Annotated in this window: 33 protein-coding genes (2 of these 33 cut by a window edge); 10 read left to right on the forward strand and 23 right to left on the reverse strand. The window is 65.5% G+C overall.

Translation table 11 applies throughout. The annotated features are described in order from the left end of the window. The 3 genes from ABXH26_RS02290 to ABXH26_RS02300 form a co-directional block, all read left to right on the forward strand. On the forward strand, positions 1-4064 hold the 3' portion of the coding sequence (locus ABXH26_RS02290; RefSeq protein WP_353565413.1) for a lamin tail domain-containing protein. The gene continues 55 nt to the left of window position 1, outside the view; 4064 of the gene's 4119 nt are visible here — the last part of the coding sequence; its start codon lies beyond the left edge, outside the window; its stop codon occupies positions 4062-4064. A 116-nt stretch (positions 4065-4180) separates the two neighbouring features. Next, positions 4181-5938, forward strand: coding sequence for a chloride channel protein (locus ABXH26_RS02295; protein WP_353565414.1), 1758 nt, complete (start codon positions 4181-4183; stop codon positions 5936-5938). 103 nt (positions 5939-6041) lie between these two features. Continuing rightward, positions 6042-7832 carry an SLC13 family permease gene (locus ABXH26_RS02300; protein WP_353565415.1) on the forward strand — a complete coding sequence of 597 codons (1791 nt, stop codon included), beginning with the start codon at positions 6042-6044 and terminating at the stop codon, positions 7830-7832. A gap of 87 nt (positions 7833-7919) precedes the next feature. On the opposite strand, the gene ABXH26_RS02305 is transcribed toward ABXH26_RS02300, so the two are convergent. The 3 genes from ABXH26_RS02305 to ABXH26_RS02315 all read right to left on the reverse strand — a co-directional run bounded on the left by ABXH26_RS02305 (position 7920) and on the right by ABXH26_RS02315 (position 12949). Next, on the reverse strand, positions 7920-8114 hold the full coding sequence (locus ABXH26_RS02305) for a CsbD family protein (RefSeq protein WP_353565416.1): 195 nt from the start codon (positions 8112-8114) through the stop codon (positions 7920-7922). 314 nt (positions 8115-8428) lie between these two features. Then, on the reverse strand, positions 8429-9286 hold the full coding sequence (locus ABXH26_RS02310; protein ID WP_353565417.1) for a D-hexose-6-phosphate mutarotase: 858 nt from the start codon (positions 9284-9286) through the stop codon (positions 8429-8431). 540 nt (positions 9287-9826) lie between these two features. Beyond that, complete coding sequence (locus ABXH26_RS02315; RefSeq protein WP_353565418.1) at positions 9827-12949, reverse strand: CARDB domain-containing protein; 3123 nt, start codon at positions 12947-12949, stop codon at positions 9827-9829. A 106-nt stretch (positions 12950-13055) separates the two neighbouring features. Between ABXH26_RS02315 and glpK the strand changes: the two genes are divergently transcribed. Continuing rightward, positions 13056-14504, forward strand: coding sequence for a glycerol kinase GlpK (gene glpK, locus ABXH26_RS02320; protein WP_353565419.1), 1449 nt, complete (start codon positions 13056-13058; stop codon positions 14502-14504). Positions 14505-14621: 117 nt separating this feature from the next. On the opposite strand, the gene ABXH26_RS02325 is transcribed toward glpK, so the two are convergent. From ABXH26_RS02325 to ABXH26_RS02370, 10 genes are all read right to left on the reverse strand, one after another. Continuing rightward, positions 14622-15896: a DUF7309 domain-containing protein gene (locus ABXH26_RS02325; protein WP_353565420.1), complete on the reverse strand. Its 1275-nt coding sequence runs from the start codon at positions 15894-15896 to the stop codon at positions 14622-14624. Between the two features lie 133 nt (positions 15897-16029). Further along, complete coding sequence (locus tag ABXH26_RS02330; protein ID WP_353565421.1) at positions 16030-19365, reverse strand: DEAD/DEAH box helicase; 3336 nt, start codon at positions 19363-19365, stop codon at positions 16030-16032. Positions 19366-19528: 163 nt separating this feature from the next. Continuing rightward, positions 19529-22252, reverse strand: a complete 2724-nt coding sequence (locus ABXH26_RS02335; RefSeq protein ID WP_353565422.1) for a DEAD/DEAH box helicase — start codon at positions 22250-22252, stop codon at positions 19529-19531. A 54-nt stretch (positions 22253-22306) separates the two neighbouring features. Then, positions 22307-24586: a choice-of-anchor D domain-containing protein gene (locus ABXH26_RS02340; RefSeq protein WP_353565423.1), complete on the reverse strand. Its 2280-nt coding sequence runs from the start codon at positions 24584-24586 to the stop codon at positions 22307-22309. Positions 24587-24711: 125 nt separating this feature from the next. Then, entirely contained in the window at positions 24712-25824 is a 1113-nt protein-coding gene (locus ABXH26_RS02345) for an ABC transporter permease (RefSeq protein WP_353565424.1), read from the reverse strand. Position 25825: 1 nt separating this feature from the next. Beyond that, positions 25826-26944 carry an ABC transporter permease gene (locus ABXH26_RS02350; RefSeq protein WP_353565521.1) on the reverse strand — a complete coding sequence of 373 codons (1119 nt, stop codon included), beginning with the start codon at positions 26942-26944 and terminating at the stop codon, positions 25826-25828. Positions 26945-26949: 5 nt separating this feature from the next. Further along, complete coding sequence (locus ABXH26_RS02355; protein ID WP_353565425.1) at positions 26950-28671, reverse strand: ATP-binding cassette domain-containing protein; 1722 nt, start codon at positions 28669-28671, stop codon at positions 26950-26952. A gap of 9 nt (positions 28672-28680) precedes the next feature. Continuing rightward, entirely contained in the window at positions 28681-29670 is a 990-nt protein-coding gene (gene hlyD, locus ABXH26_RS02360) for a secretion protein HlyD (protein ID WP_353565426.1), read from the reverse strand. Beyond that, positions 29667-30353 (reverse strand): CerR family C-terminal domain-containing protein, encoded by a 687-nt coding sequence (locus tag ABXH26_RS02365; protein ID WP_353565427.1) that lies wholly within the window; start codon positions 30351-30353, stop codon positions 29667-29669. The genes hlyD and ABXH26_RS02365 overlap by 4 nt, the downstream gene beginning before the upstream one ends. A gap of 83 nt (positions 30354-30436) precedes the next feature. Further along, the gene (locus ABXH26_RS02370; RefSeq protein WP_353565428.1) at positions 30437-30691 is read right to left on the reverse strand and encodes a hypothetical protein; all 255 of its coding nucleotides are present in this window, start codon (positions 30689-30691) and stop codon (positions 30437-30439) included. 114 nt (positions 30692-30805) lie between these two features. Here ABXH26_RS02370 and ABXH26_RS02375 point away from each other — a divergent pair, with 114 nt between their 5' ends. Further along, positions 30806-35392 carry a glycoside hydrolase family 9 protein gene (locus ABXH26_RS02375; RefSeq protein ID WP_353565429.1) on the forward strand — a complete coding sequence of 1529 codons (4587 nt, stop codon included), beginning with the start codon at positions 30806-30808 and terminating at the stop codon, positions 35390-35392. Here ABXH26_RS02375 and ABXH26_RS02380 read toward each other — a convergent pair. After that, positions 35389-36279 carry a LysR family transcriptional regulator gene (locus tag ABXH26_RS02380; protein ID WP_353565430.1) on the reverse strand — a complete coding sequence of 297 codons (891 nt, stop codon included), beginning with the start codon at positions 36277-36279 and terminating at the stop codon, positions 35389-35391. The two genes, ABXH26_RS02375 and ABXH26_RS02380, sit on opposite strands and share 4 nt — an antisense overlap. A 165-nt stretch (positions 36280-36444) precedes the next feature. Here ABXH26_RS02380 and katG point away from each other — a divergent pair, with 165 nt between their 5' ends. Then, entirely contained in the window at positions 36445-38622 is a 2178-nt protein-coding gene (katG, locus tag ABXH26_RS02385; RefSeq protein WP_353565431.1) for a catalase/peroxidase HPI, read from the forward strand. 43 nt (positions 38623-38665) lie between these two features. On the opposite strand, the gene ABXH26_RS02390 is transcribed toward katG, so the two are convergent. Together ABXH26_RS02390 and ABXH26_RS02395 are read right to left on the reverse strand one after the other, a co-directional pair. After that, entirely contained in the window at positions 38666-39289 is a 624-nt protein-coding gene (locus ABXH26_RS02390; protein ID WP_353565432.1) for a response regulator, read from the reverse strand. Next, positions 39286-41640: a sensor histidine kinase gene (locus ABXH26_RS02395; protein ID WP_353565433.1), complete on the reverse strand. Its 2355-nt coding sequence runs from the start codon at positions 41638-41640 to the stop codon at positions 39286-39288. Before ABXH26_RS02395 ends, ABXH26_RS02390 begins: the two co-directional genes overlap by 4 nt. A 113-nt stretch (positions 41641-41753) precedes the next feature. Between ABXH26_RS02395 and ABXH26_RS02400 the strand changes: the two genes are divergently transcribed. The 4 genes from ABXH26_RS02400 (at position 41754) to ABXH26_RS02415 (ending at position 48713) form a co-directional block, all read left to right on the forward strand. Next, positions 41754-43985 (forward strand): hypothetical protein, encoded by a 2232-nt coding sequence (locus ABXH26_RS02400; RefSeq protein WP_353565434.1) that lies wholly within the window; start codon positions 41754-41756, stop codon positions 43983-43985. A 26-nt stretch (positions 43986-44011) separates the two neighbouring features. Further along, positions 44012-44602 (forward strand): diheme cytochrome c-553, encoded by a 591-nt coding sequence (locus ABXH26_RS02405; RefSeq protein ID WP_353565435.1) that lies wholly within the window; start codon positions 44012-44014, stop codon positions 44600-44602. Positions 44603-45207: 605 nt separating this feature from the next. Beyond that, positions 45208-46263: a LacI family DNA-binding transcriptional regulator gene (locus ABXH26_RS02410; RefSeq protein WP_353565436.1), complete on the forward strand. Its 1056-nt coding sequence runs from the start codon at positions 45208-45210 to the stop codon at positions 46261-46263. Between the two features lie 95 nt (positions 46264-46358). Continuing rightward, the gene (locus ABXH26_RS02415) at positions 46359-48713 is read left to right on the forward strand and encodes a M48 family metallopeptidase (RefSeq protein WP_353565437.1); all 2355 of its coding nucleotides are present in this window, start codon (positions 46359-46361) and stop codon (positions 48711-48713) included. A 7-nt stretch (positions 48714-48720) separates the two neighbouring features. On the opposite strand, the gene ABXH26_RS02420 is transcribed toward ABXH26_RS02415, so the two are convergent. From ABXH26_RS02420 to recQ, 7 genes are all read right to left on the reverse strand, one after another. After that, the gene (locus ABXH26_RS02420; protein ID WP_353565438.1) at positions 48721-50193 is read right to left on the reverse strand and encodes an NAD(P)H-hydrate dehydratase; all 1473 of its coding nucleotides are present in this window, start codon (positions 50191-50193) and stop codon (positions 48721-48723) included. Between the two features lie 74 nt (positions 50194-50267). Continuing rightward, a complete protein-coding gene (locus tag ABXH26_RS02425) occupies positions 50268-50870 on the reverse strand; it encodes an N-acetylmuramoyl-L-alanine amidase family protein (RefSeq protein WP_353565439.1) in 603 nt (200 codons plus the stop codon). 82 nt (positions 50871-50952) lie between these two features. Continuing rightward, the gene (locus tag ABXH26_RS02430) at positions 50953-51825 is read right to left on the reverse strand and encodes a CBM20 domain-containing protein (RefSeq protein WP_353565440.1); all 873 of its coding nucleotides are present in this window, start codon (positions 51823-51825) and stop codon (positions 50953-50955) included. Positions 51826-51907: 82 nt separating this feature from the next. Then, positions 51908-52375, reverse strand: coding sequence for a hypothetical protein (locus ABXH26_RS02435; protein WP_353565441.1), 468 nt, complete (start codon positions 52373-52375; stop codon positions 51908-51910). Further along, positions 52372-52839: a hypothetical protein gene (locus tag ABXH26_RS02440; protein WP_353565442.1), complete on the reverse strand. Its 468-nt coding sequence runs from the start codon at positions 52837-52839 to the stop codon at positions 52372-52374. The genes ABXH26_RS02435 and ABXH26_RS02440 overlap by 4 nt, the downstream gene beginning before the upstream one ends. A gap of 73 nt (positions 52840-52912) precedes the next feature. Further along, positions 52913-56221, reverse strand: coding sequence for a carbamoyl-phosphate synthase large subunit (gene carB / locus ABXH26_RS02445; protein ID WP_353565443.1), 3309 nt, complete (start codon positions 56219-56221; stop codon positions 52913-52915). A 263-nt stretch (positions 56222-56484) separates the two neighbouring features. Beyond that, positions 56485-57671 carry the 3' portion of a DNA helicase RecQ gene (gene recQ, locus ABXH26_RS02450; protein ID WP_353565444.1) on the reverse strand. The gene runs 1000 nt beyond the window's last position, so 1187 of the gene's 2187 nt are visible here — the last part of the coding sequence; the start codon falls outside the window, past its right edge; its stop codon occupies positions 56485-56487.

Consider the following 57671-nt stretch of genomic DNA (forward strand, 5'->3'; position numbering starts at 1 on the left):
CGGCGGGCGGCCAGGTGGTGATCAATGAAATCCACTACGATCCCGCCGATGAAACGAGCCGCGCGGAGTTCGTCGAGCTGCTGAACACGGGCGACGCGGCGGTCGATCTGTCGGGATGGCAGCTGGCGGACGCGGTGGATTTCACCTTCGCTGCCGGGACCTCGATTCCTGCGGGCAGCTTCCTGGTGGTGGCGGAGGATCCGGCCACGCTGCTCGCGGTCCATGGTGCCGCGGCCGTGGGTCCTTGGGAAAAGGGGCTCAGCAACGAGGGAGAAACCGTGACGCTGATGGACGGGGCCGGGACGGTGATCGATGAAGTCAGCTACCAGGCCGGCTTTCCGTGGCCGACCGGCGCCCGCGGTGGTGGCGGTTCGATGGAGCTGGTGAATCCGGCGCTCGACAACGACCTCGGCGGTTCCTGGCGGACCTCCGGCTCGCCGCCGGTGCCGCCGGAAAACGTGACCTACGTGCCCGCCGCCAGCACCGGCTGGCATTTCCGCAAGGGCTGGTCGGAAGCCTCCTCACCCGTCGATCAATGGCGCGGGACGACCTTCACGGAAGACGGGAGCTGGCTCCTCGGCCGGGCGTCGATCGGCTATGGCGATGGGGATGACAACACCGAGCTGTCCGACATGCGCTACGGTTATACCACGGTTTATCTGCGGCACACCTTCACGGTCGATCCCCAGAACATTCCGTCCTCGCTGACCTTGCGGATCTACGTGGACGACGGCGCGGTGGTATGGATCAACGGCACCGAAGTTGCGCGGGTGCATGCGCCGGCGGGTGAGCTCGCCCACGACGCGACCGGAGAGAACCATGAGGCGGGCTGGGAAGAAATCACCCTGCCGCAGACGAACCGGATCCTGTTCGGCGGGACCAACGTGTTGGCGGTTCATGCGTTGAACCAAGCGGCCGACAGCTCGGATTTCTCGATCGATGCCGAGCTGCGGACACCGGACGCCTTGGCCGCATCGGCAGAGCCCACGCCTGGCAGGGCGAACTCGTCGTTCTCCGCGGTCGTCCCGCCGCAGGTTCGGCAGGTGGAGCACTCACCTCAATCTCCGGCGCCGGGCGAGGCGGTGGTGGTCACCGCGAAAATCACCGACCCCGATGGCGTGGGAGCGGTCGCGCTGCGCTACCAGGTTGTCGAGCCGGGGCACTACATCCGGCGGACCGATCCCGCATACGAGACGGAATGGACCGAGCTGCCGATGACCGATGACGGCACCGGCGGCGACGCGGTGGCGGGGGACGACGTCTACACGGCGACGGTGCCGGGCACGGTCCAGGCGCATCGCCGCCTCGTGCGCTACCGGGTGATCTGCGAGGATGGCAACGGGACGCCGCTCACGGTGCCGTATCCGGATGACGAACAGCCGAATTTCGCCTGGTTCGTGTATGGCGCGTTTCCCGATTGGACGGGTTCGTTCAAGCCCGGTTCCGGCACCCGTCGGTTCGGCGCGGAGATGATGGATGATCTTCCGGTGTATCAACTCATCGCCGATGAAACGGATGTGACGAACTCCCAGTACAATGGTGGCTTCGATGGCGTCCACATGACCGGGACGCTGGTTTACGACGGGGTGGTCTATGATCACGTGGAGTTCGAGAACCGCGGCGAGGGCTCGACCTATGTCGCCGGGAAAAACAAGTGGCGCTTCCATTTCAACCGGGCGCGGAGATTGCAGGCGCGCGATGACCGGGGCCGCAAGTATGCGTCGAAATGGACCAAGCTGAACCTCAATGCCTGCGCCTCGCCGTGGGCCGCGGTGAACCGCGGCATGGCGGGGCTGGATGAAGCGGTTTCGTTCCGGCTCTACGGGCTGGCCGGCGTGCCGAGCCCGCGGACCCACTACCTTTCCTTCCGCGTGGTCGATGCCGAGGACGAGGTGAACCGCTTCGACCCGTATGACGGCGACCTGTGGGGACTCTATCTGGCGGTCGAACAACCGAACGGGTCCTATCTCGACGACCGCGGGCTGGCCGATGGCAATGTCTACAAGATCGAGGGCGACAACGGCGACAAGAAGGAGCAGGGAGACACGCAGACCACCGATTCATCGGATTGGACGTCCTTTCACAACGCCTCCAACTCGGCGCAAACCGAAGCGTGGTGGCGGACCCATATGGACATGCCGGATTACTACTCGATGCGGGCAATGAACCGCTACTCGGGCAATGTGGATATCCGCTTCGGCTACAATCATTACTTCTACCATGAGCCGACCACCGATCGTTGGGTGGTGATGCCGTGGGACCTGGACATGATGTTCATCGCGGAAACCCACCAGGCCGGGGTGATCCGGCAGCAGAACTCGATCCTCAACCACCCTCAGCTCGCGCTCGAGTTCCGCAACCGCTGCCGGGAAATCCTCGATCTGATGGCGACCGACGCCTCGCCCGTGGGCGGACAGATCGGGCAGCTGCTCGACGAATACGCACAGATCGTGAATCCGACCGGCCAGACCGACACCTGGGCCGACCTCGACGCCTTCCTTTGGAACTACAACCCTCGTACCAACGGCGACCCGGACAGCCACTTCGGGCAGACCAACCACAAGGGGAACTTCTTTTACTCGCCCTACACCGACTCACGTTTCGGTGGAAACTATGTGCGCACCCTGGTATCGCAGGATCACGAGGGATTCGTTCGGCATATCACCGACTACCTCACGGACACCTATCCCGGCGCGAACTGGTCCGCGGGAAACGGCGTGCCGGCGGGGTATGGATTTGAGTATCTCAAGGCGGAGGCGGCGGATCCCTCGATCCCCGCGACGCCGACGCTCGCCGACACGGGGGATCCGGAGCATCCGGTGGATGCGCTGAGTTTCCAGAGCGGCGCGTTTTCCGATCCGAACGGCAACGGAACCTTCGCCGGCATGCGTTGGCGGATCGCGGAAATCGCCGCGCCGGGAGTGGGGTATTTCGAGGTCGGCCAGCCGCGGCTTTATGAAATCCAGACGGTGCACGAGGATGCGTTCACCACCTTCGCCGCGGACTACACGCTGCCGGCCGGCATCGCGGTGCCCGGCCACACCTACCGGGTGCGGGTGCAGCACGTCGATACCAGCGGGCGGACGAGCCACTGGTCGGACCCGGTCGAGTTCACGGCCAGCGGGGCGGATGTCGACCTGCTGGCGGAGAACCTGGTGGTGTCCGAGATCATGTATCACCCCGCGGATCCGACGGGGGACGAGTTGCTGGTGGCGGACAACGATGGCGAGTTCGAGTTCCTCGAGCTGCTGAATGTTTCGGAAACGGAGACGCTCGATCTGTCGGCGCTGTCGTTCACGGATGGGATCGAGTTCGACTTTTCCGCAGCGGCGATCACCACGCTGGCGCCCGGCGGACGGCTGGTGATCGTGAGCAACCTCGCCGCCTTCGAGGCGCGCTATGGCAGCGGCCTGCCGGTCGCGGGTGAGTATGGCGGAGCCCTCAGCAACAGCGGCGAGGCGCTCGAGGTCTCCTATGCGCTGACCACGCCGGTGATCGGGTTTTCCTATGATGATGGCGATCCGTGGCCGACCGAACCGGACGGCGGAGGCGTGTCGCTGGTGCTGGTGGATCCCACCTCGCATCCGGATCCCGCGCTGCCGGAGAGCTGGCAGGCGGGCGCGATGGTCCATGGCACGCCGGGCGCGGGCGAGGCCCTGACCTTCGCCGCATGGAGTGCCGGCCAGTTCAGTGCGGCGGAGCTGGCCGATCCGGCGATTTCGGGGCCGGAGGCCGACCCGGATCATGACGGACTGGCGAACCTGCTCGAGTTCGCGCTTGGGACCACGGCCACCGTTTCCGACGCCTCCGGTACGGTGGTGGGCAGCGTGGTGAGCGATGGCGGCGAGGACTACCTGGCGCTGGGTTTCCGCCAGCGGAATGGCTCGGAGAACCTCGCCTACTCGGTCGAGCGCTCGGAGGATCTCGGCAGCTGGGCGCCCGCGGGCGGGATTGAGATTTCCCGATCCGATCTGGGCGATGGCTTCGACGCGGTGGTGGTGCGGTCCGGTGTCGCGCTCGCGGGCGGGCCCGAGTTCCTCCGGCTGAAGGTCGTGGAACCCTGATTTGTAGCGGGTTTCCGGGAAAATCAGATCACCACTGGCCAAGCGCGGCCGGGCGTGTTACGGGCTCGGACCTGCCCATGAGTGACGAAAAGACGCGCGCCAGCTTGCCCGACTGGATGAGAAGCAAGCTGAGCGACGAGCAGCGTTTCCTCGTCTTGTGCGTGGTGGGCGGCCTGCTGTGCGGGCTGGCGGCGGTGGCCTTCCACCTGACCATCCACCACATGTTCGACTGGCTGTGGGAAACGGCGCACTCGCAGCCGAAGCCGGGCTTCATCGCCATGATGCTCGGCGCGCCCACCCTGGCGGGCCTCGCGGTCGGCGTGGGGGTCCGGTTTTTCGCGCCCAATGCGGCGGGCAGCGGCATCCCGCAGACCAAGGCCGCCTACTACAACAAGGGCGGTAAAATCTCCAGCCGCACCGGCGTGTGGCGGTTCTTTCTCGGTGCGCTTTACGTCGGCCTCGGCAACGCGCTCGGTCGCGAGGGCCCGACCGTCCACATCAGCACCGCCATCACTTCGCGCATCGGCCGCTGGGCTTTCCGCGATCCCACCCGCGTGCAGTCGATGGCACCCGTCGGCATGGCTGCGGGCATCGCCGCCGCCTTCAATGCGCCGCTATCCGCGCTGACCTTCGTGTTCGAGGAGCTGCTCGATAACTTCTCGATGAAGGCCCTCGGCGGCATGGTGGTCGCGGTGGTGCTGGCGGCCGCCGTTTCCCGCACCCTGCTGGGCGAGGACCCGGTGCTCACGGGCAAGATCGGCGATTTCGAAACCTCGTGGTGGATGCTTGTCGCCCTGCCGGTCGGTCTGGCCTCGGGCCTGATCGGGCACGCCTTCGTCTGGGGCACGCTCACCCTGCGGGAGTTCTTCAACGAGCGCCGCTTCCTGCCCTCGTGGATGCGGCCGGCCATCGGCGGGCTCGCCTGCGGCATCCTCGGCCTGACGGCATATTTCATCACCCAGCACATGGGCGATGCCAACCACTCGGTGTTCAGCATCGGCTACGACGGCCTGGTCGCCGCGTTCGAGGACCGCCTTACCGTCGGCATCCTCGCCACGCTGCTGGTGATGAAGTTTCTCACCGTCATCCTCAACTACGCCAGCGGCGGCTCCGGCGGATTGTTTTCACCCACCCTCTACTTCGGCGGCATGCTCGGCGGCCTGATTGGCGCGGGCCTGGCCGACCTCCAGCACCTCGGCGACTGGATCCCGATGTTCCCCACCGACGACAAGGTCATCGGCGGCTGCGTGCTGCTCGGCATGGGTGCCATGTTCGCGGCCGTCGTGCGCTGTCCTTTCACCTCGCTGATCATTATTTTTGAAATGACCGGCAACTACTCGCTGATCCTGCCCCTCATGGCGGGCAACATGCTCGCCTGGCAGATCGCCAAAAAGCTGCAACCGGTCAGCATCTACAACGCGCTGCTGCTGCAGGACGGCGTGACGCTGCGCCGCATGCCCGCCTACCGCGGCGCGCAGGATTACCGCAAGCTGCCGGTCAAGGTGATCATGAGCCACGAACCCTTTGTCATCCAGGCCGGCGAATCCACCGCCTCCGCCGTCAAGCGGATCACCAAGGAATCCAAGCGCTTCCACGCCTATCCGGTGGCGGGACCGGAGGGTGAACTGCGCGGCGTGATCACCCTCCACGAGCTGGAGGAAAATCCCGACACCGCCGCCGTGTCGGAGCTGATGGAAGGCCAGCGCCTGACCAGCGTGACCATCGAAACCTCCATCCGCGATGCCGCCAACCGCATGATCGCCCGCGACATCCAGCAAGTCCCCGTGGTCAGCGCCGCGGATCCCAGAAAGCTCCTCGGCTGGCTCACGCTCAACGACATCGCCCGCCAGCAGAATGCCGCGGAGGAGGTCTAGGGAGGGCCGGCAAGCCGCCCGCCCGAGCGACCGCCTGCACGGCAAGGCCCGCTGTGCTTCCTCTTGATTCCCTCCCCACCTCGCCGATTGGGTGAGGCACCGCATGGATGCCTCCCATTTCCAACTCTGGCTCACCTTCGGCGTCCTCGCCGCGGTCTTCGTCTGCTTCATCCGCGAATGGCTGCCCACCGAGCTGGCCGCGCTGGCCGGCATGGCGGTCCTCATCGCTGCCGGGATCCTCGGGGAAAAGGAAATCTCCGGCGTGTTCTCGAACTCCGCCCCGCTGACCATCGGCGCCATGTTCGTGCTCGCCGGCGCGCTGACCCGCACCGGCGCGATCGACTGGATTGCCGACCGCTTCATCCGCTGGGCCGGCACCTCGATCACCCGCGTGCTGCTGGTGCTGGCCCTGATCGTGGTCCCGCTCTCCGGCTTTCTCAACAACACCCCGGTGGTCGTCGTTTTCCTGCCCGTCATCATGGCCTTCTGCCGCCGCTCCGGCATGCGCGCCAGCAAGCTGCTCATCCCGCTGTCCTTCCTCAGCATCCTCGGCGGCACCACCACCCTCATCGGCACCTCCACCAATCTGCTGGTCGCCGGCGTCGCCAAGGCCTACGACCAGCCGCCCTTCGGCATCTTCGAAATCACCGGCCTCGGCGCCATCTATGCCGTCATCGGTTTCCTCTATCTCTACTTCGTCGGCCGTCACCTGTTGCCGGACCGCGACACCGTCAGCAGCCTGCTCGATGCGGAGGATACCCGACAGTTCTGCAGCGCGGTGGAAATCACCGAGGGCTCCCCGCTGGCCGGCGAGCGCCTGATCGAGTCGCCGCTCTTTTCCGAGAAACATCGCACGATCGTCTATGAGGTCGCCCGCCACGGCCGACGGGTCGAGGACATCCCGCTCGACGCCCTCGTCCTTCAGGAGCGCGACATCCTGTGGTTCCGTGCCACTCCCAAGATGCTCGCCCAGATCCGCGAAACGAAGGGCGTGCAGATGGTCCATGAAATGGTGGGCGACCCGGATGCGGAAGAAGAGGAAGTCAAGACCGTCGAGGCCATCATCGGCCCGCGCAGCTCGCTGATCGGGCGCTCGATCCGCGAGTCCGGCGTGCGGCGGAAGTTCGGCGTGGTCGTCGCCGCCGTCCATCGCCGGGGCATGAACCTTTCGCAAACCTACCAGGACATCCGCCTGGCCTTCGGCGACACCCTGCTGCTCGAAGGTCCCGTCCACAACCTGCTCCGGCTCCAGCGCGAGGACGATTTCCTCAGCCTCAACGAGACCTCGGTCGCCGCCGTGCGGAAATCCCGCGTGCTGCTCGCCACCGGCATTCTGCTCGCGGTCGTGCTCGCCGCCGCCACCGGGCTGGTCTCCATCACCGCCGCGGTCCTGGTCGGGGCCGTGGCTGCGATCCTCACCCGCTGCATCGACCTGAGTGAGGCCTACGACAGCATCGAGTGGAACATCCTTTTCCTCATCTACGGCATGCTCGGGATCGGTCGTGCCATGAAGGTCACCGGCGGAGCCGAAATGCTGGCCGGCCTCACCGTGGCGGCCATGGAGCCCTACGGCCCGCTTGCCATTCTGGCGGCGATATATCTGCTATCCTCACTGCTCACCGAGGTTGTTACCAACAACGCCGTCGCCATCCTGCTCACCCCGGTGGTGATCTCGATCGCCGGTGCGCTCGATGTCGATGCGCGGCCCTTCATCGTCGCGATCATGTTCGGAGCCAGCGCCAGCTTCCTTACCCCGATCGGCTACCAGACGAACACTTATGTCTATGGCGCGGGAGGATATCGATTCCAGGACTTCGTCAAAATCGGCCTGCCCCTCAATCTGCTGATGTGGATCATCGCCGTTTTGTTGATCCCGAGGTTCTGGCCGTTTTGAGATGAGGGCGGGCCGGCTGAAGCCGGCGCTCCGAAACGCAAACACCCGGGCGGTTGCCCGGGTGTCTTGGGAAAGCCGTCTGTCGACTTAGTCGCGGCTGGCGTCGTCGATCGCCCGCTCGACGGCTTCGCGGGATTCGCCGGTGCGCTTCTGAATGCGTCCGACCAGTTCTTCTTCGGCGCCCTCGGCATAATCGAGGTCGTCATCGGTAAGCTGGCCCCACTTCTGTTTGAGGCGGCCCTTGGCGACGTTCCAGTTTCCTTTAACTTGGAGCTTGTTCATGGTTTTGCGTGGTTTGAGTTGAGGTGGTTCTTCGAAAGTCGAAGAACCCACCGATGGTTTCCATTTCGCAAAACGGATGCCGAAAGCGCCGAGGAGGCGGTTTTCCCGTGGTTGTTGAGCTTGTGGGCTTTTTGATAAGTCAGGATTTCCCCCAAATGGGGCGAATCGCACGGTTGGGCAGGCATTTTCAGCATCGATGCGGCAGGGCGGTCGATTCCTCGTGACGCCCGTGTCAGGCTTTCAGCCTTCGAGCTCCCGGCTGCCTCCGCGTCCTCCCGAGGATTCGTGGCCATTCGCGTCATCTCGCGGTTTCCTCAGTGGTCCTCAACCCGGATGGTGGTGGTGAGCGTGTGGCTGCCGCCGGGGGCGAGGATGATGGCACGGTCGTTGGCGATAGCGGCCTCGATGCAGACGAAGTCGCGCCAGCCGTCGTCGGGCAGGTCGCCGAGTGCCCGGGCTTTGTCGATCCACGGGTTCCAGATCACCGTCGAGGGGCTGCCCTCCTTTTCGACCACCACGACCCGTTCGAGGTCGGCATCGACGAGGAGGGCGCTACTGTCGTTCTCGTAGATCCGATCGACCTCGCGGTCGAAGAACACCAGGCCCTCCTGGATGCGCTCGGTGCGGGGCCCGACGGTGTCGAGATACAGGTCGCCGTCGAGGCCGTCGATTTGCACCTTTTCCGCCGCGGCCACCGCGAGGTAGGTGTGGAGCGCGCCGGAGAGGGGCACCGGATGGTTTCCGTGATTGGTCGTGTGGAGGGAGACGGCGAGCGTTTCCCCGAGCAGGATGTCGACGAAGGCGGTGAGGTCGCCATGCTGGAAGCTGAGGCAGAGATGGACGCCGAGAGGGTCCGCATCGGCCGCATCGAGCTCCCAGAAGTGGGTGCGGGCGTGGCCGTGGGAGGGCTGGGAGGGATCGCTCGGGTGGGCATTGAACCACGGCCAGCAGATCGGGATGCCGCCGCGGATGGCTTTTCCCTCTTGATAGATGGCATCCGGGCTGAGGTAGAGCACCGGGAAATCCGCAGAAACCGGCTGCCACTCCATCACGTGGGCGCCGTGGAGGGCGACCCGCGCGGTGCAGCGGGGGTGGCGGACCTCCAGCACCGGATAGCCGGGCGCGATCTCGGTCAGCCGGACGGATTGGGGAAGCTCGGGGAAAGGCTCCATTGAGGCGGGATACTGGCTGCGCTTCCGGAAGGGCACAAATCGGCAGCGTGTGATTCTCTGTCAGCATCGGGGCGGCGGCATCGACCGCCGGGCAGGTGGGTGAGGCGCGCCTCACGGGATCGGCAGCGCGGAGTTCCCCGCAGCGCTGGATTCGGTGAGCAGGGGAGCTGCAGCGAGCGGCCGAGCTGCGGGGCGGCGGGCATCGACCGCCGGGCAGGGTGGGCAGGCGCGCCTGATGGGGATCGGCAGCGCGGAGTCCCCCGCAGCGCTGGGCTCGGTGAGCAGGCGAGCTGCAGCGAGCGGCCGAGCTGCGGGGGCGGCGGGCATCGACCGCCGGGCAGGGTGGGTGAGCGCGCCTCATGGGGATCGGCAGCGCGGAGTCCCCCGCAGCGCTGGGCTCGGTGAGCAGGGGAGCTGCAGCGAGCAGCCGAGCTGCGGGGGACTCGAAGCAGCCCGCCGACGAGCCAAAGCTGCAAGGACCCTGCCCGGCGGTCGATGCCCGCCGCCCCGATGCCGCCGCCGCCTCGATGCGCGGTTTTCCTACTCCTCCACAACACGGAAGAACCAGCGCTCGCCGGACTGGCTGAGGCTGCGGCTCATCGAGGGATATTCGCCGGGAATGGCGATGCCGTAGTTCGTCCAGCCGCCGGCGAGCGACTGGCTGCGCTGGAGGATGTAGCTGCGGTCGGGCCGCGCATTCCAGCGGAGATGAAAGATCGAGCCGGAGATCTTCCGGGCATCAATGACGCGGAACTGCGCGGGGTCGATGACGTAAAAGCTGCCGGCGACGATCAGGTTGTCGGTCTCGTCCGACTCATCAACCTGGTGGCCGGCATCGAGCTGGTAGCCGAGGAAATACGGCGTGGTGCGCGGGGCGAGACCGATCGGCATCGGCACGTCGAGGGCGAGGAGCTGGTCGCTGTTGAGCGGGCGCCCCGAGGCGCGCTCGATCTGGAGGACCTCGATGACGTTGCTGGAAAACGCGGCATCGTCGGCGATCAGGACGCGGTCGAAGTGAGAGCCGGCCGCGATGCCTTCGTTGGCGATGCTGCCGAGGATGCGCATGGTTCCGCCGGGCTCCGCCACCCAGGGATCGTCGGGCAGATGGGGGATGCTGGAGCCGGCCTGGAGGTTCCCGGTTTCTCCGACGAAAACGGTGGAGCCGGTGAGGAAGACGGTGTTGTTCGACTCGCTGGCCTCGGTGATGTCGCCATCGGCGTCGAGGATCCAGCCGAGATGGTACTCGCCGGTGGGGGTGTCGGACGGCGCCTCGATCTCGATTTCGAGGTTCACGTGACCGTTCGCCGCGAGGGTGGGGATGAGGCCGGAGCCGACCGCGATGTCGGTGGCGGGATTGAGGTTGGCGTCGGCGGAGAGGTAGACGCGGACGACCGAGGTTTGAGGCACGGCGGTGCCGGTGTTGGTCACGCGGAAGCCGAGCAGGGGACCGCTCGGCCCGGCGGCCCAGAAGGGGATGGTATCGGGCACGTCGTGGAAGCCGCTGCCGCCGTCGGTGAGGTCGGACGTGGCCTCGGTGCCGAGGAAATAGTCGCCCGCCACGGTGCGTCGGTCATCCCAGAGGGCCTCGCCGCCGTCCGCGAGGCGCACGGAGAGATCATACAGCCCCGGGGTGAAGGAGGAGGGGATCGTTTCCGTGAGGGTCACGGGAAAAATCTCGCTCGTCTCGCCGCTCGGCATGGCGGGCACGGGCACCGCGGTGCCGTAGGGGGCGTCATTGATGTAGAGCCGCAGCGAGGTGGCCGGACTCCGCCCGCCGCTCGGATCGTAGCGGAAGGCGTAGACGTCGGCATCGACCGAGACGGTGACGGAGCCGTTGGGGTTGCGGGTGACGTTGCTGACGAAGGCGGTGTTGTTCGACTGCGTCATCCCGAGGTTGTAGTCGATGAACTTGTTGAGGCCGGCGAAGAGCTGGGTGCTGTTGTTCGCAGGTACGATGTCGGTGCCGGAAACGACGGTCGCCTTGACCGTGACGTTGTAGTTTTCGTTCGCCGTCGCCCAGCCGAAGACGGCGCCGAAGGGGTCGATCCGGCCGCCGGGGAAGCGGTAGTAGTCGTTCGAAAGACCGCCGCTGTGTTCGCCGAGCGGGATGCCGACATCGACGAACTTCGTTTCGCCCGGCGGGATGAGGATCTGGCTGCTCCCGATGCCGTTCCACGGCGGCACCGGATCGGTGGCGGAGAAGGCCGTCTCATAGAGGCGGACGTCGGTCGAAGGGCCCATGGAAACGACGTAGCTGCGGGACGAGTGGGTGTGATCCCAGGTGGCGGAGAGGGTCACCCGGGCGGTGGAGGCGGAGTTGTTACGCAGCGAGCCACGATAGCGCACCACTTCGTCCGGGTAGCAGTGGAAATACCCGCTCGACGAGGTGGCGTTCTCTTCCAGCAACTCCCAGTTCCCTAGTAGTTCGACATCCTGCCCTGCCACGGGCGTGACCTCGCCGACCCGCCAGATGTTGTTGGTGGGGAAGTCGTCGTTTCCATCCGTGATGCGGATGAAGATCTGATAGGTGGTGCCGGGAGTGAGGGGTGAAGCGTTGACCGTCCGGCGAAGATCGTCCATTTCCCCCGGGGCGAGGGACGGCTGGGCGTAGGTCATGAGCAGCGTGTCCTTGTCGGTGTCCAGCGTGTTGTCCGCCGAGGCGTAGTAGCGGATCGTGTAGCTGCCGGAGGCGGTGTCGCCGGTGTTGGTGGCGAAGGCGAAGATCTCGAAGGGGTCGGCGTTGGTGGGAGCCTCGTTGGAAACGCCGGAGAACGGGAGCAGCGCGGGGCCGAGGTCGACGAGGCCGGGCGTCGAGTTGTAGAGCGTGATCGTCCCGGGCAGCAGCATCGAGTTGTTGCTCTGCAGGTAGTCGCCGGGTGCCAGAATCTGGTAGCCGACCCGGTAGCTGCCCGGTGCGGTGTTGGAAGGGATGGTGAGGTGGCGGTTGATGACGCGCGGCTGGTTGAAGCCGGCGATCGGCGGCGAGAGCGGCGATTGCGAGATCGTCGCCAGGAGGATGTCGTCGGCATCGCCGATGATGGTGTCGTCGCTGAGCACCCAGTTCACCGAGAACGACGACGAGATCTGCGGGCCGAGGTTGGTGACGGTCGAGCGGGCGTAGAAAGTGCTGCCGGCGCTCAGCGTGGTGGCATCGTGGCCGGGATCGGGCGAGTCGTCGGCGAGGTTGAACAGCGTCGGCGCGATGATCTCGATGTCGTGCTGATAGATACCCCAGTTGTTCGAGACGTTGGACTCCTTGGCATCCTCGCCGGCATCGATTTTCCACACCAGACGGTAAATTCCGCCGGGGATATCGTTCGGCACCTCGAGGTCGACGATGACTTCCATACCGTCCGGCTCTTCGGTGGCGAGCGGGATTTTTTCCAGCTCCACACCACCGAGAAAGTAATCCCCGGCATCGACCACGGTGTTGAGGGAGAGATAGTATTCCACGATGGCGGGCGGAGCTTCCTCATCTCCCACATTCTTGACATGGTGGAGGAAGTCGAAACCCGACCCCCGGCCGTAGGTCAGGCCGCCGATGTCGTGAAAAGTCGAACCGCCTTCAGCGAGGTCGAACTCGGCCAGGCCGGGGGACGCCAGGCAGAAGGCGGCCAGGGCGGCGATCGCCGGCAGTCCGTGAGGGGCGGAGGACGTGATCATGACTCCATCACAGGACAAGAATCGAAGGGACAGCAAGGCAATTCGAGTCCCGTGACAACGAGCGGAAGGTTGCCTGAGGGCTCCGGCTCGCCGAGGATGACGGACGATGAAGGATGTGATTCTTGCCCTCGATCAAGGCACCACCAGCTCGCGGGCGATCGCGGTGAACGCCGACGGAAAGGTCGTCGCCTCCGCCCAGCGCGAGTTTCCGCAGCACTACCCGAAGCCGGGCTGGGTCGAGCACGACCCGCGCGAGATCCTCGACTCGCAGCTCGCGGTGATGGACGAGGTGCTCGAAAAAACCGGCGGCGCGCGGGCGATCGGCATCACCAACCAGCGCGAGACGACCGTGCTGTGGGACCGCGAAACCGGCGAGGCGGTCCATCCGGCGATCGTCTGGCAGGACCGAAGGACGGCGGACATGTGCCGCGGTCTCGCCGACTACGCCGGGCTTTTCGCCAGCCGCACCGGACTACGGCTGGACCCGTACTTCGCCGGCACCAAGCTGCGCTGGCTGCTCGAGAACCTGCCGAACGTCCGGCAACGCGCCGAGGCCGGCGAGCTGGCCTTTGGCACCGTCGACTCCTGGCTCGTCTGGCACCTCACCGGCGGCAAGCACCACCTCACGGATGCCACCAACGCCTCGCGCACGCTACTCTTCGACATCCATCGGCAATGCTGGGACGACGAACTCCTGCGGATCCTCGACATTCCGAAAACCGTGCTGCCGGAGGTCGTCGATTCGTCCGGCCTGATTGCCGAAACGACGGACGGCCTCCCGATCGCGGGCATCGCCGGCGACCAGCATGCGGCGCTTTTCGGACAGGGCTGCTACGAGCCGGGCATGGCGAAGAACACCTACGGCACCGGTTGTTTCCTGCTGATGCACACGGGCGCGAAGCCGGTCATGTCCGCCAACCGCCTGCTCACCACCATGGCCTGGCGGATCGACGGCAAGCCGGAGTACGCGCTGGAGGGTTCGGTCTTCATCGCCGGCGCGCTGGTGCAGTGGCTGCGCGACGAGATGGGCCTCATTTCCACCTCCGAGGAGGTCGGCGAGCTGGCCGCGACGGTCGCGGACAGCCACGGCCTCGTCATCGTGCCCGCCTTCGCCGGCCTCGGCGCGCCACATTGGGATCCGCAGGCGCGGGGCCTGGCGATCGGCCTGACGCGCGGCGTGAACAAAGCGCACTGGTGCCGCGCGGCGCTGGAGAGCATCGCTTTCCAGAGCGGCGAGCTGGTGCGCTGCATGGAAAGGGACGCCGGCCATCGGATGGCGGAGTTGAAGGTCGATGGCGGCGCAACGATGAACGACTTGCTGATGCAGATCCAGGCCGACCTGTGCAGTGCACCGGTGGTGCGGCCAAAAAACATCGAGACCACGGCGATGGGTGCTGCGTTTCTCGCCGGGCTGGGCGTCGGGATGTGGAAAGATCGCCGCGAGATTTTGGCGATGCTGGAAGAGGAACGTCGCTTCGAGCCTCGGGAAATCGACGCCGCGGCGAAGTGGCGCGACTGGGATCGGGCGGTGGAGCGGGCGAAGGCCTGGGAATAGGAATCAGGGGAAGGGGTTGAGAACTCCTTCTCCTCGTTTCCCCCTAATAACTCGAACGCCTGTGCGCCACAAGCGGGACGGGAGGCACCCGCGAGGCGTGGGACGATTAGAAAGAGTTCATCGTTGCCGACCATCCCCGAACAAGGAGTGCAGGAAATCCGCACCGCCTTCGATTCTTGAGATCCGCGCGACCAGATCCTGCATCTCGCTCGGGGTGATCTCGCTGAGGTGAGGAGCGCTGCCCATGATAGCTTGAATCTGCTCGATCGCTTCGAGCGAAAGCCCGTCGAAGGGGTTCTCGCCACCGAGTCCATCATGAGTCGAAATGAAATGTCCGAGCATCTCTTCGAGCAGCGGCAGCTGGTCTTCCATCACCACGCTGATCTCTGGGATCTCGGCGAAGACGCGATGGGCCAGCGGTGAAGCGACTTTCAGGGTTTTCGGTAGGTAGCCGGCTTCTTCGACAGCGGTCAGGAAGCACCTCCGCAGTCCCTGTTCCGGTGGGTCGGTGCCGGGCAGCAGCTGCACACCCAGGGCGAAGCCATCCGGTTCGACGCCGACGCCACTGAACATCAGCCAGGTCGGGCGTCCGTCTGAAATGACCGCCTTGCCGAATTGGAAGCTGCCGATCTGCCAAGCCTTGTCTTTTTTCACCGGATGCCCTGCCACGCGGGCGGCGAAAAGTTCATCGGCGAGATAGGTCTCGGGCATGTCGGCCTCGGGAAATCGGATCGTCGTGAGTTCCCACGAGCCGGGCTCTCGTCGATCGCTCCCATCCGGCAATCGATAACACGGAATCCACGGCAGGATTTCACCGAATTCGCATTCGTAGCATTTCTGCGGGAGTTCTTTCTTCTGGCTGAGGAAACGCGGGACGAGGCGCAACGCGTCGAGCAGCTTCCGGCCTTCCTCTTCGTCCGGGTGCCAGTTGACGCAGCCGGGTAGGGTGGACCGGAACAGGAACGAGTCGAGATCATCGACCACCAGCTTCGGGTCGTGCTCCTCGTTGCGCGCCATGTCCGTCTCGTCGAGGTCCTCCTCGTTCCAAGAGACGAACTCGCATGACACCATGCGCTGCTGGTACTGGCCCAAGGTGATGTCCGGCTCGCCTGTGTTGAGGAAATGGTTCCAGAAGCGGAGGCCTTCCGGCGGAAGATAGACATGCACGGCGTAGAACTGCCTCGCCGCGCCCATGATGGCGACCACATGGGTGTCGCCGCTGTCGGGATCGACAATGGCGAACCAGTCGGTGTCGCTGAGGCGTTCCCATGGCCGGACCTTGAGCGTCTCGGCGGCGGCGGTGAAAAGCTCCGCCAGTAGATCGGCGGGGATTTCGGGGACCACCGGCTCGTCGGAATCCGAGTCATGGGGGAAAGGCATGTTGAAGTTCATGGGTGGGATGATGCGGGAGGCGGAGGAATTGGGAAGAGGGAAGAGCGAGAGATTGCGACCTGGAATCGGGAGAAGGAGTTTTCAACTCCTCGGGTATCGGGACACAAATGAAGGAGTTGAGAACTCCTTCTCCTTATCCCAACGGGGCGAGGAGTTGCGACAGCGTTTCCGAATCGAGCTTCAGCGCGGTGGTTTCTTCGGAAAGGAGCGATTCCACGAGGCGGGCCTTGTGTTTCTGCAAGTCGAGGATGCGATCCTCAATGGTGCCGCGGCAGATGAGTTTGTGCACGAAGACCGGTTTGGTCTGGCCGATGCGATGGGCGCGGTCGGTGGCTTGGTTTTCGGCGGCCGGATTCCACCACGGGTCGTAGTGGATTACGGTATCGGCGGCGGTGAGGTTGAGCCCGGTGCCCCCGGCTTTGAGCGAGATCAGGAAAACGGGGACCTCCCCGGTCTGGAACCGCTTTACCAACTCGGCGCGGTTCTTGGTTTGCCCGGTGAGTTGAAGGAAAGGAACCTTGCGCTTTTCGAGATGAGCCGCGATGCGGTCGAGCATCGTGGTGAACTGCGAAAAGAGGAGGATGCGTCGATTTTCCTCCAGCAAGGTGGGCAGGAGATCGGTGGTAAGAAAGGCGAGCTTGGTGGCGTCCTTGATTTTAGCGGCTTCGGGCGTCTTCAGGAGAGCGGGGTGGCAGCAGACCTGGCGCAGCTTGAGCAGCGCATCGAGGACGATGATGTGCGAGCGCCCGAGGCCTTGCTCGGCGATGGCCGCGCGGACGCGCTTGTCCATCAATGCGCGGACGCCTTCGTAGAGGTCGGCCTCGCGAGGGCTGAGGTCGAGGTGATGGACGACTTCGGTCTTGGCGGGGAGATCGGTTGCAACCTGGTCCTTGGTCCGGCGCAGGATGAGCGGGGCGACGCGTCGGTTCAGCGCGAGCTGGGCCTGTGGCGACCGGTCGCGCTCGATGGGTCGTCGGTAGGTTTCGCGGAAGGTGTCGTTGTCGCCGAGGAAGCCGGGCATGAGAAAGCGCATGAGGCTCCAGAGTTCACCGAGATGGTTTTCCATCGGCGTGCCGGAAAGGCAGAATCGGTGGTCGGCCTTCAGCGAGCAGGCACTCTTGGCGAGGGCGGTGCGGGGGTTCTTGATCGACTGCGCCTCGTCGAGAATCAGCGCGTGCCAGTCCTGGGCGACGAGCGTTTCGTGATCGCGGATGAGGAGAGGGTAAGACGTAAGTACGAGGTCTGCCGTAGGAATTTGATCGAAGCGACCCTTGCGTTCGGGACCGTGGAGCAGCAGCGTGCGGAGGTCCGGGGTGAAGCGCGCCGCCTCGGCGGCCCAGTTGGTGATGACGCTGGTGGGAGCGATCACCAGCGAAGGTTTCCGTTCCTTTCTCGGAGGCAGGGTGCCGGCGATGAAGGCGAGGGTTTGGACGGTTTTGCCGAGCCCCATGTCATCGGCAAGGATGCCATGAAGCCGGTGATCGGCGAGGAAACGGAGCCAGCGGTAGCCTTCGAGCTGATACGGTCGCAGCTCGGCCTGAAGTTTCGCCGGTGGAGCGATGGCGGGTAGTCCCCTGATGTCGGAAAGCTTGCGGCCGAAATCTGCTAGAGCACGCGTGGTCTCCGAGTCATCGATTTTCAAGGTGTGGGCGATGCCGGCGGCGGCAAGTCGGTCGAGTCGAGGAGGGGAACCAGAATGCCCTTGGAAAAGGTGGGCGACGTGGTGGCACAGCTCGAGAAATGGCCGGGCGGGAAGGCGGACAAACCCCTTTTCGGGGTTCTCATGGGGAAAGACGAGGAACTCCGGAAGTTCTATCGAGTCGAGATCGGGCAAGCCGCGATGGATCGCCTCGGCGATGTAGGGGATGAGGGAAATCTTTTCCCCTCCCAACTCGCCATGGAGGTCGAAGCGGAACCAATCGATTCCGTGGTCGGTTTCGGCCTCGAGAGCGGGCACAAAGGAAGAGACATCGTGGATGATCAACCCGGTGGCGGGATCGATGGTGATCGTCCAGCCCTTCGACCGGAGGTCCTCCGCATAGTCATTCAGGAATCCGAACCAGGCGTCCTCGATAGAGGGAAAGGGCTCGGCGACCGTGACGTCGCGCTGGTGTTCTTGCGTGACTTCGTAGGATCCGAAGAGCGCACGGAGGCTTTCGAGGCCGCAAGATTTCAAGCTCTTTTCGAGGCGCCGCTCGGTCTTGAGATCGCGCACGGTGACATAGCGGACGCCGTCGCAAACCCAGCCGGTCTCCGGGTTTTGCTTGTTCGTGAGGGGCTTGAGTTCCGGCGAGTGGTGGTAGGTGAAGCGGAGCCGCCCGATGATCGATTTAAAGGGCCGGTAGCGCGGGCCGATGTTGGCATTGACGAGTCGAAGGTGTGGCGTGGGACCGACCCGCGGAAGCTGCTCGGTGGGCCGCGAGATCGGCGAGGGGAGACCGGCGGAGGCCAGTGGAGCGGCGGCAGTCTCGACGAGAGACAGGGAGTTCGCGGAGATGAGAGGGCCGTTCTGCCAGCGCTCCAATGTCGCGGCGGGAAGCTCGGATTCCAGCCGGCCGAAGAGCCCGTGTCGGGGGTCGACGTAAGCCGGCGGTTCGGTGGGAACGAAAATTAGGCCGCTTTGGGAATCTCCATCGAACGCGAGCGCCGGGCGGGCGTCGCCATCCGGCGTCTCTGACCAGACCGGTGAGACCTTGCGCGCCGGGCCTGCCGTGAGCGGGATGTAGGCGGTTTCCGCGCTGCCGAAGAAAAGCCGACCCCGCTCCAGAGCGTTCGCCAAAAGGGATGTCCACGCCGCGCCGCGAAGTTGAGGAGTTTGGTAGCTGTTTTTTGCGAACGCCTGGTAGATGGCAACCAGCGGGATGTCTTCAGGCGCGAAGTAGGCGGCGGGTGAAGAGGCGTCCGCGCGGGCGCGGGTGTTCGTCACTCGAAGGCCGTTGCGGGGGCTTTCGGACGCCTTGCGCAGCTCCAGCACCGGACTACGGGAGCTGTCGTAGATCGATGGCGGCTCGATGCAGTAGGCGAGGAAATCGTAGTTGGTGGCGGGGTTCCGGTGGACGTTGCCGCTCTCCACTTCCAGCAGTCTGAGCCAGTTCGAAACCTCCGACGGGAGCTTCGGCGCGGGTGCCTGTTTTTCTGAGGCCGAAGCCTTCTGCTTGGAAAGATACTCGAGGATCGCCGCGCCGTGCTTGCACTGCGAGCCGACCGGGCAACTGCACTCCGACGAACCGTGAAGTTCGGAGCCGATGGTGTAGATCTCGATTTCGACTTGGTAGGGAGTGCGCGCGGTTCCTTTGACGGATGCCTGGATCAAGATCTCGGAATCTCCCGCAGGTGAGACGGATAGCTTCGAGATGCGCGGCGAGTCGGCATAGCCGAGCCCGCGGCGGATGGCTTTGAGGTCGAACGAATCCCGCCAACCTTTGGCGGCGATCCAATGCTGGATAGGTGCGGGGAGGCTCAAGGACATCTGTGGCGAGAGGTTGGCCCATGGCGCCGGCCTTGCCAAGAGCCGGGGACCGGAGCTTGTTCCGGCCGATCAGTTGCTTGATGTTCATCTCTGAATTTGGAGAAGGAGTTTTCAACTCCTTGGTTTGCTGGGTGGAGATGAAGGAGTTGAAAACTCCTTCTCCTTATCCCAGCGGCGCGAGGAGGTTCGAAAGCAGCTGCGCATCCGGCGCGGCGGCTTTGGCGGCGTCGGCGAGGAGGGCGTCGGCGAGTTCGCTCTTCTTTTGTTGGAGCTGGTGGATGCGCTCCTCGACGGTGCCCTGGCAGATGAGCTTGTGGACGAAGACGGGGTTCTTCTGGCCGATGCGGTAGGCGCGGTCGGTGGCCTGCGCTTCAGCGGCTGGGTTCCACCAGGGGTCGTAGTGGATGACGGTGTCGGCGGCGGTCAGGTTGAGGCCGGTGCCGCCGGCTTTGAGGGAGATGAGGAAAAGCGGGATCTCGCCGGTTTGGAAGCGCTCGACCAACTCGCCGCGGTTTTTGGATCCGCCGGTCAGCATGAGGTAGCGGATCTTTCGCTGCTGGAGGTGCGCGGCGATGATGTCGAGCATGCTGGTGAACTGCGAGAAGAGCAGGATGCGGCGGCCTTCCTCGACGAGGGTGTCGAGAAGGTCGGCCAAGTAGTCGAGCTTGGCGGAGCCGGCGGCGTCGGCTTCGAGCTTCGACTCGTTCTCGAACTTGAGCAGCTTCGGCTCGCAGCAGATCTGGCGGAGCTTGAGCAGGGCTTCCAAAAACAACATGCGCGAACCTTCGAGTCCCTTGATCGCGATGGCCTGCCGGACGCGCTTGTCCATGGTGGCGCGGACGGTTTCGTAGAGGTCCTTTTGCGCGGTGTTGAGTTCGACGGGATGGACGAGGATGGTTTTCGGCGGAAGTTCCTTGGCGACCTGGTCCTTGGTGCGGCGGAGGATGAGCGGGGCGACGCGGTTTTTCAGGGCGCGCTGCCTTTCCTCGTTGCCTTCGTTTTCGATCGGCTTGCGGAAGCGGCGGTTGAAGTCCTCCTGGCCGCCGAGAAAGCCGGGCATGAGGAAACGCATCTGGCTCCAGAGTTCGCCCAGGTGGTTTTCGACGGGCGTGCCGGAAAGGCAGAGGCGGTGGCGGCCGTCGAGCTCGCAGGCGGCCTTGGCAACCTTGGCGGCGGGGTTCTTGATGTATTGGGCCTCGTCGAGGATGACGAGGTGGTACTGGAAGCTTCGTAGTTTCTCGATGTCCCGCTGGAGCAGCGCGTAGGACGTGAGGACGAGGTCGGCGTAGGGAATGGAGCGGAAGTATTTTTTCCGCTGAGGACCCTCGAGGACGAGCGGGCGGAGCGAGGGGGCGAACTTTTTCGCCTCGGCGAGCCAGTTCGGGACCACCGAGGTCGGAGCGACAACGAGTGCGGGTCGTCGATCCATGCGGCCTGCTTCCTTTTCCGCGAGGATGTGGGCCAGCGTCTGCATGGTTTTACCAAGGCCCATGTCGTCGGCGAGGATGCCGTGCAAATTATGCCTTGTGAGGAACTGCATCCAGTGGAAGCCGTCTTTCTGATAGTCTCGAAGCTCCGCCTGGAGGCTGGCGGGAGTTTCAAGTCTCAAGTGTTCAGTTTTCAGCGGTGAGCTGAGGGACTGGATGAGCTGTTCAAGCTTGGGGGGTGGATTGAACTTTTCGGGGTCGTGGTGGGCGAGGGTGGCGGCGTCGAGGGGGTGAAGCTTGAGCTTGGAGCCTTTGAAACGGCGGGGGTCGAGGAGTGCGGAGAATTGCTTGAGGATGCGGCGGATGCGGTCGGCGGGGAGCTGGAGCGCGCGGCCGTCGTCGAGGTGGTGCAGGAAGCTGCCCTCGGCGGGAAACTCGAGGGTGATCTCGGTGGCCCCGCGGTCGAGGAGCTGGGCGAGGATGGGCAGGAGGTCGAGCTGGGAGCCGTTGACATCGAAGCCGACGGAGAGGTGGAACCAGCCGGTGCCGTCATCTTCGAGGACGTATTTGAACGCGTCGGGATCGAGCACGATGACTTCGTGGCCGACGTCGGTGTCGAAGCTGACCGACCAGCCCTGGGCTTCGAGCTGGGCGACGCCGGTGGCGCGGAGCCAGGGCCAGAATTGGTCGAGCGTGCCGTGGCCGGGGTTGGGGAACCAGAGGGCGGCGGATTGCCGGTTTTCGATTGAAGATGGGCGATTTTTTTCGAGCGCGAGGAGGAAGCGGAACTGGGCGTGGGAGCCGAGGGAGGCGAGGCCGGCTTGCTGGAGCTGGAGGATCGCGTTCATTTCCGCGGCGGGGTCCCGGAGGAGGACGGAGCCGTCGGGCAGCGGGTGTTCGCGCAGGCCGGGTTTGCCGGAGAGGGAAATACGGTGCCCGCCGTAGATGGCTTCGGGGCGGGCGACGACCCATTCGCCGGTGTCGGGGATCTTGAGGGCCTGGAGAAGGAGACGGACGACTTTGGAGTCGGTGGGTTCGCGGGTTACTCTTAGATGGAAAGATGGTGGATGGTAGATGGCAGATGAGGGATCTTGCGCCGCTGGGGCGGCGGCGGGGAGGATGCCGGTCTGGAGACCGGCGCTCCGTTCGGCGAGGAGGTCGCGGAGTTTGGCGGGCTTGCTGGCGACGAGGAGGGTGGCGGCGGCGTGGGGGCAGAAGGTGCGGATGTCGCAGGGGCACTCGGTTTCGAAGGCCCAGACGCCGTTTTCCTGCCAGTGGATGATTTCGCAGGGCTCGCCGGCAACTTCGGCGCTGAGGATGAACTGGTCGTTTTCCCAGGCACCCTTGAGGGCGCGGACCTTGCCCTTCAGCTTGCTGGCGACGAGCAGAACTTCGTCCTCGAAGCGCTCCGTCCAGGCGGAGGAGGCGAGGTGGTTGCGGATGTCGTCGGTCTCGGGCACGGGTGGGGCGACGGGATAGCGCCCCGGCGTCCGGGAGTCCAGCTTGGGTGGGGCTCAGGGATTCAGCGGACCGATCCGGGAGAACAGCTTCGGCCACACGGCTTTGTCGACGATCAGTTCGGCGAACTTCTGCTCGGACAGGGTGCCTTTGGAGTTCGGGCTGTTGACATAGAGCATGCCTGGCTGGTTGTAGATGCTCCAGGTATCGAGGTCATGGCTGAAGCTCATGCGGTAGGTGACGCGCGGGTCCCCGTAGCCGAAAAACCGGACCCGCAGCCGGTCGGGACCCTGGAATGAGGTGGTTTCCGTTTCGATGCGCGTGAGTCGCGGATATTGGGTGGCATCGTAAACGCGGGCTTCGAGCGTGTAGGTGAAGACCGGGGTGTCGGGATCGTTGGTCGGGATGCTGATCGTGGCGACCAGCGGGTCGGGGGTGCCGGGAGCGAGGGTGATCAAGGGCTTGAAGAAGAACGCGGCAACGATTTCGTAAGGATAGCTGGCGGGCTGGGTGCTCCCATACAGATACTGGAAGGTGATCTCGGGACGGTCTGAAGTGATCGGTCCGGTTAACTCAAGCGGAATGGCGGTCGAATAGACGTTCCGCAGGCGGAGGGTTTGTTCGGGGGTGGGGGCGTCGTTGATTTCCAGAGCGGCCCGCTGGATGACGGTGCCGTTGGCGATGGGCAGCGGGTTGTTGTCCGAGGCGTCGTAGCGGTCGACGACGAGGTCCTGGATCGGATTGTCGACGGCGGGACCGACCAAGGTGAAGTTGAAGGTTTCCTTGCCCGGCGAATTGGTGGCGAAGGAGAACTCGGCCTCGCGGCTGCCGGCGAGGTCGGGGTCGAATTTGATGGTGAAATACTTGATCTGGTAGGGTTCCAGCGTCGTGTTGGCGGGGAAGTTGGCGACGATGTATTCGCCCGCGGCCGCCCCGGACAAAGAGTAGGATCCGATCTCGAGATTCTGGGCCGAAAGATTGCGGACCCAGAAAGTGTGGGTTTCGGAGTCGTTCACGACGCGCACGTCGCCGAAAGTATTGCGGCTGCCGTACTTCGTGCCGTTGGCCTTCACCGCGGCCGCGGCATCGGCCCCGTTCTGGATGATGTAGATCGCGCTGACCGAGGAAATGGTTCCTCCGAGCGGCGCACCGCGGACATCGACATCCGGCGGGGCGTTGGGGTCGATGAAGTTCACCGCCATGGTGAAGAGAAAGTCGCTCTCGGCATCCGGGTCGTTCGAGTAGATGTGGACCGTGTAGTTCACCTGCTGCACGACGTTCGAGGTCACCGGGATATTGAAGTCCACCTGTCCGTTGGCCGTGATGCTGGCGCCCGGCAGCACGGTCGTGCCATTGGCGGTGGCGCTGGAGACCACGAGGGTTTGGCTGCCGAGGTTGCGGATGCGGAATTGTTTCTGGGTGGTCCCCCCGATGTCGGCCACGGTCGAGAACGACATGCCATCGTAGAGTCCGAAACTCGGAGTGCCATCGGTGAGATAGACCACGTCGATGTCGGCGAGCGAGTTCGAGGCGACACCCTTGACGTAGATGCTGTAGGTCGGATCCGGCTCGTTGTCGGTGTTGAAGCTGATTTCAGCCGACTTGTTGCCCTCGGTCTGGGGATGGAAAAGGATGGTGAAAAAGTCCGACGACGACTGGGCGGGAACGACCAGCGGAGCTGAGGGCGTCGGGGAAATGCCCTGGACGGTGAAGTCGGAGCTGGGATTGGAAATGGAATGGATGGTCAGCGGGAGATTGCCGCTGTTGATGATCTTGAAGTTGTAGGTTCGGGTGCCGCCGGAGGCGATGTTGACCGTGCCGAAATCGGTCACTCCGTAGTAGAAGGTGCTGCCGTTGGCATCGGCGATCGGGGTCGAGCTGCCATTGGGATATTCTCCCCAGCCGTAGATGCTCATGTTGGGTTCGCCGGTGGCGACGGCGTGGAGGCCGAAGTAGAAGGTCTCGGCGGGAGCTGAAAACTCGATGGCAATGATCACCTGGCGGTTCATTTCCTGCTGGGGCTCGAAGCGAACCCTGAACTCGCGGTATTCGCCGACCGGGATGGCGCCGGCGGAGGTCGTGAACTGGATGTCGAAAACCGCGGGCTGCTCGATCTCGGAAAAGCTGGGGTTGGAGAGGGTGGCGTCGCTGTCGTTATAAAGACGGTAGATCCGGTCGGTGCGGGAAAGGACCCGTCCGGAGATGTCATTGTTTTCCGCCAACGGAACCCAGGCACCGCTGCTGTCCTGGGTGAGAACCGACTGGGCACGCACGAGCGGGGCCAGAAGCAATAGGAGCCAGAGCAACAGCTGGCCGGGCAGGACGATCGATCGCATGAGGTGGGAGGTTGGGGTGGACGCGCGTTTTCCGACGATCCAGAAATAGCGTCGCGACTCGGAGAGGGACAACTCCGAAATGCACCACTTCAGCGATGCTGATGATAAGGATCCTGTCTCCCGGCTCAAGTGCTCCGTTTCCTGAACAGAAGCGAAGCGGCGCCGAGCGTGAAAAACGAGATCCCGATCAGCGGGACGACGTCTTCCAGCACGTGTCCGACCGGGGCGTCCTTGAGGAACACGCCCTTCACGACCTCGACGAAATGGTGGACCGGGTTGGCGGAGTCGGCGATCTGCAGCCAGTGCGGCATGTTTTCCACGGGCGCGGCGAAGCCGGACAGCATGATGGCCGGCATCATGAAGGAGAAGGCACCGAGAAAGGCCTGCTGCTGGGTGCTGCACAGCGAGGAGATGAAGAGTCCGATCCCGACCAAGGCCAAGCTGTAGAAAAACATGCCGGCATAGAGCAGCAGCAGGCTGCCACGAAACGGGACCTGATAGATGAAGACCGCGGCGCAGAGGATCAGGGTGGCCTGGAAAAAGCCGACCAGCATGGCGGGGACGGCCTTGCCGATCATGATCATTTCCGGGGTGAGCGGAGAGACGAGCAGCTGGTCGAAGGTGCCCTGCTCCCGCTCGCGGGCGACCGACAGGGCGGTGACGATGAGCGCGCCGATGGTGGTGATGATGGCGATCAGGTTCGGCAGGATGAAGTGCCGGTAGTTGAGGTTGGGGTTGTAGCGGAAACGGGTGACCACGGTGGAGGGGAGCACCCGGCCGGCGGCATCAATGCGGTCGAGCGTGAACTCCTGCGTGATGCCCTGCAGGTAGCTGAGCGCGATCTGGGCGCCGTTCGAGCGGCGACCGTCCAGAACGACCTGCAGCGGGGCGGCCTCGCCACGGGCGAGCTTGCGCGAGAAGTCCTCGGGGATGTTCACGGCGAGCAGCGCGTCGTGGGTGTCGATGGCGTGCTCGACCTCGGCCTCGCTGTGGACGTTCCGCAGCGTGCTGAAGGCGGGCGAGGCGGCGAAGCGCTGGACCAGCTCGCGCGACTCCGCACCGGTGTCGCGATTGAACACGGCCAGGCTGGCATTTTCCACATCCAGCGTGGCGGCGAAGGGAAACAGCAACGTCTGCATGATCACCGGCAGGAACAGCAGCGTGCGGCTCGAGGGGTCGCCGAGCAGGGCCTGGAGTTCCTTCCGGATCAGGGCGCGGATGCGGTGGAAAAAGCTCATGTCAGTCCATGCGGCGCCGGGTGGAGCGGGCGGTGAGCCCGAGGAAAAGGGCGGAGGCTCCCATCAGGAACAGGAGGTCGGGCAGCAGCACCTCCCACAGGTCGCCGGCGAGAAACAGCGTCTGGATGGAGGACACGAAATAGCGGGCCGGGATGAGGTGGGTGACCCCGCGCAGGAAGACCGGCATACTGGAGATCTCGTAGATGAACCCGGACAGCATGGTGGCCGGCAGGAAGGCGGCGTTCAGCGCGGCCTGGGCGGCGTTGAACTGGTTGCGGGTGACGGTGGAAAGCAGCAGCCCGATCCCGAGCACGCTGAGCAGGAAGAAGCTGCCGACCAGCACCAGAGCCGGCAGCGAGCCGTGGAAAGGAACGCCCAGCAGCCAGTGCGCGACCGCCACGCAGAGCAGCAGCGAAACCATGCCGAGCCCGTAGTACGGGATCACCTTGCTCAGCAGCAGCTCGGGGCGGGTGACCGGCGAGGCGAGCAGCGCCTCCATGGTGCCGCGTTCCCATTCCCGGGCGACGACCAGCGAGGTGAGCAGCGCGCCGACCACGGTCATGATGACGGTGACCGAGCCGGGGATCAGGAAATTACGGCTGCGGGTCGAGGGGTTGAACCAGTAGCGGGGCTCGATCTCGATGTCCCTGGGCAGCGTTTTTCCACGGTCTTCATAGTAGCTGGTCAGCCACGAGCTCCAGATGCCGTTCGAGTAGGCATCGACGAAACGCGCGGTGTTCGGCTCCGAGCCGTCGGCCACCACCTGCACCGGCGCGCTCTCGCCGCCGGACTGGAGGATGCGGTCGAAATCCTGGGGAATCACGACGTAGCCGCGGATCTTCGAGTCGGTCAGCGCGGCATCCATTTCCCCGCGGTCGTGGAAAACGCGGACCTCGAACGAGGGCGAGTGGACGAAAGCCCCGGCGAGCCCGTTGGCGGCGGCGCCGGTGGATTCGTTGAGCAAGCCGAGGTGGAGCCGGCTGGAGTCGAGATTCAGCCCGAAGCCGAAGATCACCATCATCGCCATCGGCAGGATGAAGGCGATCAGGTTGCTGCTGGGATCGCGGAAAATCTGCAGCGTTTCCTTCCAGCACAGCGCGCGGAGTCGGCGGAATGACAGGTGTTTCACGAGTCCTCCTTTCCGGTGACGATGTCGATGAAGGCGTCCTCCATGGTCGGGTCCGGCCGCTCGTCGGTGGCCACGCCGGCCTTGAGTTCATCGGGCGTGCCGGCGGCGATGAGCTGGCCGCGGAAGACCAGGCCGATGCGGTCGCAGTACTCGGCCTCGTCCATGAAGTGGGTGGTGACCATGACCGTCACGCCGCGGCCGACGAGGCCGTTGATGTGGGTCCAGAACTCGCGACGGGTCACGGGATCGACGCCCGAGGTCGGCTCGTCGAGAAACAGCAGGTCGGGCTCGTGGAGGACGGCGCAGGCGAGCGCGAGGCGCTGCTTGTAGCCGAGCGAAAGCGAGTCGGTCTTGGCGGAGAGGAAATCCCCGAGGTGGAAGATTTCGGCCAGCTGGTCGATGCGCTGCTTCCCGGCCCGGCCGCGCAGGCCGTAGACGCCGGCGAAAAAGGCGAGGTTCTGGGCGACGCGGAGGTTGCCGTAGAGCGAGAACTTCTGCGCCATATAGCCGAGCCGCTGGCGGGCCTTGGTGCCGCTGTGGCGGAGGTCCAGGCCGACCACGCGGGCCGTGCCGGAGGTCGGCTTGAGCAAGCCGCACATCATCTTGAAGGTCGTGGATTTCCCGGCGCCATTCGGTCCGAGGAGGCCGTAGATTTCGCCGCGCTTGACCTCGAAGCTGACGTGATCGGTGGCGGTGAAATCGCCGAATTGCTTGGTGAGTTCGTGAGCCTCGATCACCACCTCGCCCTCGCCGGGAATGGGCTTGGTGTGTTTGGCCAGCACCGACTCGCCGGGCGGGCCGCCGCCGAGCAGGTCGATGAAGGCATCCTCGAAGCGCGGAGCGACCTCGACCCACTTTGCCTCCTTCGCAGCTCCGATTTCCTCCGGGGGAAACGGCTGGGCATCGGGCTGGAAGGTGAGCCGCAGGCTGTCGCCTTGGATGGTGCCATCGGTCGTCTCGGGTCGATCGAGCGCGTGGACGAGCAGGTTGCGCTTGCCGTGGCCGGGATTGCGCAGCTGGCGGCAGCGGCCTTTGAGCGGAGCGGAAATGTTGGCCGGAGTGCCGTCGGCGATCATCTTCCCCTCGCTCAGCACCAGAGTGGTGCCGCAGAGCTCGGCCTCGTCGAGATAGGCGGTGCTCCAGACCACGGCGATGCCTTGGCGGACGAGGTCCTCGACCATGCCCCACAGCTCGCGGCGGGAAATGGGATCGACGCCGACGCCGGGCTCGTCGAGCAGCAGCAGCTTGGGCTTTCCAAGCAGCGTGCAGGCGAGGCCGAGCTTCTGTTTCATGCCGCCGGACAGCTTGCCGGCGAAGCGTCCGGTGAAACGCTTGAGGTCGGTGAAGGTGAGCAGCCGCTCGAAGGCTTCGTCGCGCTCGCGGCCGGTGATGTCGCGCAGGTCGGCTTGGAGCTTGAGGTTCTCGATCACCGTCAGGTCCTCGTAGAGGCCGAACTTCTGCGGCATGTAGCCGACATCGCCGCGAATGGTCGCGGCCTCGCGCAGGGGATCGACGCCGAGGGTCGTGAGCTCGCCGGAGTCCGGCTGCATCAGGCCAGCGATCAGCCGGAGCAGCGTGGTTTTTCCCGCACCATCGGGCCCGACGAGGCCGGTGATGAGTCCGGTCCGGATCTCACCCGCCACGGCATCGAGCGCGGGCTTTTCCATGCCGGGAAAGCTCTTGGTGAGGTCCCGGAAACTGACGACCGTGTCGGCCATGGCGAGGGGTCAGGGTTCGGAAACGTCGGCCTTGAGGGTGACCGGCATGCCTTGGCGCAGGGAGCCGTCGGCATCGTCCACGATGACCCGCATGCGATAGACCAGCGAGGTCCGCAGCTCCTCGGTCTCGACTGGTTTCGGCGTGAACTCGGCGCGCGGCGAGACGAAGCCGACGTGGCCGTGATACGCTTGGTCCGGTCGGCTGTCGGAGAAAAGCCGGAGCTCGGTTCCGGGCGGGAAGTTCCCGAGCTGGGCTTCGGGCAGGTAGGCGCGGACCCACACGGGCTTTTCGAGCGAGAGCGTGAGGATGGTCGAGCCGGAGGGCACGATCGCGCCCGGCTCCTGCGCGCGGGTCAGCAGGATGCCATCGGCCGGCGCGGTCAGCTCGGTGTCGGCGAGCTGGATTTCCGCGGTCTTCACGGCGGCGCGGGCCTTTGCGGTGTTGGCGGCGGCGGCCTCGATCTCCTCCTGGCGGAAACCAGCTTCGAGCCGCGCGAGGTTGGCGGCCGCGACCTTCACTTGCTGCTCGGCGACATCGCGGGCAGCTGCTGCGTCGTCGTACGTCTGGCGGGCGACGGCGCCTTTCTCGACCAGCTTCGACTGGCGCTCGAAGGTGATCGTGGCGCTGTCGAGCTGGGCTTTCGCCTGACCCAGCGACGCGCGTGCCTGGTCGATGTCCTCCTGCCGGTAGCCGGCGCGCTTGAGGGCTTCATCGGCCTCGGCGGCCTGCAGCGCGGCTTGGGCCGAGGCGAGGCTGGCCTCGAAAGGGGCGGGATCGAGATGGGCGAGCGACTCGCCTGATTTCACCTCGTCGCCCTCGTCCTTGAGGACTTCCGCGATGCGGCCGGATACCCGGAAGCCGAGGTCCACGCTGCGGATGTCGACGTTTCCATAAAGCACCACGGGCGCGTCCTCGGCCTCGCGGTGGCGGAAAAAAAGATAGGCCCCGGTGCCCGCGGCGAGCAGGATGACTACGGGCAGGATGATTTTTCGATTCATCTAGGTGAAACGGAGTGGGAGTTGCAGATGAGGTCGATGTGCTCGTCGATCAGCGCGGTGATGGACCCGAGGTGGGAATCATCGAGCTGCCGCACGCCGAGGCGGCGGACGATGGTGGGCCGCGCCCAGGTGAAGGAGATCGCCTGGCCGAAGAGGGCGTGGGCGCGGAGGATGACCTCCGGCTGCTCGGGATCCTCGCCGCGGGCGATGGCGAGCAGGCGGGTGAAGCGCTCGTGCAGCGGGCGCAGCATGCCCTCGTAGAGGATCGGATAGCAGTCGCTGGGCGCGGTCTGCTCGTGGATCATGATCTGGCGGACCTTGTCGAAATCGCCGCCGCGGAACTGCAGCCCGATCATCGTCCGCATCATCTGCTGGAGACCGCTCACGGCCTCGGCGGACTCCAGCGTGCCGCCATCGAGACGGGCCAGCATTTCCCCCGCGGAGGCGGCGAAGACCTCACGCAAGTGTCCGCCGATGCCCTCCAGCAGGGCGATGTAGAGCTTCTTCTTGCTGCCGAAGTAGTAGGCGATCGAGGCCACGTTCTGGCCTGCGGCGTCGGCGATTTCCCGGATCGAGGCCGAGTCGTAGCCCTTGGCGGCGAACTTCTCGAGGGCCGCCATCAACAGCTTGCGCCGGGCACGGTCGCCCTTGTTGGCGGGCAGGGGGAAAAGCTTCGCGGCCACGGCGGGACCATCTCCGCCGGACGCGAAAAGTCAAACGATCGATTGATTTTATTCCCGGTCCCTCGTGTAAGGGCCGGCGGCGCTCAGCCGATGAGGTAGATGAGCGCCTTGATGATGGCGGCGACGATGCCGATGCCGCCGATGATGACGGCGGTGAAGCTCACGATGCCGCCGCGCTTGCGGGCGGAGAGCGACAGCACGACGCCGATAAGGCCGAAGACGATGGCGACCAACGCCAGCAGGAGGCCGAGGGTCGCCCCTTGGAAGAAGCTGGCGATGGCCGCGACGGCCGCCAGGATCGAGGCAATGGTGAACGAGGGAGATGCTTTTTGTGCCATGTTAGGACGCTCGCCCGAAAACGGAAAAGGTCAACGGGCCGGGCGGCGGCGCGAATGTCACATTTGGCGGAACCAAGTTTGGAAACCTACGCGAAAAAGTCCGATGGATGACGCATGAAGTGCTTCCTCGTGAAATGGACTCGGGTCGCGTGCTGCCTGCTGCCGGTGCTGGCGGCGCGTGCCGATTTCGATGAAATCGAGGGCGTGGAGGGTCGGATGCCGACCGTCGGGGCCTCGGCGGCCCGCTTCGTGACGCCGGAGCTGATCGAGATTTCCCACATCAACTCGACCGATGGCAGCGGCGTGCCGACCGATTGGAATCTGGTGGAAAACGGCAGCTTCGTCGCGCCGCCGGCCGCCAGCTGCGAGGTCACGCTCGGTGGCAGCCCGCTGGCGCACACGATCGCCGGCTTCCGCCGCCGGCCGCTGTATGCGCCGCTGGCGGAGACCGACCTGCGGGTCGACAACCGGCTTTTCCTGACCCTCGCCCAGCCGGTCGCGGAGGGCACCGAGCTGGTGGTCACCACCGAGGACTGGGGCGGCAGCGGATCGACCGTGTTTCACGTGACTCTCGACCCGGACCGCCGCAGCGCGGCGATCCACGTGAACCACGAAGGCTACGCGACAAGCGGCCCGAAGCAGGCGATGGTCGGCTACTACCTCGGCAGCCTCGGCGAGCTGGAGGTGGCGGCGACGAGCTTCTCGGTGGTGTCCGAGGCCGATGGCAGCGTGGCTTTCACCGGGAGCCTCACGGTGCGGCCGGACGTCGGCTACACCTACCAGCCGGCACCCTATCAGGAGGTCATGCAGGCGGATTTCAGCGCGCTGGAAACGCCGGGAGTTTATCGGCTGAAAGTGGATGGCCTGGGCGTTTCGCTGCCTTTCCGGATCGATGACGACATGGTGCTCGGTTTCGCGCGGCACTACCTGCAGGGGCTCTACAACCAGCGCTGCGGCCATGCGGTTTCCCTGCCCTTCAGCCGCCACGTGCATGCCGCCTGCCACACGGCTCCGGCGGCGATCCCGACCGCGGACGCGGCCTTCGACGATACCTGGAGCTTCATTTCCGCGGCGAACTCCGATGCCAGCGGCCCGGCACCGCGTTTGGTGTCGGCGGCCACGCAGCTTTACCCGATTTTGCGCAGCGGGCCGATCGATGTCTCCGGCGGCCACCACGATGCCGGCGACTACAGCAAGTATACCATCAACTCCGCCCAGTTGATCCATCATCTCGCCTTCATCGCGGATGCGGCCCCGGCCACGGCGGCGCTCGACAATCTCGGAATTCCGGAGAGCGGCAACGGCAAGAGCGACCTGCTGGAGGAGGCGAAGATCGAGGCCGACTTCCTGGCCAAGATGCAGGACGACGACGGCGGCTTCTTCTTCCTCGTCTATCCTCAGCACCGGAAATACGAGGACGACGTGCTGCCCGACGAGGGCGACCCGCAGGTGGTGTGGCCGAAGAACACGGCAGCTACGGCAGCTGCCGTAGGTGCGCTGGCCGATCTGGGATCCTCGCCGGTGTTCCAGGCCCAGTTTCCGGCGGAAGCCGCGCTCTACCTGCAGAAGGCGCAGGCCGGCTGGAACTTCCTACTGGCGGCGATCGCCGAGCATGGCTTCGACGGCAGCTACCAGAAGCTCACCCACTACGGCGATGTCTTCGGCCATCGCGACGAACTGGCCTGGGCGGCGGCGGCGATGTTCGCGGCGACCGGCGATCCGGTCTGCCAGCAGAAGCTGATCGAGTGGTATGACCCCGCCTCGCCGACGACCCGACGCTGGTCGTGGTGGGCCTTGTTCGAGGGCTATGGCTGTGCCTCGCGGAGTTATGCTTTTGCCGCCCGCACGGGGAAACGCCAGCCCGCCGAGATGGACGCGGCCTGCCTGGCCGGCCACGAGCAGGTGTTGGCGGAAACGGGGGCCTGGCGGGCGACGCTGTCCGGCCAGGGCGCGTATGGCAGTTGCCTCGATCCGTTTTCGAAACAACAGAGCACCGCCGGGTGGTTGTTCTGCAGCGAGCGCGCCTTCGACATCACGGTGGCGCATCTGCTTTCGCCGACGCCCGCCTACCGCACCGCGGTGATTGGCAATGCCAACTACGAGTTCGGCTGCAACCCGATCGACGTCAGCTACGTGACCGGCACCGGCTGGCGGCGGCAGCGGGAGATCGTCCATCAGTATGCCCAGAACGACGACCGCATCCTGCCGCCGAGCGGGATCCCGCTGGGCAGCATCCAGAGCGGCTTCGCCTGGACCGCGCGCTATGGCTCGCAGCTCGGCGGGCTGACTTTCCCCGGCGATGGGCTGGCTCAGGGGAAATACCCGTTCTACGACCGCTGGGGCGATGCCTTCAACACGACGACGGAGTTCGTGGTGCCGCAGCAGGCGCGCAGCCTCGCCAGCCTCGCCGTGTGGGCCGCGGAGGCGCCCGGCGCGGACACGGCGTGGACGACGTTGCAGCCGCAGATCTCGCTGCCTGCCGACTACGTGCTGGTCGGTCAGCCGGTCACCGCGGAGGTCAGCTGCCCGGGAATCGATCTGAGCGATGCCCGCGTCACCTGGGAATGGGGCGGCGCGGATCCGTGGATCGGCGGCGCGCAGTGCACCTTCACGCCCGACCAGGTGGCACCGCGACGGCTGGAGGCCGAGGTCGTGCTGCCCGATGGCCGACGTCTCTCCGCCGCCCGCGCCTTCGGCGTGCGGTCCGTTTCCGGCGGTGACCCGCACGCGCCGGCCGCCGACACGGTGGCGCTCTACCATTTCGACGAGAGCTACGAGGATTCTAGTGGAAATGACTTCGATCTCACGGCGCAGGGAAAGGTCAGCCTGGCCGAGTTCGCCGCGGGCTGGATGAACGTTCCGGCCGGCAAGGCGGTGCGTTTCCACGGCATGGGCGATGCCCTGAGCGTGGCGATCCCGGGCGCGATGATCTCGGCCGATGGCGGGCCGAGCCCGCTGTCGCTGGAGGCGCGGATCTGCGTGCTGAACTACGATGCTTATGGTAACGGTTCCGAGCCGCTGATGGCTCTGGTTCGCTCGTGGAACTCGAAGTTCGGCGCGCTGCAGGACATCTGGGTGCAGCCGGCGCGGCCGTTCATCCAAACCGATGCCTTAGCCCTGGTCGGCGGCAGCCAGTGGCAGACGGGTTTCCGCGAGGGCGAGTGGCAGCACTTGAAGATCACCCGCGATGCCCAGGGCCACTACGAGTGCCTGCTGGATGGAGCCGTGATCGCCAGCGGTGACTCGACCGAGGGTCCCTTCGGCAGCGGCGGGACCTGGACGCTGACGCTGGGGAACTTCGACGGCTACCTTGACGAGGTCCGGATCACCGGCACGCCGGCGGTGGCTCCGCCGGAAGAACCCGGGGATCCGGAACCGGGTGACGGGGATGGCGACGGTGATGGAGGAGGCGCCTCCACGGGCGAAAACATCCGACCTTTCGCCCTGCCCTTCGAGACGGATTCGGACACCATCGCGCTCTATCACTTCGACGGGAACTACGATGACTCTAGTGGAAACGGCTTCCATCTCGCCGCGGCGGGTGGCGTGACGCGGGTGCCATCCTTCGATGAAAACGGCGGCAGCCAGGGCGAAGTCGCGCGGCTTTCGAATTTCGGTGACTCGCTTTCCGCCATGCTGCCCGATTCTCTGGTCGCGCCCGGCTCGGTCTCGCAGCCGTTGACGATGGAGATGTGGATTTTTCCCCGCGCCTACAAGGTGTGGGGGAACGGTACGAGCGGGAATTTCTCGCTGCGCCAGAACTGGGACAGCAGCCTGGCGATCACCGAGGATAAGTGGCTTCAGCCCGCGGTGCCGTCGGTGGTTTCGGGCGCGACCACGGTGCTGCCGCAGTCGTCATGGGAGTCCTACGTCGGCCTGAATGCCTGGCACCACCTGATGCTGACCCGCGACGAGGCGGGCGTGGTGAGTTTCGTGGTCGATGGCGAAACGGTGAGCTCGGTTGCTTGCCCGAACGCCTACGGTCGGGTGAACGACTGGCTTTTCCGGATCGCCGACATCGATGCCGACATCGACGAGGTCCGGATCAGCAGCGTGGTGCGTCAACCGCTGCCGCCGGACGCCTTCGAGGCGGATGCGAACACGATCGCGCTCTACCATTTCGATGGCAACCTGACCGACGCGGGCCCGCACGCGCTCGACCTGACGGCGGGCGGAAACGTGAGCTTCACCAGCGATGACCTGGCCTGGATGAACCGACCTTCCGGGCAGGCGGTGCGTTTTTCGAACATGGGCGACCAGCTGACGGTGACCATTCCCGACAGCCTCCTCGTGCCGGGCAATTCGTCGCCCGAGCTGACCGTTGAAGCGAGGATCCTGCCCCGCGCCTACAAGGCCTGGGGCATCGGGGTGGCGTCCATTTTCCGGCTCTATCAGAACTGGGACAGCTCCTTTGGCGTGATGCAGGACAAGTGGCTCACGCCCGACCGGCCGACGGTGATGGCGGGCAGCCACACGGTGTTTGCGAACGACGTCTGGGACAGCGCCGTGACGGCCGGCCAATGGCAGCACCTGAAGATCACGAACGACGCGCAGGGCGTGGTGAGCGTGTGGGTCGACGAGGTTCTCGTGGCCCAGCAGGCCGCGTCCTTTGCCTACGGCCGGACCAATGACTGGGTGCTCACGATCGGCAACATCGACGCCGACATCGACGAGGTCCGGATCAGCAACATCGTGCGCTAGGCCGGTCCGGCTCGCAGCGCGTCCATCAGCCTTACGGCGGCGGGCGAGAGCTTCGCGCCGCGGCGCTTGAGCAGGTTGATGCTGCGGTGGAGGCCGTCGCCGGCAAAAGGGCGGAACACGAGGTCGGGCCGGGCGTGGTCGCCAGCGGCGAGCTTGGGCACGATGGTCACGCCCATGCCGGCGGCGGTCATGGCCAGCGCGGTGCCGATCTGGTCGCACTGCAGGCCGGGGTTGGGATTGCGGATCCGGCAGAGTTTGAGCGCGCGATCGGCGAGGCAGTGGCCGCCGCTCAGGTGGATCAACTCGGCGGGATCGATCTCCGCGGGCTCGGGCGGGTTTTTCCGAAGGGCAAGCGGATGGCTGGCCGGCGCGGCGAGCAGCAGCGGCTCGCGGAACAGCTCGCGCAGGTTCAGCGACCACTTGCGGCGCTCCTCGGCGGTGACGTCGCTGAGGATCGCGAACTCGATCTCGCCGGCGACGGTCTTCGGCAGCAACGCGGGAGTGCGCGCCTCGTCGATGGCGATGGTGATTCCCGGATGCTCGCGGCGGAAGGGGGCCAGCAGCCGCGGCAGCAGGTAGGGAGCGACGGTCGGGATGATGCCGAAGGCCAGTCGCCCGGTCTCCAGCTCGCGGCGGCCTTGGAAGTCCTGTCGCAGTTGCTCGGCCTGCGCCAGCAGCGTGCGGGCGTGGGAAATCAACAACTCGCCCGCGGCGGTCGGCTCGACCCCGCGCGGCAGGCGTCGCAGGAGCGGCTCGCCGAGCTGCTCCTCCAGCGCCTGCATCTGCTGGCTGAGCGCCGGCTGCGACAGGTGGCAGCGCTTCGAGGCGGCGCTGAGCGAGCCTTCCTCGACCACGGAAACGAACGACCGGAGCTGGCGAAGATCCATCGCCAGCAGGGTGAGGTATAAGCCAGGCGAATAGCAAGCATCGGAAACATGCTCTCCTCAGATGGGAACGCGCTGCTCACGATGACCGGCCACAGGCTTGTCCGCCGAGGGTGGCGGATGTTTCCATGCCAGTCCTCATTTTCATCCGAAATACACCGAACCTCCATGAATCCATCCGATCCCAGCACCGCGGGCAAATGCCCCTTCATGCACGGCGGCCACACCTCGGCCGGCAAGTCCAGCCGCCACTGGTGGCCGAACGCGCTCGACTTCGACATCCTGCACCAGCACGACGTGAAGACGAACCCGATGGATCCGTCCTTCAACTACCGCGAGGCGGTGAAGACGCTCGATTTCGACGCGCTGAAAAAGGACCTGCACGCGCTGATGACCGACAGCCAGGAGTGGTGGCCGGCCGATTGGGGCCACTACGGCGGCCTGATGATCCGCATGGCGTGGCACTCCGCCGGGTCCTACCGCGTGGCCGATGGCCGCGGCGGCGCGGGCACCGGCAACCAGCGCTTTTCCCCGCTCAACTCGTGGCCGGACAACGTGAACCTCGACAAGGCGCGGCGGCTGCTGTGGCCGATCAAAAAGAAGTACGGCAACAAGCTGAGTTGGGCCGACCTGATCGTCCTCGCCGGCACGATCGCCTACGAGTCGATGGGCCTGAAGACCTACGGTTTCGCCTTCGGCCGCGAGGACATCTGGCATCCGGAAAACGACACCTACTGGGGCGACGAGAAGGAGTGGCTGGCGCCGAGCGACGGCCGCTACGGCGACGTCAATGAGCCCGGCACGATGGAGAACCCGCTGGCCGCGGTGCAGATGGGCCTGATCTACGTCAATCCGGAAGGCGTGAACGGCAACCCCGACCCGCTCAAGACGGCCGCGCAGATCCGCGAGACCTTCGCCCGGATGGCGATGAATGACGAGGAGACGGTCGCGCTCACGGCCGGCGGACACACCGTCGGCAAGTGCCACGGCAACGGCCGCGCGGAGAACCTGGGGCCTGATCCGGAAGCCGCCGAGCTGGAGGACCAGGGCATGGGCTGGATCAACAAGAAGGGCCGTGGGATCGGCCGCGACACGGTGACCAGCGGCATCGAAGGCGCGTGGACGACGAACCCGACGAAGTGGGACAACGGCTACTTCGAGATGCTCTACGGTCACGAGTGGGAGCTGAAGAAAAGCCCCGCCGGCGCGTGGCAGTGGGAGCCGAAGGAGATCGCGGAGGAGGACAAGCCGGTCGACGTCGAAGACCCGTCGATCCGCTACAACCCGATCATGACCGATGCCGACATGGCGATGCGCGAGGACCCGGTCTATCGCGCGATCGGCGAGAAGTTCCGCAAGGACCAGGCCTACTTTTCGGAAACCTTCGCCCGCGCGTGGTTCAAGCTGATCCATCGCGACCTCGGGCCGAAGTGCCGCTACATCGGACCGGACGTGCCGGATGAGGATCTGCTGTGGCAGGATCCGGTGCCGGCCGGACCGACCGACTATGACGTCGCCGCGGTGAAGGGAAAGATCGCCGCGAGCGGGCTGAGCATCGCCGAAATGGTGGCGACGGCCTGGGACAGCGCGCGCACCTACCGCCGCTCCGACACGCGTGGCGGCGCGAATGGCGCGCGCATCCGCCTGGCCCCGCAGAAGGATTGGCCGGGCAACGAGCCCGAGCGCCTGGCCAAGGTGTTGGGCGTGCTGGAGCCGATCGCCAAGGAAACCGGCGCGAGCGTGGCGGACGTGATCGTGCTGGCCGGCAATGTCGGCGTCGAGCAAGCCGCCCAGGCGGCCGGCTACAAGGTGGAAGTTCCGTTTTCCCCGGGCCGCGGCGATGCGACCGATGAAATGACCGACGCCGAGGCCTTCGACGTGCTCGAGCCGGTCCACGATGGTTACCGTAATTGGATCAAGGGCGAGTACTCGGTCAGCCCCGAGGAGATGCTCCTCGACCGCTCGCAGCTGATGGACCTGACCGCCCATCAGATGGCCGTGATGATCGGCGGCATGCGCGTGATGGGCACCAACCACGGCGGCTCGAAGCACGGCGTGTTCACGAACCGCGAGGGCGCGCTGACGACCGACTTCTTCGTCAACCTCACCGACATGCGCTACAACTGGGTTCCCACCGGCAAGAACAGCTACGAGGTGCAGGACCGCAGGACCGGCGAGGTGAAGTGGACGGCGACCCGCGTCGACCTCGTCTTCGGCTCGAACTCGATCCTGCGGGCCTACGCCGAGCTGTATGCGCAGGACGACAACGAGCGACGCTTCGTCGACGTGTTCGTGGAAACCTGGGCCAAGGTCATGAACGCGGATCGTTTCGATCTGGTCCCCTGATTCCTTCTGGAAAGCGCGTCGTCCACCCGGGCGGCGCGCTTTTTCAGGCTTTGCCGAGGGCTTCGACCGCCGACAGGCAGGCGGCCGTGCGGGTCTCGACCTGCAGCGAGTCGAAGATCTCGAGCACGTGCTTTTTCACCGTGCTCTCGCTGATGCCGAGGATGGTGGCGATGTCGCCGTTGGTCTTGCCCTGCGCCACCCACAGCAGGGTTTCGGCCACGCGCGGAGTCAGGCCGAAAGCCCGCTGCAGCGGTTCCGCGGAGGAAAAGTCGGGATCGAAGCGTGCGGCCGACTCGCCGGCCCGCTTCAGGCGCGAGCTGATGGCTTCGAGCAGGTCGCGCTTGGCGACGGGCTTGGTCAGGTAGTCGTCGGCGCCGAGATTCATGCCGGAGCGGATGTCCGGCTTTTCGCCCCTGGCGGTGAGGAAAATGAAGGGCGTGGCCCGCGTCGCGGCCTCGCTCCGCAGCTCGCGCAGCACACCGTAGCCGTCCAGCTCGGGCATCATCACGTCGCAGAGGATGAGGTCCGGCTTTTCGCGCAGCGCGGCCTCCACGCCCTCGCGTCCGTTCGCCGCCACCAGCGGGGTGAACTTTTCCAGCCGCAGGATGGTGGCGAGGTTGCGACGCATCTCGGGCTCGTCTTCGATGATCAGGATCGTCTTGTTCATGACTTGGAAGGGGGCAGGGGAATGGTGACGGTGAAGGTGGTGCCGCCGCCCTCGCGGGTGTCGATCGCGAGCGTGCCGGCGTGCAGCTCGACGCTTTGTTTCACGATCACCAGCCCGAGGCCGGTGCCGGGCGCGGGGCCGACGTTCGACCCGCGGCGGAAGGCCTCGAACAGCACCGGCAGGTCGGCGGTGGGAATGCCGATGCCGCGGTCGCGCACCGTGAGGACGAGATCGTCGCCTTGGGCCGCGGCCCGGAAGCTCACCGTCTCGCCCGGCGGCGAGTATTTCACGGCGTTGCTCAGCAGGTTCAGCAGGATGTGGCGCAGCAGCCGTTCGTCGGCCGATGCCTCCGACGGCAGGCCGGCGGTGGAGAACTCGATCGGGCAGCGCCCCTCGGTGGTGGACAGGACTTCATCGACCAGCCGCCGGCACAGCGCGGCGGGGTCGAGCGGTCGCGGGACGAATTCCATGCGGCCGGAATCGAGGCGGCCGAGCAGCAGCACGTCCTCCATCAGCCCGGCCATGCGGCGCGAGTTCTTGGTGATGGAAACGAGCTGCTCGCGGCGTTCGGCGGGGTCGAGTTGGTCGAGGTAATCGTTGAGGATTTCCGCGGACGACTGGATGATGCCCAGCGGCGTCCGGAACTCATGGGAGACCATGGAAACGAAGTTGCTCTTCAGCTGGTTCAGCTCCCGCTCGTGCTCCAGAGCCCGCTTCATTTCCTCCTCGGCCTGCTTGCGTTTCGAGATGTCGGTCACCACCGCCTGCATCAGGTTGCGGTCGCCGTTGGGAATGCGGCTCAGAACGACGTCGAGCGAGATGACCTGGCCGTTGGAGTGCAGGTGGGACCACTCGAAGCGCGCCGTGCCGTCGGCGAGGCAGCGGTCGATTTCCCGCCTGGCCACGATGTCGGAACGCTCGCCGCCGGGCTGGAATTCGGGCGCGAATTCGGCCGGGTGGCGGCCCTTGAAGTCTTCCGGGGCCAGCCCGAAGAGCGCGGCGGCCGCCGGGTTCACCTCGGAAAAGTTGGCGTTTTCATCATGCAGCATGACGCCCTGCCGCGATTCCTCGAACAGGTTGCGGAACATTTTTTCGGACTCCCGCAGGGCCTGCTCGACGGTCTTCAGCTGGGTGATGTCCTGGGTGATGCCCCACAGTTCGTAGTCGCCGTTGGCGCGGGGGATGTTCATGCCGCTGATCATGATCGGCACCCGGTGGCCATCGCGGTGGAAATACTCCTTCTCCACCGGTCCGAAGCTGCCCTCGCGGCGGACGGTCTCGAGGATCTTCATCTCCTCGTCCGCATACTCGCGGGGCGTGATGTCCCAGTACGAGAGGTTTAGTATTTCCTCCGGCTCGTAGCCGATGGTGCGGGCGAACGACGAATTCACCTGCAGGAATCGACCGTCCCAGTCGACGCGGGACATCCCGACCGGCGACTGCTCGAACAGCGCCTTGAAGCGCTCCTCGGAATCGCGCAGCTCCTGCGTGCGCTCGGCGATGCGCGACTCGAGCGACTGGTTCAGCTCCTGGATCTCCAGCTCCGCCCTCTTGCGCGCGGTGTCGTCCTCGTGGACGCACACCACCTCGATGAGCTCGAGCGTGTCCGCATCGACCACGGGAAACATCGTCGAGCCGATCCAGCGCACGCTTTTCGCCGGCCGGTCCTCGCCGATGCGCATCTCGAAGGGGATCGAGGAAATGCTGACCACCTCGCCGGAAAAGGCGCGCTCGATCGCCGGTGCCAGCCCGGCCTTGGCGAGCTGCGGATCGGTGCGGATGTTGAATTCGGGCAGGTCCGGCAGCACGTCGGCGAAGAGCTTGCGGTAGGCGGCGTTGACCCGCCGGCTGGTGCCGTCCGGCGCGAAGATCTGGATGCTGATCGGCGCCTGCTCGAAGAGCCGGCTCCAGCGCGACTCGGACACGCGCAGGTCGTCCTCGATGCGCTTGCTGCGCTCGATGTTGCGCGTCGCGGTGAGGATCAGCGTGCGGCCGCCGACGGGCAGGGCGGTGGCCACCACGTCGACGCGCGTCACGCGGCCGTCGAGGCGTTTCATCAACCACTCGAACCGGTGGCTGCCGTGCCGCAGGGTGAGTTCGGTGGCTTCGCGGACGACCTCGGCGGAAAGGCGTCCGTCGGGCTGCCGCGCGGGTGCCAGGTCGGCAGGGGACAGCTGGAGGAAATGCTCCGGATCCTCCGCACCGACCGCGCGCGCCGAGGCCAGGTTGCTTTTAAGAAAGCGGCCGCTGGCGGGATCGAGCAGCGTCATGGCCTCGGCGCTGCGTTCGAACAGCAATCGGAGACCCTCCCCGAGTTCGAGGAGCGGATCCGGATCGGCGGGCGGATGCATGCCGTCTTATGCCCGAAAAGCCCGGTGCTTGGGAAGAGGCGGGAGATGGTCCTTTCGACCCATTTACGGAAGCGGCCGCAGCAGGCATGGCTCTGCGCCCATCATTTCCCGCCATGAATCCATTTCGACTTCTGCTGCTTCTTCTGCTGCTCGCCACCGCGCCCCTGCCGGCGGCTTCCGGGCCGGACTGCCGGCTCGATTCACTCGGTCGTTTTGCGGTCACCGCCGAGGTCCCGGCGGGGCAGCGCCATGCGATTCTTGAGCTGTCGTCCGACCTTTCCGGCGCGCCGTGGCGCAAAATGCTGGCCTGCGCCACCGATGGTACGGCCGCGCGGGTGACCTTCCGTCTGCCGGTCGCGGGCGTCCGAGGCTTTGCCCGCGTGGTGACCGGCCCGGAGGCCCAGCCGCCGCCGGTCGAGCTGGACGATCCCGACCTGGTCACCACGGCCTACGGAGATCCGGTTCCGGAAGCGGTGAAGATCCAGTTCCTCACCGCCGCGGGCGGAAAGATGCGGGAGTGGAAATCGCTGCCGTGGGAGGAATACCTCGCGCACCTCATTGCCTGGGCCAAGGCCTCGCCCGAGGTGGCCGAGGCGGAGATCTCGGGGGTGGCCGGGAATGTGAGCATCCATTTCACCGATGGCGACATCTGCGTGCTGCTCAACCGGCCCCGCAGCTCCGCGGATGCCGGCCTGCCGCAGCCGCCGGCGACCGGAGTTTCGCTCGTCGCCGGCCGCGGCACGAAGTCGATCGCCATCGGCAGCCTGCCCGGCAGCAACCGCGCCGTCACCGCGTTCTCGCTGGAGTCGAAGTTTCCCAACTCCGCTCCGACGATCGGCGGCTGGCTCTCGAGCCGCGGTTACGAGGTGGCGAACTTCGGCACCACCAGCGTCCAGCAGGTGATCGGCTGGGCGCCGCGCGGCAATCCGCTCGGAGCCTTGTTCTGGCACGCCCACGGCTGCTCCTACAAAAAGGCCGACGGCACCGAAGGCATCGGCATCATCACCCGCGAATCGACCGGCGTGACCCATCCGGTCTACGGCGAGATGCGGGAAAACGGCGAGCTGATGCTGGCCATCGACGAAGGCGACCCGCTGCCGGTCTACGGCATCACCAGCAAGTTTATTCGCCAGCGCATGCACTTCGCGCCGCATTCGGTGGTGGTGCTCGATGCCTGCTGCGGCGCGCATCCGGACCTGGGAAACGCCTTCATCGCCGCCGGGGCCGGCACTTTCGTGAGCTGGGACTGGCTTTCCGGAGACATGAGCGGAACGCCCTGCCTGAAGATTTTCGACCGGCTGCTCGGCACGAATTCGGAGCCGCCGATCTCGGTGCCCGCCGAGCGCTCGTTCGCCATCGGCACGGTGCAGGCGTGGATGACCCTCAACCACTACGACGAAGACCCGAGCCCCCACTACAAGGACCAGACGCGCTCCAACGCCAAACTGGTCTGGTATCACCATCCCAGCCAGCCGGCGAACATCCTGCTGCCATCCGTGATGCGGGTCCTCGCCGAGGCCGGTGACGACGCCGAACCGTTCAGCAAATACCTCATCGAGGGCGACTTCGGCCCCGATCCCGGCAGCTCGAAGCGCAGTGTCCTGTGGGGCGGGCAGGACATGAACGTGCTCCGCTGGGACCCGCTCGACGGCATCACCATCCGCGTGCCGGCCCATCCACCCCGTGGCGACATCCAGGTCGTCCTTTCCAAGGACTACTACAGCTACAGTAACAAGGTCCCGATGACCGAGTGGCAGGTGCCGTTCACCTACGAGGTTGTCGGCCAGGGTTCCCTCGGGGCGCGGATGGACCTCAATGTCCGGTTCCGTGGCGACATCCACGGTTCCCGCGGGATGCCGGAAATGGAGCCCCAGTATCTGCCGGTGGTGTTCACGAACATGGCCGACTGCACCGGCAGCATCACCGCCGGCGGCACCTGGCATGTCAGCCAGGGGAACTCGCTCTCGTGGTCGGGCGGATCCACGCTGACCTCCCGCGACTGGAATGCGGGCGGCACGGGCGTGCTCGACCAGTCGGTGATGAGCAACGGCGTGTTGCTGGTGAAGGCGGGGACCGCGCCCTTGTTCAGCTTGCAGGCGTCCGGCCGTTTCACGGAAACGGAGCGCTGGATCGATGATAACGGCGGCGTCCACGAGCAGGTCCGCGAGTCCGTGCTCGGTCTCGACTCGGTGCCCTTCCTATTAAGCCAGCCTCTCTCTTTCAACCCCGCCACCGGACGCCTTGCCAGCGGCAACCGGTCGATCTGGGGAGATACCGAAACGGCGGTGCTTTCCTGGCCCGCCGTCACGCCCGCTCCCATGCCCACCGACGCCACTCCGAGATGAGTCGGCGCCTCTCTTTTCCTCTACCGATGAAAACCATAAAATACAGCATCATTCCGATCCTCTCCGCCATCGCGCTGGGAGTCCTCGGCTGGGTTCTCGTGAAGAGCCAGTCCGCCACCCGCCCGTCCGAAGTCGCCCACCATGAAGCCGTGCTCCAGCATGGCGAATACCTCATCAAGCTCGGCGGCTGCGCCGACTGCCACACGCCCAAGGTCATGACCGACCTCGGTCCGGCGGATGATCCGAACCGGCGATTCGCCGGCCACCCGGCGGATCTCGTGCTGCCGCCTCCGAGCCTCGATCCGGCCAATCCGTGGGGCGCCGCGACCGCCGGCATGACCGCCTGGACCGGCCCATGGGGCGTCACCTTCTCCGCCAACCTGACACCCGACCGGGAAACCGGCATTGGAGCATGGACCCAGGAGGACTTCATCCGGACGTTCCGCACCGGCAAGCACAAGGGCAGCGGGCGGGCCATCCTGCCGCCGATGCCTTGGCAGCCCCTCGCCGATGCCAAGGAAGAGGACTTGGAAGCGATGTATCACTATCTCATGAGTGTGCCCGCGGTGAAAAACCAAGTGCCGGCACCTCTTCCGCCGGCCACCGCCGCCCGATGAAGGTCGGCATGCGTTTCAGGAAATGGTCATAATTCCGGCTATCTGAAAAGTCAGGTGGCACTCTTCGATTGATGAGTTACAGATGCATGGCGGGATCACGTCCTGCATTCATTGTGCAAGCTGCGAACCCGTCCGGTTCATGCAGGGAGTCCGCTGGGGGGTGGGCTTTCAGCAGCGATCGGTTTTTCCGGTCCACCGGATGGTGACGCGCGGGGCGCATGGTTTCCGGGGGGGGACCGTGCGCCCCTTCCTTTTTCCCGGTGAGAAACCCGGTCGGCCGGGGGTTTCACCGGATACCCATATCCTTGCGGGAGGCCTCGACCATCGTGCTGGCAGTGGAGCACGGCATCCTCCCATCGAATTGCTTCAGCTCGGACACCGCTTGCTTGCCGGTCCATTGGCGGGCGGTCATCGCGCGAGGTCCCGCCACGAACAGGCAGGTCGGCGGCGGCCGGCAGCATTCAGGTCGGCAGGAAATCGCTCAGGCGGAATTGCGCCGCAAGAACCGATTCATATGAAGGGCACCTTGCCTTACGGGAGGAAAACCGCGGCTTTTTCGTAAGTTTTTCTTTCCGCCCCCCGCCACCGCCCGCGAGTTTTTTCCCATGAATTCGGAAGCATCTAATGGCAAGCGGGTCACGAGGCGCGTGCGCCTCAAGGATGTGGCGGAAAAAGCCGGCGTGGCCGTGAACACCGCCTCCACCATCCTGAATCGCCGGCCGAATTCGTGGGCCTCGAAGGCCACCGTCGAGCGCGTGTTCGCCGCCGCCAAGGAACTCGGCTACCGCCCCAACCGCGCCGCCGTCGCTCTCCAGTCCGGCCGTTTCAACACCATCGGTCTGCTCATCGCCGACCTCAAGAATCCGTATTTCACCCACATCGCCGCCGTTCTCGGGGTTGAGTTCGAACGCCGCGGCTACGACCTCGTGATCGAGAGCTGGCGCAATGATACGGAGCGCGAGAAGAAGCTGCTGCGCGATTTCGTGGACCGCAATGTCGATGGGCTGCTGTGTTTCCTGAGCGACATCGATGCGCATCAGGAGTTCCTCCAGCGGCAGACTGCCAGCGGGCTGCCGATCGTCGCCCTAGCGATGGCCGGCACCGAGAGCACGCCGGTCGACAAGGTCATGGCCGACTTCGGGACCGGCATGCGGCAGGCCGCGGAAAAGCTCCATTCGCAGGGTCATCGCAAGTTCGCTTTCCTGGCCGCCCGCCTGAAGGGCCACCGCGTCGGCCGCCGGCCGGCGCTGTTCGAACAGATCGTGGGCGAGCTGGAGGGTGCGCAGTTCCGGATGGTCGAGTGCGGCACCGATATTGCCGAGGCCCGCGCCGCCGCCGCCGGGGTGTTCGCCAGCGCCGACCGGCCGACCGCCTTCGTCGCCCTCAACGACCTCACCGCCATCGGCATCATCCGTGCCGCGGCGGATGCCGGCCTGCGCGTGCCCGAGGACGTGTCGGTGGTCGGCATCGACGGCATCCCGCTGTCCGAATTTCTCACCGTTTCGCTATCGACCGTCGAGCAGCAGCACGCCGCGATGCTGAACAAAGCCGTCGATTTTCTGATCGAGCGCCTCGAAGGCGAGGACTGCCCGCCGCGGCAGGAGCTGTTCGAGACCCGCTTCGTCAATCGCGAAAGCTCGGGACCCGCGTCGGGAAAGTGAGCCATCCCGCAGCGCCGCGGGTCACGCGCCCGGCATGACAGGTGCGGCCGCAGAAAGGTCCTGCCTTCCGCGATACGGTCGGTTAGAGCTGAGCCATGGAAACCACGATGGGTGCCGATGACTTCCACCCGCCGCTGCCGACCGAGGTGCCGGAAGGCCTTACAAGGCCGACTTCGAAATATCGCTTCCACGCCTGGCTGGCCATGGCCGGTCTGCTGGCCTTTGCCGGGATCTATCTGGCTCTGATCGCCTGGTTCGCCCACTCCGCCTGGCGGGAGGGAGTTCGGATGGTGAACCAAGGTTCGCTGGGCGATGGCATCGCGGCCTTCTGCTCGGCGGTGGTGGCGGTGTTCCTGGCGAAGGGGCTTTTTTTCCGCAAAAAGGCAGCCGGCGGTGGTGGCGGCTACGAGATCACCGCGGAGCAGGAGCCGAAACTGTTCGAGTTCATCCACCGCGTGGCCGACGAGAGCCGCGCCCCGCGACCGCACAAGGTCTATCTCTCCGCCGCGGTCAACGCCTGCGTGTTTTATGATATCTCGCTGGTGAACTTCCTTTTTCCCACGAGGAAGAACCTCGACATCGGGCTCGGCCTGGTGAACGTCCTCACTCTCAGCGAATTCAAGGCCGTGCTGGCCCACGAGTTCGGTCACTTCGCCCAGCGCAGCATGGCGGTCGGGCGCTGGGTCTACACCGCCCAGCAGGTCGCCAACCAGCTCATCTATCACCGGGACGCGCTCGACAAGATGCTCAATGTCATCTCGGGCATCGACCTGCGCATCGCCTGGATCGGCTGGCTGCTGCGGCTCGTGGTATGGGCGCTGCGGGCGGTGCTCCAGTCGTTGCTTCATCTCGTGATGCTGGCCGAGCGCGCGCTATCGCGCGAAATGGAGTTCCAGGCCGACCTGGTCGCGGTTTCCACCACTGGCAGCGACGCCCTGATCCACGGCCTGTTCCGTCTGCCGGCGGCCGACCAGGCCTGGGAGGAGGCCAAGGAACTGGTGGGCAAGCGGCTCGCTGCCGGCCGCAAGCCGGGCGACCTGTTCGCCATCCAGACCCGCGTTCTGGAGCAAAAACGTCGCGTGCTCGACGATCCCGACTTCGGCCAGGTGCCGCCGCTGCCGGCCACCGACCGCGCCGGCCACCGCCTTTTCAACGCCGATATCGCCCAGCCGCCGCAGATGTGGTCGACCCATCCGCAGAGCCACCTGCGGGAAGCCAATGCGAAGCGGATCTACGTTCCCGCCGAACTCGACGAGCGCAGCGCCTGGCGGTGCTTCGTGGATCCGGAAGGACTGCGGAAGAAGTTCACCTGTTATCTTTTCGAGGAACTCAAACAGGAGGAGGAGCCGGTCGAGGCGACCCTGGAGGCGGTCGACCTCGAGTATGGAAAGGAGTTTCTCCAGCCGAGATACCGCGGACTCTACCTCGGTCGCTCGCTGTGCGACCACGCGGCCGTGGTGGCCGATCTTCATGGCTCCGAAGACGAGCGGATCTCCGGCGAACTCTATCCCGCCTCGCTGGTGGAGCATCTCGAGAAGATGCGTCATCTCGAAAAGGAAAAATCCATGCTCGAGGCGTTGCGCGACCGCCGGCTTGAGTCACCCGATGGCGTCATCCGTTTCCGCGGCGAGGTCATCAGGCGCTCCGGCCTGCGTGCCGCGATCCGCACCTCCGCGGCGGACCATGCACTCCAGCACGAGGAGCTGGTCCGCCTGGACCGGCGGATCCGCCATCACCACCTGGCCCTTGCTCGCGATCTGCCGGGGTCCTGGGAGGACTATCTCAAAGGCCTGCTGGCGGTGCTCCACTACGCTGATCACAGCCTGCGCAACCTGCTCGATGCCAACTGCAAGCTCGGCAACACCTTCGCCGTGGTCACCGCCGATGGCAACGTGAGCGGCTCCGAGATGAACCGCCTGCTCGCCGATGCCGGCGACCTCTACCACACCTTGGCGGACATCTTCCGTCAACGTCCCCAGGTCGTGCCCGATCGTCGCGTGCTCGACCGCCTCGGCGAGGAGAGCTGGCGGAAATGCTTCGCCGACGAGCAATTCAAGTTTCTCGCTCCCTCCAGCCACAACCTTGGCGACTGGCTGGGCGCGGTGGGCGGCTGGGTTTCCGCCGCCGCGCAGCCCCTGCAGCGGCTCTACGACGCGGCCCTCGAGCAGCTCCTCGTCACCGAAGCTCTGGTTTCCGAGGCCGCGGAAAACGGCGGCAACCCCGGTGCGACGCCCGCTCCCAGCTCGGTCCCGCCCGAGTACCGCGTCCTCGTCCGTGGCACGGAGCGCAGCCTGCAAACCAAGCTCAACCTGTGGGACCGCTTTCAGACCGCCTCCGGCTTCCTGCCCGCTATGGCGAGACTAGGCGTCGCCGGCGGGATCGTCGCCGGGGCGGTCTTCATCACCCTGCCCGAGGCGTGGCAGAAGGCGGTGATGGGGTGGTTCCAGTGAGGCTGCCTCAGCGCCGTCGCTCGTGCCAATCGCGGAAGGCTCCTCCGAGATGGGCCAGCGTGTCACCCGCGGTGCAGGATTCCTGGCTCTGGCCGCCGTGGGTGACCGCCCGCTCGGCGGCTCGGCCACAGAGCCAGGCGCCGAGCATGGCGGCATCGGTCAGGGAAATGCCGGATGCCGCGAGGGCTCCGCAAACGCCGGCGAGAACGTCGCCCTGGCCGCCGGTGGCCATGCCGGCGTGGCCGGTGGGGTTGATCCGGAGGTCGCCGCCGGGGCCGCAAACGACGGTGCGGGCGCCTTTCAGCAACAAGGTGCAGGGGTGCCGGTCGGTGAAACGGCGGGCGGCTTCGAGGCGGGGAAGCTTCGCCAGATCGGGCGCGAGGCGGGCGAACTCGCCGGGGTGGGGGGTGATGAGATGGTGCCCGGCCAGAAGGGCGGTGGCGCTCTCCGCGGCAAGGAGGTTGAGCGCGTCGGCATCGAGCACGAGCGGCGTGGCGGGATCCGCGAAACGATCGAGCAGCGATTTCCGCTGCGGCGGGGTCAGCCCGCCAAGGCCGGGGCCGATCACCCGGGCGTCGGCACGCTCGTCGAAGGCCGCCTCGATCCGCGAACCGACGCGGCGGGTCATGATTTCCGGGCGCGGCGCGGCGCGGTTGTCGGGATCGAGGAAAAGCGTGACCAGCCCCGCCCCTCCGCGCAGGGCACCGGTGGCGCTGAGCACGGCGGCACCGCTCATGTTCGTGGATCCGGCGAGGACGGCGACGCGGCCGGCATCGCCCTTGTGGAAAGAATGGGCGCGGGGCGGGAGAAGATCGGGAAAGGCCTCGGGAAAGGCCCAGCGGGGAGCCCGGCCGGCGGGCGGCGGAAGCTCCTCGAGCGGAGCAAGGAAAAGCTGGCCGATGCGGTCGGCCGCGGCATCGGCGTGGAGGCCTTTTTTCGGCACGCCCACGGTCACCGTGAGGTCGGCTGTCACGCCGCCTTGGCCACTGGTCCCCTCGTCGGTGTGAAGCCCGGAGGGCAGGTCGATGGCGACCACCCAGGCCCCGCGATGCCGGCGCAGCTCGCCCATTTCGCGGGCCATGCCGAGCAGGGGTTCGCGCAGGTCGCCCTTGGCACCGATGCCGAGCAGTCCGTCGAGGAGGAGCAGCGGACCCGGACCGGAGGGGATTTCAGCCTCCGGATTCAGTCCCGCCCGGCGGGCGCGTTGGCGGGTGAGCACGCTCCACTCGATCATCGGGTGGCAGGAGCGCAGGGAGACCCGCCAGCCGTGGCGGCGGAGAATCTCCAGCACCGCCACCGCGTCGCCCGCGTTGTTGCCTTTTCCCATGAAGGCGACGGCCCGGCCCGGAGCGGGGAAGTAGTCGAGCAGTCGCCGGGCGATGCCCCACGCGGCCCGGTCCATCAGTTCGCCGGGATCCACTCCCGACGAAAAAGCGGACGCTTCGAGCGTCCGCATTTCATTCGCCGTAACCCATGCCATGAAGCGAAGCTAGCAGGTGGCGGGTGGCCCGGCAGCAAGGATTTCACCGGCTGCCGGTGGCTCGCGGCCCTGAATCAGAGCCGCTTGTAGCGGTCGATGCCATCCGCCATGCCTTCGGCCAGCGATTGGCGCCACCAAGCCGATTTCATGCGTGAGCGTTCGCCCGGGTTGCTGACGAAACCGCACTCGACGAGGATCGCCGGGCAGGTGTTGTGGCGGATGACGTAGAAGCGGGCGAACTTCACACCGCGGTTGTTGGCCCGGACCTTGCGCATCATACCGTTGTGCACGCAGGAGGCGAGGTTGTAGCTGTCGCCGTTGTTGAAGAAGGTCTCGAGGCCGGAGACGTCCTGCTTCCAGGTGTAGTTGTAGTGGACGCTGACGAAGATCGCGTTCGAGTACTGCTTGGTGATCCGCACCCGCTCGGGAAGCGAGATGAAGTAATCGCTGCGGCGGGTCATCACCGTCCGGTAGCCGCGCTTGCGCAGCTCGTTTTCAAGCCGCGCGGCGGTATCGAGGGCCAAATGCTTTTCATAGACGAGGCCCCACTGGCCCCCTTTGTCGTGGCCTCCGTGACCGGGATCGATCACGACGGTCCGGAAGGATCTCGCTTGGGCGGCGCCAGCCAGGAGCGCCATGGCCGCCAGCGATGCGGCGAAACGGAGCAGAGTCTTCATGGAAGTGGTTAAGATTTAGAGAAGGTCCGTATTTATTAAAAAGTTTTCGGAATTTGTAAAGAATTTCGTAATAAATGCGAAATTATTCATAGATGAAGTCCGGTCGATCCGACGCTTTGCGGCTTGCCTTGCGGGCTTCTTCCGCGGCTTTGGGGTCGTAGAGGCTGCCGCCGAGGGTTTTGACGCTGCCGTCCTTCATCTGGGCCAGAACGGGATCGCCCCCGGCGCCCTCGTAGATATCCCGGCCGAGGAATTTTCCATCCGGGGCCACGCGGGCGTGAGCCCAGTATTTCGGCGTCATCATGTACAGGACGTGCATGTTCAACGACGAGTCGACGGTGACGGAGGGCTTGCGCAGCATGAGCACGTCGCCGAGGAAGTGGGTCTTGATGATGTTGCCCGTCGGCGCGTCGGCGACCTGGACGTAGAGCTGGTTACGACCGGAATTGTTGTACTGGATGAGGCGGTATTCGTTTTGGCGGCCGCGCTGGCTGGGAACGCCGACGGTTTGTTTCCAGTAGGGGATGGCGGTGTTGATCGTGAAAAGGTGCCGGTTCGATTGGAAGCCGTCGGTCTTTTGCTCGGGCAGGCGGACGATGGCGTAGACCGAGAAGTTCCCGAGGTCGTCGATGGCGTAGAGTTCGGCGAGATCGACGGTGCGGACGATGGCTTTTCCCGAAGGGATGCGCACGGTGCCGAAGGCGGGCTTGGCGATCGGGCTGAGCGGGACGCCGCGGCCGGAGCTGACGATGAAGTCGATCCAGTTCCGCTGGTCGGAGCCTTGGAAGGCGAGTTCCTGGCCGGAATAATTGGTGATGGTGACGGTGAGCGGCACCGCTTCCCCGGCGAGGTAGTTGTTTTTCCGCAGCTTGAGGTTCACGGTGACCTGGGCGTGCACGGTGGCCGCCAGAGCCAGGAGCAGGGAAAAGAGGATGAGCCAACGACGGTTTGTCATTCGGAGGCCAGCCGTATCGGGATCATCCCGCGGCGTCAATCCAACGGATTTCCTGCGGGAAATCGCGGAATCCGTCCGTCGGTTAGAGCGACCAGGTCGTGGGACCGTCCGCCGGCGCCGCCTTGCGGAGGAACGTGCCGCGATCCCCGCTGTCGACATCGATGAAGTCGATCCGCTGGTCGTCCGCATGGAGAATACGATCGCGCGACTTCCAGTCTTCCTCATAAAGCCCGGGGACTTCGGTGCGGACGTCGTAGGTGACGAGATTCCCTTGTTCATCGAACCTCCAACGGCTGCGAAAGGGCACCCGCGGAAGCAGCACGCCGACGGATGCGTCGCCCCCGCGCATGTCGATGAAGCCCGAGGCGGTGCCGTCGGATCGGAAGGTCTTCTCCATGTAGGCGCTGGCTCCGCCGTAGTTCTCCTGGCAAGTCCAGGTGCCGGGCAAGAGCGGACGCACCTCGGAGGCCGGGACTCTCCGGCTCGGATCCGGGCCGACGCAGGACGGCAGCGCCAATGCCGCGAGGGCGAGAAGCATCCGGGCGCTCATGGTTTGGCTTCTTCGGGTTGCTCCTTGAGGTCATCGACGGGAATCGGCCTCAAGCCCTGCTTGCGGGCATTCCGGTAAACATCAGCCACCACGGCGCGGAGGGCGTTCTCGGTGGATTCGGCGGACTTGGTCGAGCGCAGCGCGATGATGGGCAAGGCCCCGACGAATTCCCTCCCGGACTTGGTTTCCATGTCCCCGAACGGTGACAGGACGGCAACCTCCGCGCCGTCATCGGAGAGGCTGAAGTCGCTGAAATACTTCAAAGGCCAGCCGCGCGCGTGGAAGGGCGAGGAGAGCTTCTCGTTGGCATCAAGGATCACCTTGTCCGGATTCTTCCGGCCCGGCCTGGCTCCGGGAATCTCGACCACCACCAGCTGCCCGCCGGGGCTGGAAAGAGGAGCCACGGCGGTGTGGTAGCACGACGCCAGGATCAGTGAAGTCAGCAGAACTAACAGAAGCCTCATCTCAACGAGGGGTGAATAGCCGCCGCCGGCCCGGCTGGCGAGGACCATCTGCGTCGTGTCGACCGGTGAAACGTCAGGCGTGATAGTCCTGGAGTGGCTTGACGATCAGCTCCCGCTCCTTGAGCGAGCGGATCGCCTTCACGCAGGCCTCGGCGGCGGAAAGGTTGGTCGCGTGGGAGACCTTCATCGAGACCGCGGTCGAGCGGATCTTCACCTCGTCGGCGCGGGCGGCCTGGTCGCTCGGGGTGTTGATGACGAACTGGATCTCGCCGTTCTTCATCATGTCCACCACGTTCGGCCGGCGGCCTTCGAGGAGCTTGTAAACGCGTTCGCAGGCGACGCCGTTTTCCTGCAGGAACTGGTGGGTGCCACCGGTCGCCCACAGGGTGAAGCCGAGGTCGACGAGGTCCTTCGCGACCTGCAGCGCGCGCGGCTTTTCGCGGTCGATGACCGAAATGAAGACGTTGCCCTCGGTCGGCAGGGTGTTGAAGGCGCTGATCTGGCTCTTGGCGTAGGCCATGCCCCAGTCCTCGTCGATGCCCATGACCTCGCCGGTGGACTTCATCTCCGGGCCGAGCACGATGTCGATGCCGGGGAAGCGGTTCCAGGGGAACACGGCCTCCTTCACCGAGAAGTAGGGAGGTACGATGGTCTCCGTAAATCCGAGCTCGTCGAGCGTCTTGCCGACCATGATCTGGGCGGCGTACTTCGCCAGCGGCACGCCGGTGGCCTTGGAAACGAAGGGCACGGTGCGGGAGGCGCGGGGGTTGACCTCGATGACGTAGAGCTCCCCGTCCTTCACCGCGAACTGGATGTTCATCAGGCCCTTGACCTCGAGCTCGCGGGCCAGGTCCTTGGCGGCCTGGTCGATCTGCGACTTGATGTCGTCGGAAAGCGAGTAGGCCGGGATGCAGCAGGCGGAGTCGCCGGAGTGGATGCCGGCCTGCTCGATGTGCTCCATGATCGCGCCTACGACGGACCTCGTACCATCGGAAATGCAGTCGACGTCGACCTCGGTCGCGCCGTCGAGGAAGCGGTCGACGAGCACGGGCCGTTCCGGCGAGGCATCGACGGCCTCGTTCATGTATTTCCGCAGCTCGCTTTCCTCGTGGACGATCATCATCGCGCGGCCGCCGAGCACGAAGGACGGGCGGACGAGCACCGGGTAGCCGATGCGGTTGGCCACCTCGACGGCCTCGTCCTCGGAGGTGGCGGTGCCGGCCTCGGCCTGCTTGAGGCCGAGCTTGTCGAGCAGGGCGGAGAAGAACTTGCGGTCCTCGGCCAGCTCGATGCTTTCCGGCGAGGTGCCGATGATCGGCACGCCGTGGCGCTTGAGGTCGGCGGCGAGGTTGAGCGGGGTTTGACCGCCGAACTGGACGATCACGCCGTGCGGCTTTTCCTGGTCGCAGATGTTCAGCACGTCCTCGAGCGTGAGCGGCTCGAAGAACAGCTTGTCGGAGGTGTCGTAGTCGGTCGAAACGGTCTCCGGGTTGGAGTTCACCATGATCGCCTCGTAGCCGAGCTCCTTCACCGCGAAGGCGGCGTGGACGCAGCAGTAGTCGAACTCAATGCCCTGGCCGATCCGGTTGGGACCGCCGCCGAGGATGATGATCTTCTTCTTGTCGGTCTCGCGGGCTTCGTTTTCGTCGCCGTAGCTTGAGTAAAAGTAAGGCGTGTAGGCCTCGAACTCGGCCGCGCAGGTATCGACCAGCCGGTAGCCGGGCACCAGACCGCGGGCCTTGCGCTCGGCGCGGACGGAGTCCTCGGTGGCGGCATCGACCACGGCGCCCTCGGGCTCGGCGCGGGCTTCGGCGAGCGGGCCCATGTCCTTTTCGCCGTGGATCGTGGCCTCATGCACCTTGCCGGAAAGCTGGCGGGCGCGGGCGATCTGGCGGTCGGCGAATCCGAGGCGCTTGGCGTCCTTGAGGTCGAGCGAGGCGAGGTTCTGCCCCTCGTCGGCGATCTCCTTGAGCTGGTGCAGGAACCACGGGTCGATGGCGGTCGTTTCGAAGACCTCGTCGATGGTCCAGCCATTCACGAAGGCGGCTTGGACCCAGAAAATGCGCTCCGAGTTCGGCACGGCGAGCTTTTGCTCGATCTCGTCGCGGGTCGGGTTTTTCGGCTCCTTCGGATCGAAACCGAAGCCCCAGCGGCCGGTCTCCAGCGAGCGCAGTGCCTTCTGCATCGACTCCTTGAAGGTGCGGCCGATCGACATCGCCTCGCCTACCGCCTTCATCTGGGTGGTGAGTACGGCGTTCGCCGTAGGAAACTTCTCGAACGTGAAGCGCGGCAGCTTGGTGACCACGTAGTCGATCGTCGGCTCGAAGCTGGCGGGCGTTTCGCGGGTGATGTCGTTGGGCAGCTCGTCGAGCGTGTAGCCGACAGCCAGCTTGGCCGCGATTTTCGCGATCGGGAAACCGGTGGCCTTCGAGGCGAGCGCGGAGCTGCGCGAGACCCGCGGGTTCATTTCGATGACGATCATCCGGCCCGAAACGGGGTCGATGGAGAACTGGATGTTCGAGCCGCCCGTTTCCACGCCGATCTCGCGGATGACCGCGAAGGACGCGTCGCGCATGATCTGGTATTCGCGGTCGGTCAGCGTCTGGGCCGGCGCGACGGTGATCGAATCGCCGGTGTGGACGCCCATCGGGTCGATGTTCTCGATGGCGCAGATGACCACGCAGTTGTCGGCGCGGTCGCGCATGACCTCCATCTCGAACTCCTTCCAGCCAAGCAGGCTTTCCTCGATAAGCACCTCGGACACCGGTGACAGATCGAGGCCGCGGGTGACGATTTCCTCGAACTCCTCGCGGTTGTAGGCGATGCCGCCGCCCTGCCCGCCGAGCGTGAAGGCCGGACGGATGATCAGCGGGAAACGCTTGCCCGTCATTTCCTCAAGCTCGGTGGCGACCTTGCGGGCCTCGTCCATGGTGTGGGCGGTGCCGGACTGCGGCAGGTCGATGCCGATCTTCACCATCGCGTCCTTGAATCGCTGGCGGTCCTCGCCCTTGTCGATGGCATCGGCGTTGGCGCCGATCATTTTCACGCCGTGCTTGTCGAGCGTGCCGGACTTGAAGAGGTCCATCGAGCAATTAAGCGCCGTCTGGCCGCCGAGAGTCGGCAGGAGGGCGTCGGGCTGCTCTTTGACGATGATTTTTTCGACGACCTCCGGGGTGATCGGCTCGATGTAGGTGCGGTGGGCGAACTCCGGATCGGTCATGATCGTGGCCGGGTTCGAGTTCACCAGCACGACCTCGTATCCCTCCTCGCGCAGGGCCTTGCAGGCCTGGACGCCGGAGTAGTCGAATTCGCAGCCTTGGCCGATGACGATCGGGCCGGAGCCGATGACGAGGATCTTCTGGATCGAGGTGTCTTTGGGCATGAGGTGGAGGTCGGTTTCCAGCCGCGGAGAGCGTTGCGGCTAAATTTCTAGGGGTTTCGCAGGGCTTCGCCGGGTTGTAAAGGGGAAGGGCGGAGGAAATGGAGGCACCCGCGCGCTGAGCTGACTGGAAGGCGTCCGGAATCCCGGGAGTCGGGGAGTGTTGTCGTGATTGAATGCATCGGCCGACTCCGGTCCTGGGAAATGGATCTGCGTTCATCCTGTTCCTCTGCGGTTGAATCCCGGGGGTGGAGGGCCGTGCGGCATCACGGCGCCAGCGCAGGTGCCCGCCGCGATTCGGCGGCGCGGAAAAGGCGAAGCTTGCCGTAGCTGATGCGGCCGCCGAGATGCTCGTGGACGGGTTTGAGGGCTTCTTCGGTGTAGCCGTCGAAAGCCGCGCGCATTTCGGCCTCTTCCCCGGCAGTGTAGAAATGCCGGGGGTCGATGTTTTCGCCGGCCTCGATGACCATGGCGAGGTGGCCCTCGATGCTGGAAAGCGATAGGCCGCGCTCGGCGGCGATTTCCTCCAGAGATCTGCCGGACCGGAAAAGTTCGAGGGTGATGAGCGAGGTTGGATTTGGCGGAGGGGGCGGGAGTTTCGGCTCGGGGAGGCTCTCCAGGGGCACGAAATCCCGGCGCGGGTGGGTTTTGAGCCAATCGGAGATGAGCGGTAGGAAGGCGGGCCCGAAATCGGCCAACTTGCGCTCGCCGACGCCGGGGATGCGGAGGAATTCGGCGTCATCGGTCGGGTAAGCGCGGGCCATGTGACGCAGCGAGACGTCGGAGAAAACGACATACGGCGGCACGCCAGCGGTGTCGGCGAGCTGCTTGCGGAGGGTGCGCAGGGCGTCGAAGAGTTCCATGTCGCACTCGATGTCGCCGGTGCGGCGGGAGGTCGGGGTTTTGGCGGAAGCCAGCGGCCGGGTGAGAATGACGGACTCGCGGGCACGGAGCACGGCCATGCCTTCCCGGGTCACGGCGACCGTCGGGAAACGGCCGCTCTCCTGGGCGAGCCAGCCTTTCCGGACGAGCTGCCGGCCGATCTCGGCCCATACGGCGGCGGGATGCTCGCGACCGATGCCGTAGGTGCGGAGCCGGTCGTGTTGGTGGGCGAGGATTTTCTCCGACCGCGACCCGATCAGGATGTCGGCGAGGTGGCGGAGGCCGACATCGCCGCCATCGGCCTGGCGGACGCGGATGGCGCAACTGAGCAGCTTCTGGGCTTCGACGGTCGCGTCCCACGTCTCGCGCGGCGAGAGGCAGGCATCGCAGGCTCCGCAGTTCTCCTCGGTCCACGTTTCCCCGAAGTAGCCGAGCAGGTCGATGCGGCGGCAGGCGTCGCTTTCGGCGAAATCGGCCATCTGCTCGAGCTGGGCGTGGGCGTGTTGGCGGGCTTCGTCGTCCGGGATTTCCTGGATGAAACCCACGTGCTTCATCACGTCGCCGCGCGAAA

This window comes from Haloferula sargassicola (assembly GCF_040362925.1).
In the GTDB taxonomy this organism is placed as follows: domain Bacteria; phylum Verrucomicrobiota; class Verrucomicrobiia; order Verrucomicrobiales; family Akkermansiaceae; genus Haloferula; species Haloferula sargassicola.

Coding starts and splice junctions, on each gene's coding strand:
- ABXH26_RS02295 (WP_353565414.1), top strand. CDS start 4,181: ATGAGAAGCAAGCTGAGCGACGAGCAGCGTTTCCTCGTCTTGTGCGTG.
- ABXH26_RS02300 (WP_353565415.1), top strand. CDS start 6,042: ATGGATGCCTCCCATTTCCAACTCTGGCTCACCTTCGGCGTCCTCGCC.
- ABXH26_RS02305 (WP_353565416.1), bottom strand. CDS start 8,114: ATGAACAAGCTCCAAGTTAAAGGAAACTGGAACGTCGCCAAGGGCCGC.
- ABXH26_RS02310 (WP_353565417.1), bottom strand. CDS start 9,286: ATGGAGCCTTTCCCCGAGCTTCCCCAATCCGTCCGGCTGACCGAGATC.
- ABXH26_RS02315 (WP_353565418.1), bottom strand. CDS start 12,949: ATGATCACGTCCTCCGCCCCTCACGGACTGCCGGCGATCGCCGCCCTG.
- glpK (WP_353565419.1), top strand. CDS start 13,056: ATGAAGGATGTGATTCTTGCCCTCGATCAAGGCACCACCAGCTCGCGG.
- ABXH26_RS02325 (WP_353565420.1), bottom strand. CDS start 15,896: ATGAACTTCAACATGCCTTTCCCCCATGACTCGGATTCCGACGAGCCG.
- ABXH26_RS02330 (WP_353565421.1), bottom strand. CDS start 19,365: ATGTCCTTGAGCCTCCCCGCACCTATCCAGCATTGGATCGCCGCCAAA.
- ABXH26_RS02340 (WP_353565423.1), bottom strand. CDS start 24,586: ATGCGATCGATCGTCCTGCCCGGCCAGCTGTTGCTCTGGCTCCTATTG.
- ABXH26_RS02345 (WP_353565424.1), bottom strand. CDS start 25,824: ATGAGCTTTTTCCACCGCATCCGCGCCCTGATCCGGAAGGAACTCCAG.
- ABXH26_RS02355 (WP_353565425.1), bottom strand. CDS start 28,671: ATGGCCGACACGGTCGTCAGTTTCCGGGACCTCACCAAGAGCTTTCCC.
- hlyD (WP_353565426.1), bottom strand. CDS start 29,670: ATGAATCGAAAAATCATCCTGCCCGTAGTCATCCTGCTCGCCGCGGGC.
- ABXH26_RS02370 (WP_353565428.1), bottom strand. CDS start 30,691: ATGGCACAAAAAGCATCTCCCTCGTTCACCATTGCCTCGATCCTGGCG.
- ABXH26_RS02375 (WP_353565429.1), top strand. CDS start 30,806: ATGAAGTGCTTCCTCGTGAAATGGACTCGGGTCGCGTGCTGCCTGCTG.
- ABXH26_RS02380 (WP_353565430.1), bottom strand. CDS start 36,279: ATGGATCTTCGCCAGCTCCGGTCGTTCGTTTCCGTGGTCGAGGAAGGC.
- katG (WP_353565431.1), top strand. CDS start 36,445: ATGAATCCATCCGATCCCAGCACCGCGGGCAAATGCCCCTTCATGCAC.
- ABXH26_RS02390 (WP_353565432.1), bottom strand. CDS start 39,289: ATGAACAAGACGATCCTGATCATCGAAGACGAGCCCGAGATGCGTCGC.
- ABXH26_RS02395 (WP_353565433.1), bottom strand. CDS start 41,640: ATGCATCCGCCCGCCGATCCGGATCCGCTCCTCGAACTCGGGGAGGGT.
- ABXH26_RS02400 (WP_353565434.1), top strand. CDS start 41,754: ATGAATCCATTTCGACTTCTGCTGCTTCTTCTGCTGCTCGCCACCGCG.
- ABXH26_RS02405 (WP_353565435.1), top strand. CDS start 44,012: ATGAAAACCATAAAATACAGCATCATTCCGATCCTCTCCGCCATCGCG.
- ABXH26_RS02410 (WP_353565436.1), top strand. CDS start 45,208: ATGAATTCGGAAGCATCTAATGGCAAGCGGGTCACGAGGCGCGTGCGC.
- ABXH26_RS02415 (WP_353565437.1), top strand. CDS start 46,359: ATGGAAACCACGATGGGTGCCGATGACTTCCACCCGCCGCTGCCGACC.
- ABXH26_RS02420 (WP_353565438.1), bottom strand. CDS start 50,193: ATGGCATGGGTTACGGCGAATGAAATGCGGACGCTCGAAGCGTCCGCT.
- ABXH26_RS02425 (WP_353565439.1), bottom strand. CDS start 50,870: ATGAAGACTCTGCTCCGTTTCGCCGCATCGCTGGCGGCCATGGCGCTC.
- ABXH26_RS02430 (WP_353565440.1), bottom strand. CDS start 51,825: ATGACAAACCGTCGTTGGCTCATCCTCTTTTCCCTGCTCCTGGCTCTG.
- ABXH26_RS02435 (WP_353565441.1), bottom strand. CDS start 52,375: ATGAGCGCCCGGATGCTTCTCGCCCTCGCGGCATTGGCGCTGCCGTCC.
- ABXH26_RS02440 (WP_353565442.1), bottom strand. CDS start 52,839: ATGAGGCTTCTGTTAGTTCTGCTGACTTCACTGATCCTGGCGTCGTGC.
- carB (WP_353565443.1), bottom strand. CDS start 56,221: ATGCCCAAAGACACCTCGATCCAGAAGATCCTCGTCATCGGCTCCGGC.